50 protein-coding genes and 3 pseudogenes (1 of these 53 only partly in view) are annotated in these 56,534 nt (G+C 69.9%); 29 read left to right on the top strand and 24 right to left on the bottom strand.

The genetic code is table 11. The features are described 5' to 3' along the window. Positions 1-58 precede the first annotated feature (58 nt). Positions 59-646 carry a hemerythrin domain-containing protein gene (locus AC0680_RS28730; protein ID WP_478634254.1) on the bottom strand — a complete coding sequence of 196 codons (588 nt, stop codon included), beginning with the start codon at positions 644-646 and terminating at the stop codon, positions 59-61. A 267-nt stretch (positions 647-913) separates the two neighbouring features. On the opposite strand from AC0680_RS28730, the pseudogene AC0680_RS28725 reads away from it, so the two are divergent. Further along, positions 914-1,462, top strand: a pseudogene (locus AC0680_RS28725) (aminotransferase class I/II-fold pyridoxal phosphate-dependent enzyme); the annotation flags it as partial. Positions 1,463-1,687: 225 nt separating this feature from the next. Here AC0680_RS28725 and AC0680_RS28720 read toward each other — a convergent pair. The 4 genes from AC0680_RS28720 to AC0680_RS28705 all read right to left on the bottom strand — a co-directional run bounded on the left by AC0680_RS28720 (position 1,688) and on the right by AC0680_RS28705 (position 7,257). Further along, positions 1,688-2,578 (bottom strand): SDR family oxidoreductase, encoded by an 891-nt coding sequence (locus tag AC0680_RS28720; RefSeq protein WP_478634251.1) that lies wholly within the window; start codon positions 2,576-2,578, stop codon positions 1,688-1,690. Positions 2,579-3,441: 863 nt separating this feature from the next. Beyond that, positions 3,442-3,852 carry a DUF6262 family protein gene (locus AC0680_RS28715; RefSeq protein WP_478634248.1) on the bottom strand — a complete coding sequence of 137 codons (411 nt, stop codon included), beginning with the start codon at positions 3,850-3,852 and terminating at the stop codon, positions 3,442-3,444. Further along, positions 3,842-6,175, bottom strand: a complete 2,334-nt coding sequence (locus AC0680_RS28710; RefSeq protein ID WP_478634245.1) for a tyrosine-type recombinase/integrase — start codon at positions 6,173-6,175, stop codon at positions 3,842-3,844. Before AC0680_RS28710 ends, AC0680_RS28715 begins: the two co-directional genes overlap by 11 nt. Continuing rightward, positions 6,172-7,257 carry a tyrosine-type recombinase/integrase gene (locus AC0680_RS28705; protein ID WP_478634243.1) on the bottom strand — a complete coding sequence of 362 codons (1,086 nt, stop codon included), beginning with the start codon at positions 7,255-7,257 and terminating at the stop codon, positions 6,172-6,174. The genes AC0680_RS28710 and AC0680_RS28705 overlap by 4 nt, the downstream gene beginning before the upstream one ends. 555 nt (positions 7,258-7,812) lie before the next feature. Here AC0680_RS28705 and AC0680_RS28700 point away from each other — a divergent pair. Beyond that, positions 7,813-8,076: a hypothetical protein gene (locus AC0680_RS28700; protein WP_478634241.1), complete on the top strand. Its 264-nt coding sequence runs from the start codon at positions 7,813-7,815 to the stop codon at positions 8,074-8,076. 359 nt (positions 8,077-8,435) lie between these two features. Here AC0680_RS28700 and AC0680_RS28695 read toward each other — a convergent pair whose 3' ends face one another. The 3 genes from AC0680_RS28695 to AC0680_RS28685 all read right to left on the bottom strand — a co-directional run bounded on the left by AC0680_RS28695 (position 8,436) and on the right by AC0680_RS28685 (position 10,409). Beyond that, entirely contained in the window at positions 8,436-8,783 is a 348-nt protein-coding gene (locus AC0680_RS28695) for a YciI family protein (protein WP_478634238.1), read from the bottom strand. 61 nt (positions 8,784-8,844) lie between these two features. Next, on the bottom strand, positions 8,845-9,744 hold the full coding sequence (locus AC0680_RS28690) for a Vgb family protein (protein WP_478634235.1): 900 nt from the start codon (positions 9,742-9,744) through the stop codon (positions 8,845-8,847). A gap of 5 nt (positions 9,745-9,749) precedes the next feature. After that, on the bottom strand, positions 9,750-10,409 hold the full coding sequence (locus AC0680_RS28685; RefSeq protein ID WP_478634300.1) for a CatB-related O-acetyltransferase: 660 nt from the start codon (positions 10,407-10,409) through the stop codon (positions 9,750-9,752). A gap of 258 nt (positions 10,410-10,667) precedes the next feature. Between AC0680_RS28685 and AC0680_RS28680 the strand changes: the two genes are divergently transcribed. The 3 genes and pseudogenes from AC0680_RS28680 to AC0680_RS28670 all read left to right on the top strand — a co-directional run bounded on the left by AC0680_RS28680 (position 10,668) and on the right by AC0680_RS28670 (position 12,406). Continuing rightward, complete coding sequence (locus AC0680_RS28680) at positions 10,668-11,255, top strand: TetR/AcrR family transcriptional regulator (RefSeq protein WP_478634233.1); 588 nt, start codon at positions 10,668-10,670, stop codon at positions 11,253-11,255. Positions 11,256-11,439: 184 nt separating this feature from the next. After that, a pseudogene (locus tag AC0680_RS28675) lies at positions 11,440-11,832 on the top strand (recombinase family protein); the annotation flags it as partial. A gap of 301 nt (positions 11,833-12,133) precedes the next feature. Beyond that, positions 12,134-12,406, top strand: coding sequence for a hypothetical protein (locus AC0680_RS28670; RefSeq protein ID WP_478634306.1), 273 nt, complete (start codon positions 12,134-12,136; stop codon positions 12,404-12,406). A 1,105-nt stretch (positions 12,407-13,511) separates the two neighbouring features. Here AC0680_RS28670 and AC0680_RS28665 read toward each other — a convergent pair. The 5 genes from AC0680_RS28665 to AC0680_RS28645 form a co-directional block, all read right to left on the bottom strand. Further along, a complete protein-coding gene (locus tag AC0680_RS28665; RefSeq protein WP_478634298.1) occupies positions 13,512-14,642 on the bottom strand; it encodes a substrate-binding domain-containing protein in 1,131 nt (376 codons plus the stop codon). Positions 14,643-14,710: 68 nt separating this feature from the next. Continuing rightward, positions 14,711-15,751, bottom strand: coding sequence for an ABC transporter permease (locus AC0680_RS28660; RefSeq protein ID WP_478634231.1), 1,041 nt, complete (start codon positions 15,749-15,751; stop codon positions 14,711-14,713). Positions 15,752-15,753: 2 nt separating this feature from the next. Next, positions 15,754-17,283, bottom strand: a complete 1,530-nt coding sequence (locus AC0680_RS28655; RefSeq protein ID WP_478634229.1) for a sugar ABC transporter ATP-binding protein — start codon at positions 17,281-17,283, stop codon at positions 15,754-15,756. A gap of 186 nt (positions 17,284-17,469) precedes the next feature. Further along, entirely contained in the window at positions 17,470-20,337 is a 2,868-nt protein-coding gene (locus AC0680_RS28650; protein ID WP_478634227.1) for a SpoIIE family protein phosphatase, read from the bottom strand. Positions 20,338-20,574: 237 nt separating this feature from the next. Next, positions 20,575-21,543, bottom strand: coding sequence for a cyclase family protein (locus tag AC0680_RS28645; protein WP_478634226.1), 969 nt, complete (start codon positions 21,541-21,543; stop codon positions 20,575-20,577). A gap of 174 nt (positions 21,544-21,717) precedes the next feature. Between AC0680_RS28645 and AC0680_RS28640 the strand changes: the two genes are divergently transcribed. Both AC0680_RS28640 and AC0680_RS28635 read left to right on the top strand, forming a co-directional pair. Beyond that, positions 21,718-21,873, top strand: coding sequence for a hypothetical protein (locus tag AC0680_RS28640; RefSeq protein ID WP_399144670.1), 156 nt, complete (start codon positions 21,718-21,720; stop codon positions 21,871-21,873). Between the two features lie 432 nt (positions 21,874-22,305). Beyond that, a complete protein-coding gene (locus AC0680_RS28635) occupies positions 22,306-23,382 on the top strand; it encodes a mechanosensitive ion channel family protein (protein ID WP_478634221.1) in 1,077 nt (358 codons plus the stop codon). 80 nt (positions 23,383-23,462) lie between these two features. Here the strand turns inward: AC0680_RS28635 and AC0680_RS28630 are convergent, their stop codons facing one another. Then, positions 23,463-24,371, bottom strand: coding sequence for an NAD(P)-dependent oxidoreductase (locus tag AC0680_RS28630; RefSeq protein ID WP_478634218.1), 909 nt, complete (start codon positions 24,369-24,371; stop codon positions 23,463-23,465). 104 nt (positions 24,372-24,475) lie between these two features. Between AC0680_RS28630 and AC0680_RS28625 the strand changes: the two genes are divergently transcribed. Both AC0680_RS28625 and AC0680_RS28620 read left to right on the top strand, forming a co-directional pair. After that, a complete protein-coding gene (locus AC0680_RS28625) occupies positions 24,476-24,835 on the top strand; it encodes a winged helix-turn-helix transcriptional regulator (RefSeq protein ID WP_478634295.1) in 360 nt (119 codons plus the stop codon). Further along, positions 24,832-26,238 (top strand): short-chain fatty acyl-CoA regulator family protein, encoded by a 1,407-nt coding sequence (locus AC0680_RS28620; RefSeq protein WP_478634215.1) that lies wholly within the window; start codon positions 24,832-24,834, stop codon positions 26,236-26,238. Before AC0680_RS28625 ends, AC0680_RS28620 begins: the two co-directional genes overlap by 4 nt. A 10-nt stretch (positions 26,239-26,248) precedes the next feature. Here AC0680_RS28620 and AC0680_RS28615 read toward each other — a convergent pair whose 3' ends face one another. Beyond that, a complete protein-coding gene (locus AC0680_RS28615; protein ID WP_478634212.1) occupies positions 26,249-26,956 on the bottom strand; it encodes a maleylpyruvate isomerase family mycothiol-dependent enzyme in 708 nt (235 codons plus the stop codon). Positions 26,957-27,280: 324 nt separating this feature from the next. Here AC0680_RS28615 and AC0680_RS28610 point away from each other — a divergent pair, with 324 nt between their 5' ends. The 5 genes from AC0680_RS28610 (at position 27,281) to AC0680_RS28590 (ending at position 34,390) form a co-directional block, all read left to right on the top strand. Next, positions 27,281-28,429, top strand: a complete 1,149-nt coding sequence (locus AC0680_RS28610; protein ID WP_478634209.1) for an acyl carrier protein — start codon at positions 27,281-27,283, stop codon at positions 28,427-28,429. A gap of 95 nt (positions 28,430-28,524) precedes the next feature. After that, positions 28,525-29,727: an acyl-CoA dehydrogenase family protein gene (locus AC0680_RS28605; RefSeq protein WP_478634205.1), complete on the top strand. Its 1,203-nt coding sequence runs from the start codon at positions 28,525-28,527 to the stop codon at positions 29,725-29,727. A gap of 87 nt (positions 29,728-29,814) precedes the next feature. Beyond that, positions 29,815-31,491, top strand: coding sequence for a carbamoyltransferase C-terminal domain-containing protein (locus AC0680_RS28600; RefSeq protein ID WP_478634202.1), 1,677 nt, complete (start codon positions 29,815-29,817; stop codon positions 31,489-31,491). Beyond that, complete coding sequence (locus tag AC0680_RS28595; RefSeq protein ID WP_478634199.1) at positions 31,488-32,849, top strand: KamA family radical SAM protein; 1,362 nt, start codon at positions 31,488-31,490, stop codon at positions 32,847-32,849. Before AC0680_RS28600 ends, AC0680_RS28595 begins: the two co-directional genes overlap by 4 nt. Then, positions 32,846-34,390 (top strand): AMP-binding protein, encoded by a 1,545-nt coding sequence (locus AC0680_RS28590; RefSeq protein ID WP_478634196.1) that lies wholly within the window; start codon positions 32,846-32,848, stop codon positions 34,388-34,390. The genes AC0680_RS28595 and AC0680_RS28590 overlap by 4 nt, the downstream gene beginning before the upstream one ends. 58 nt (positions 34,391-34,448) lie before the next feature. Here the strand turns inward: AC0680_RS28590 and AC0680_RS28585 are convergent, their stop codons facing one another. After that, the gene (locus AC0680_RS28585; protein WP_478634193.1) at positions 34,449-35,120 is read right to left on the bottom strand and encodes a hypothetical protein; all 672 of its coding nucleotides are present in this window, start codon (positions 35,118-35,120) and stop codon (positions 34,449-34,451) included. A 350-nt stretch (positions 35,121-35,470) separates the two neighbouring features. Here AC0680_RS28585 and rox point away from each other — a divergent pair, with 350 nt between their 5' ends. The 5 genes from rox (at position 35,471) to AC0680_RS28560 (ending at position 39,241) form a co-directional block, all read left to right on the top strand. Then, complete coding sequence (rox, locus tag AC0680_RS28580) at positions 35,471-36,940, top strand: rifampin monooxygenase (protein WP_478634190.1); 1,470 nt, start codon at positions 35,471-35,473, stop codon at positions 36,938-36,940. A 217-nt stretch (positions 36,941-37,157) separates the two neighbouring features. Further along, positions 37,158-37,511 (top strand): hypothetical protein, encoded by a 354-nt coding sequence (locus AC0680_RS28575; RefSeq protein WP_478634188.1) that lies wholly within the window; start codon positions 37,158-37,160, stop codon positions 37,509-37,511. Between the two features lie 95 nt (positions 37,512-37,606). Beyond that, the gene (locus AC0680_RS28570; RefSeq protein WP_478634185.1) at positions 37,607-38,005 is read left to right on the top strand and encodes a hypothetical protein; all 399 of its coding nucleotides are present in this window, start codon (positions 37,607-37,609) and stop codon (positions 38,003-38,005) included. 89 nt (positions 38,006-38,094) lie between these two features. Further along, positions 38,095-38,517, top strand: coding sequence for a DUF6153 family protein (locus tag AC0680_RS28565; protein WP_478634182.1), 423 nt, complete (start codon positions 38,095-38,097; stop codon positions 38,515-38,517). Positions 38,518-38,602: 85 nt separating this feature from the next. Beyond that, the gene (locus AC0680_RS28560) at positions 38,603-39,241 is read left to right on the top strand and encodes a DUF305 domain-containing protein (protein WP_478634179.1); all 639 of its coding nucleotides are present in this window, start codon (positions 38,603-38,605) and stop codon (positions 39,239-39,241) included. 71 nt (positions 39,242-39,312) lie between these two features. Here AC0680_RS28560 and AC0680_RS28555 read toward each other — a convergent pair whose 3' ends face one another. The 4 genes from AC0680_RS28555 to AC0680_RS28540 all read right to left on the bottom strand — a co-directional run bounded on the left by AC0680_RS28555 (position 39,313) and on the right by AC0680_RS28540 (position 43,892). Continuing rightward, the gene (locus AC0680_RS28555) at positions 39,313-40,032 is read right to left on the bottom strand and encodes a hypothetical protein (protein ID WP_478634176.1); all 720 of its coding nucleotides are present in this window, start codon (positions 40,030-40,032) and stop codon (positions 39,313-39,315) included. 217 nt (positions 40,033-40,249) lie between these two features. Next, entirely contained in the window at positions 40,250-41,551 is a 1,302-nt protein-coding gene (locus AC0680_RS28550) for a serine/threonine-protein kinase (protein ID WP_478634173.1), read from the bottom strand. A 965-nt stretch (positions 41,552-42,516) separates the two neighbouring features. Beyond that, positions 42,517-42,735 carry a hypothetical protein gene (locus AC0680_RS28545; protein ID WP_478634170.1) on the bottom strand — a complete coding sequence of 73 codons (219 nt, stop codon included), beginning with the start codon at positions 42,733-42,735 and terminating at the stop codon, positions 42,517-42,519. Positions 42,736-43,355: 620 nt separating this feature from the next. After that, positions 43,356-43,892, bottom strand: a complete 537-nt coding sequence (locus AC0680_RS28540; RefSeq protein WP_478634167.1) for a hypothetical protein — start codon at positions 43,890-43,892, stop codon at positions 43,356-43,358. A 282-nt stretch (positions 43,893-44,174) separates the two neighbouring features. Here AC0680_RS28540 and AC0680_RS28535 point away from each other — a divergent pair, with 282 nt between their 5' ends. Continuing rightward, on the top strand, positions 44,175-44,600 hold the full coding sequence (locus tag AC0680_RS28535) for a hypothetical protein (protein WP_478634164.1): 426 nt from the start codon (positions 44,175-44,177) through the stop codon (positions 44,598-44,600). A gap of 901 nt (positions 44,601-45,501) precedes the next feature. Here AC0680_RS28535 and AC0680_RS28530 read toward each other — a convergent pair. Together AC0680_RS28530 and AC0680_RS28525 are read right to left on the bottom strand one after the other, a co-directional pair. Next, on the bottom strand, positions 45,502-46,719 hold the full coding sequence (locus AC0680_RS28530) for a hypothetical protein (RefSeq protein ID WP_478634161.1): 1,218 nt from the start codon (positions 46,717-46,719) through the stop codon (positions 45,502-45,504). Then, the gene (locus AC0680_RS28525; protein WP_478634159.1) at positions 46,704-47,825 is read right to left on the bottom strand and encodes a hypothetical protein; all 1,122 of its coding nucleotides are present in this window, start codon (positions 47,823-47,825) and stop codon (positions 46,704-46,706) included. The genes AC0680_RS28530 and AC0680_RS28525 overlap by 16 nt, the downstream gene beginning before the upstream one ends. 21 nt (positions 47,826-47,846) lie before the next feature. Here AC0680_RS28525 and AC0680_RS28520 point away from each other — a divergent pair, with 21 nt between their 5' ends. Beyond that, positions 47,847-48,692 carry an SUKH-3 domain-containing protein gene (locus AC0680_RS28520; RefSeq protein WP_478634156.1) on the top strand — a complete coding sequence of 282 codons (846 nt, stop codon included), beginning with the start codon at positions 47,847-47,849 and terminating at the stop codon, positions 48,690-48,692. Here AC0680_RS28520 and AC0680_RS28515 read toward each other — a convergent pair. Further along, entirely contained in the window at positions 48,665-49,000 is a 336-nt protein-coding gene (locus AC0680_RS28515; protein WP_478634153.1) for a hypothetical protein, read from the bottom strand. The genes AC0680_RS28520 and AC0680_RS28515 overlap by 28 nt on opposite strands. Before the next feature lie 31 nt (positions 49,001-49,031). Here AC0680_RS28515 and AC0680_RS28510 point away from each other — a divergent pair, with 31 nt between their 5' ends. From AC0680_RS28510 to AC0680_RS28485, 6 genes and pseudogenes are all read left to right on the top strand, one after another. Then, positions 49,032-49,448 (top strand): CBS domain-containing protein, encoded by a 417-nt coding sequence (locus AC0680_RS28510; protein WP_478634150.1) that lies wholly within the window; start codon positions 49,032-49,034, stop codon positions 49,446-49,448. Then, positions 49,429-49,536 (top strand): annotated as a pseudogene (locus AC0680_RS28505) (plasmid stabilization protein); the annotation flags it as partial. The gene AC0680_RS28510 and the pseudogene AC0680_RS28505, both read left to right, overlap by 20 nt. 34 nt (positions 49,537-49,570) lie before the next feature. Continuing rightward, the gene (locus tag AC0680_RS28500; RefSeq protein WP_478634292.1) at positions 49,571-51,049 is read left to right on the top strand and encodes an aminotransferase class I/II-fold pyridoxal phosphate-dependent enzyme; all 1,479 of its coding nucleotides are present in this window, start codon (positions 49,571-49,573) and stop codon (positions 51,047-51,049) included. A 191-nt stretch (positions 51,050-51,240) separates the two neighbouring features. After that, a complete protein-coding gene (locus tag AC0680_RS28495) occupies positions 51,241-51,450 on the top strand; it encodes a DUF6381 family protein (RefSeq protein WP_478634147.1) in 210 nt (69 codons plus the stop codon). A 145-nt stretch (positions 51,451-51,595) separates the two neighbouring features. Then, positions 51,596-54,043, top strand: a complete 2,448-nt coding sequence (locus AC0680_RS28490; protein WP_478634145.1) for a molybdopterin oxidoreductase family protein — start codon at positions 51,596-51,598, stop codon at positions 54,041-54,043. Then, a complete protein-coding gene (locus AC0680_RS28485; RefSeq protein WP_478634143.1) occupies positions 54,040-54,543 on the top strand; it encodes a hypothetical protein in 504 nt (167 codons plus the stop codon). Before AC0680_RS28490 ends, AC0680_RS28485 begins: the two co-directional genes overlap by 4 nt. Positions 54,544-54,575: 32 nt before the next feature. On the opposite strand, the gene AC0680_RS28480 is transcribed toward AC0680_RS28485, so the two are convergent. Then, positions 54,576-54,812, bottom strand: a complete 237-nt coding sequence (locus AC0680_RS28480; RefSeq protein WP_478634290.1) for a DUF5133 domain-containing protein — start codon at positions 54,810-54,812, stop codon at positions 54,576-54,578. Positions 54,813-55,153: 341 nt separating this feature from the next. On the opposite strand from AC0680_RS28480, the gene AC0680_RS28475 reads away from it, so the two are divergent. Continuing rightward, positions 55,154-55,711 carry a hemerythrin domain-containing protein gene (locus AC0680_RS28475; protein WP_478634140.1) on the top strand — a complete coding sequence of 186 codons (558 nt, stop codon included), beginning with the start codon at positions 55,154-55,156 and terminating at the stop codon, positions 55,709-55,711. A 410-nt stretch (positions 55,712-56,121) separates the two neighbouring features. After that, on the top strand, positions 56,122-56,534 hold the beginning of the coding sequence (locus AC0680_RS28470) for an SDR family NAD(P)-dependent oxidoreductase (protein WP_478634287.1). Its footprint extends 574 nt past the window's final position; the window shows 413 of its 987 coding nt (coding positions 1-413); the start codon lies at positions 56,122-56,124; the stop codon falls past the right edge of the window.

Raw genomic sequence — 56,534 nt, 5'->3', positions numbered from 1 at the left:
GTCAGCCGATCACCGCTGACGGTCGGTGGCGGCCGGTCCCTCCGCACGAGCGCCACGACTATTCGTCCTTCTTGGCCGTGGGGTACGGATACTGACCGCGGCCGGTTACGTAGTCGCGAATGCGGTCGACAAGCCCCAAACCTGGGGCCAGGAGTTTGTTGGCCGGCGGAGTACTGGGGGCGTGGGGGTGGGGGCGCGTGGGCGCACTTTCCTTCGCCTCACGGACCTTTTTTCCGAGGCTCTCCAGGACGTAGGGGTGCACGCCGTCGCGCAGCCGGGGGAAGAGGATGTTCTCCTCGTCCTGGATGTGGGCGATGATCTCGGTGCGCAGTTCGCGGACGAGGCGGTCGAAGTCACGGTCATCGGCTCCGCGCCCCTCCAGGTCCTTGAGCAGTTCCTCGACGCGATGGTGCTCGGCGATTTCGTTGTCCGCCAGCGGGTCACCGTTCTCCAGGTGCTCGCGTACAGCGGGATAGAGGTGCATTTCCTCGGCGACGGAGTGGCGCACCAGCTCGACGGTCAGGGTATCGAGCAGCAGTTTCCGCTCGATGGATCCGGACTCCAGGGCGTCCAGCTGGTCGAACAGCCCGTCCAACACGCGGTGGTCGCCTGTCAGCTCCTCAATAACGTCTTCGCCATGCTCCATGAAGTACGAGCCTTTCGGTCCCTCAACCCTCGATCGTCCCTGTGCCAGAGCGACTGGTTCCCCTTGGGGCAGGCGTATAACGCGACCCGGGTAGAAATGCCCTGATGCGGCTACCGGTTCCAGAGCGGTACGACACTGCGTTGTGGCCCGGCCGGTGTTCGCATGCCCGGGGAGTGTCCCGCCGCCGATCGGCTCGGCAACTCGTCGCTGCGGACTGAGTGCGTGCTGAGACCCACACGCGCGGTGGTCAGGGGCTACCCAGGAGGCATGTGTGCTGGTCACAGCCAGGCGCCGGTGCTGGATGCCCTGGCGGAATACCACGCCACAGGTCAGTTGTCCTTCGGCCGGCCTGGCCACAGGCAGGCGCGCGGAGCCGACCCCAGGTCGCGCGGGGCGCTGGGCGATGCAGTGTTCCACGGAGACGTTCTCGCCTTCGGTGGCCTGGATGATCGGCGGGCCCGGAACCGGATTCTCGAACACGCCGAGCAGTTGACGGCCGACGCGGTGCGCGCTTCACACGTTCTTCTCGGCCTGCGGAAGCTCGCTGTCCGTGGAGGCAACCATGCTCGTGGTGGTGGCGCACCCGCACGAGAAATTGCTGATCGGTAGGGACGCGCACAAGTCCGTCGTCTCGAGCTTGATCCTCTCCGGCATTCATCCTTTCTGGGTGGACCCCGATGGGCCGCCGACAGACATCTGGCACCCCCTTGCGCCGCTGAATTCGCACAGGCCTTCGCTGCTCATCCAGATGCCAGAGGGGCGCTGTTCGCCATCCCGACACCGTATGGCTGTGCGGACCTGTGCGTCATCGCGGATAGCGGCGTTAGTACGACGGCGGCGGAGCGACATAGGGTCCGCGGAGGAACAGCCCGCCCGGCGGTTCCGCGGTGTGCTGGGTGTGCTCAAGGAAAGGGCGGCCGATTGGTTCAACCGCGTGACGGGACGGCAGGCAGATTGTGGTCCTCAGCCGGCAGAGTAAGCGCTGGGCCGGTCCGGCTCCAGGGCAGCACCCGCGCATCGGTCCGTGGCCGGCCCTGTGCATCAGGGCAGCGGGGTCCCTCCGGTGGCGTTGACGATCTCGGCAGTGATGTAGCTGGCCTGTGGGGAGGCGAGAAAGACGTAGGCCGGTGCCATCTCTGCCGGCTGTGCCGGCCGTCCCAGGGGCGCTTGCTTGCCGAAGGTGGTGGTGTCCGGCATCGTCGCCGGGATGAGAGGTGTCCACACCGGTCCTGGAGCAACCGCGTTGACGCGGATGCCTTCGGAAGCCAGCATCTGCGCCAGCCCTTGGGTGAAGGTGACGATGGCGCCCTTTGTCGTCGCATAGTCGAGCAGATGCGGGCTGGGCTTGTACGCCTGGACCGAGGTGGAATTGATGATGGAACCGCCTTTGGGAATGTGCGGCAGCGCCAACTTTGAGAGCCAGAACATCGCATAGAGGTTGGTGCGCATCACCCGGTCGAACTGCTCCGTGGTGATGGCCTGAATTCCGTCCGGCTGCGACATCTGATAGGCCGCGTTGTTGACCAGGATGTCGATCCGGCCGAACTCCTCCACCGCGCGCTCGATGAGCAGTCGGCACTGCTCCTCCTCCCGGATGTCGCAGGCGATGGGCACGGCCCGGCGCCCCGCGTCGGTGACGAGTCGGGTGGTCTCGGCCGCTTCGTCCTCTTCCTCGGGCAGACAGGTGAACAGCACATCCGCGCCCTCTCGTGCAAAGGCCAGCGCAACGGCCCGCCCGATACCGGAATCGCCTCCGGTCAGCACGGCCTTGCGACCTTCGAGGAGACCGTTGCCCCGATAGGACTCCTCGCCGTGGTCAGGCGGCGGATCCATCGGCCCCGTCCAACCCGGGTGAGTCTGTTCCTGCTGCGGGAATTCAGGCTGCGGATACTTGGTGACCGGGTCACCCGGGCCCTGTTCCTCACCTTGCATATCGAGCCTCCTGTACCCCTGGCGTTCGCACGGCACGGCGCTGACCGTCCTCGGGCTCCTGTCTCCAGGCTGCGCGCGGCCCGAGCCATCTGCACCTCAGGCCGGGTCGCGCATCACCAGAGGCGGGAAGCCCGTCCGAGAAGCGAAGTTGCCCTGTCAACCAAATACTCGGGTTCTATCTGAGAAGAGGGCCTTGTAAGGAGGTTCACCGGTCTGGTGCGGGGGTTCGGAGGAAGATCCTCGATCGCTGTCGAGGCGTGGCTACCGTCCGCCGCATGCCGGTGGAATTCTTAATGATGAGCAGGCCGTTATCTGGACCTCTTGCGCCCGGTAGGCGTGATGAGCTGGCCTTTTAGGTAGCTGACAGTGTCAGCTACCTCTCCGTAGAGTTGCTCAGATGTCACCGGAGCTGATCCGGCTGGCACCGTACGAACGGGAGGCCCCACCCGCATGACGAACCCGCCGTCCGAGCGCACCCTCACCTACGCCGAAGACCTCAGGCCCGAGGACGTCCGCGCCTTGGAGACGTTCCTCAACGTCCAGTTGGGGCGGGTGTACGAGGAGGTCGGGGAGACTGGTGAGACGTCCTTTGCGATGCGGTCTCTGCTCCGCCTGGTCTGCGACTCGGCCGGGCTCCTGTACACGCTCCTCACGGTGGAGCGGCCCGAGACGTGGCAGCGTGCCGCGATCGTGCGGGAGTGGCAGCGGCTACGCAGTACGGCTCATGAGTTCAACCACTGCGAGGGCTACGACCATGACCGCTGGTGGAACCAGGTACGGCACTTCGACGCCTCCGACGAGACCGCCGAACAGGACCGGATCCGCCGGTTCGCCGATGTCGGGCCATACCCCGAGACCGGACATTATCCGCGTGGGGCGGGGATGCCTCGGCGAAGGTCGCGGAGCTGTCCGAGGGCCACGGCGAGTTCGTTGCGGAGCCGTTCGTTCTCCTCGTTCAGTTTCCGGTTGGCCTCCCGCAGTGCTCGCACCACCGTCTCGTGTGACTTGGTGGTGATGCGCTGGTGGTCGGGCAGGGCCGGTCGTCCCGTAGCGGGCTGCTTGTTCGCGAGTTCTCGCAGCTTGGCCAGCAGTGGGGCCTGGGCGTCGTCATAGAGGAAGGTTCGGGAGACCCCGGCCCGTGCGGCGACACCGGCGACGGTCACCGCTCCGCCGTCGCGTTCCAGGGCCCCCAGGACGGCTTGGACGCGCTCGATGCAGTCCAGGCGGCGCTGCTGTGCGGCCTCGGCCAGGTGGGACGAGTTGTCAGCCCGCATCTGCTTCCCCCTTCGTCTCGACTGGGCCGCCAGGCAGGTCGTCTGGCGCCGGGGCGACTCCGTCGTTCTCCTGGTCGGTAATGCGCGTGATGAGATGCTCGACTGCGACGGCCAGCCGTGCGTTGAGGTCGGCTGCGCGGGAACGGCCGGCGGCTGCGGCGCCGGCCTGCAGTTCGCGAGTGCGGTCGAGGGTGTCCTGGTGGATGGGCAGGAACTGCCGGTCGCTTTGGAAGTCCTGGCAGAAGTAGCAACCATCGGCTGCGGTCTTGGGGCAGGGGCGGGAGATGTGCCGTCCGCACCAGCCGCCGGCAACGGCGTGGAGGCGGCGGCCGATCTTCTCGGCGAGCCACTCGACGCCGGACAGGTCGCTGTCGCGGTGGATCTTGACAGCCTCGCCCTTGAGGTTGAAGCGGACCTCGTACTTCTCCTCGTACTCGCGGCGAAGCGTGTCGTCCGCGATGCGCGAGTAGTGCTCCTGCATCTGCCAGGAGGTGTGGCCCAAGACCTCGCGGATGGTGCGCCCGGACACGCCCGCGTTCGCCATTCTGGTGCCCAGCGTGTGCCGGAACTGATGCCAGCTGACGGCGGCGGCGTCGCCGTTGGAGTCGATGAGGCGGATCCGCTTCAGCCAGGCGTCGAATCGAGTGTCGACGGTGCCGTAGGGCATCGGATACTTTCCGTCCGGGTTGCCGCTGACCTTGGGGAACAGCCACTGGCACGCGCCACCGAAGCGTTCCCGGACCCGGCCGTGCTGTTCCCGGATCGCGTCCACCACCACGCGAGAGGCGGGGATGGCCCGGAAGCTCTTGTCCTTGCTCTTGTAGTGGACCAGGGCCCAGCGGCCGGACGGGGTCTTCTTCAGACAGTCGGTCTTCAACGTGAGTGCTTCGCTGATGCGCAGGCCCTCGTCGCGGCAGATCAGCACCAGTGCGCGTGTCTCGGGGTCGAGCAGGGCCAGGTTCTCTTCGGACTCGATCTGCTCCATCAGGTGCTCGTCAATGAAGTTGGCCTTCAGCCCGCGTGGCCGCGGGTATTCGTCCCGGTGGATCCGAGCGTCGGCCGGCAGCGCGGGCTGCCAGTCGTAGCGGCGCCACGTTTCGAGCAGGGTGGAGACCGCCGACAGTAGGCGGCTGCGGCTGCCTGGGGCCACGGGCTGGCCGAAGTACGGCCCCTTTTGCTCCACCGTCCTGCGGCCGACCCAGCCGATATAGGACTCCAACAGCGGCCGGTCCAGCACCGTCGGATCGTTCTGCCGGTCGGGGCGGGTCTCCGCGATGAACCGGGAGAAGAAGACGAAGTCGTGGAGGTTGCGCGCAGCCGTCCGCAGTTCCGTGCGCGCGAGCCGCAGCCGCAGGTAGCGCTTGACCGTCTGCCTCAACCAGGGCTGGATGATGCCGGTGAAGTCCAGCGGAGCGACGCGCTGCCGCTCCTCGATGCTGTAGCCGAGCCGGTCAGGGCGCCACACGTCCCTGTCCCACTCCTCGGCGGGTCCATCGAGGTCGCCGAGGGCCTCCAACAGGTCGGTGAAGAGCTGCGGAACGGTGGTGTAGTTCAGCGACAGGCCACGCCAGTGGTGGGCCGGACGGTCCCGCACCGAGGCGACGCCCTCGGCAATGACGGTGCTCACCGCGCGGACCCAGGAGCTGGGGACCACCTTGGAGCATCGCTGGTCGGTGCGGAGCTGGAGCAGGTACTGGAACTCCAGCGCCGCCAACGGCGGTAGACCCGCCACGGAGAAGCTGGGGACGTTGCGGAGCATCAACTCGGCGGGCAACGCGGCCAGCGGAGGCCGATCGACCTTCGTCCAGCGATAGTGGTGCCCGTCGCACAAGCCGCTGCGGCTGATCTCGTAGCCACAGTCCGGGAAGCCGCATCGCCTCGCCGCCGGACGGGAGAGCACCAGCGCCGCGGCGGCATACTCACGGACGCTGATGCGCTGACCCCGCGAGTGCAGACCGTTGAGGCCAGCCAGGTGCAGGTCACACAGGCCCGAGAGCCCGCCCGAATACCGGCATCCGCTGACCAGGCACGAGGCCACGTCCAGGCTCAGCCCGGCCGGCCAGTTCGCCGGGTCCGCGATCCACGCCTCCCGCTCGGGCCGGCCGGCCTTCCGCCAGGCCGCGTCGTGCGCGGCGCACAACCCGCGCGAGGCGTTCTTCCTCAAGCATGTGGTGATCACGCACGGGGTCGGGGCCAGGAAGTGCCCGGCGGGCGGCACGAAGCGCTCAACTCGGAACTCCGGCCGCACCACGCGGAGCAGGGCCGCTGCCCACGGATCTCCGGGGAACGGGACGACGGCGGCCCGGCGGCCGTCGGCGCTCACCACGAGCCCCTGAAGCCGACCCGGTCCAGCTCGTCGGCAAGGTCGTCCGCGTCCAGGTGGCCGTAGGTGTCCGCCGTGGCGTGGACCGAGCGGTGCGTGAGCAGCTCACTCGCCACTTCCAGCCGCACGCCCGCCCGCAGAAGCGCGGTCGCGTGAGTGTGCCGGAACAGATGGGGGTGAAAGTCGACTCCTGTGCGTCGTCGCAGCCGCTTGACCAGGCTCATCGCCGCCCAATACCCCATCGGCGTGCCGATGGTGCCGTTCCACAGGTTCACGAACACGTAGTCGCAGTCCAACTCGCCGTACTCGGCGAACAAGTAGTCCGTGTAGAGGTCGAGCAGCGTCTGCCGGACGGGGATCTCCTTCGGGTCGTGGCTCTTGCCGCGTGCGCGGTTGGCGTTGTCCTCCCGAGGCCGCAGCGTCAGCGTCCGCCGGTCCGTGTTGATGTCCTCGTGCCGCAGGCCAAGCGCCTGCCCGATCCGGCAGCCCGTCTCGAACATCAAAGCCAGCAGCAGCCGGTCCCTCAGCCGCTCGCACGCGTCGAGGATCCCCTGCACCTCGGCGTCCGTCAGCGTCTCCGGTCGCCGCTTGACCTGCTTCAGCCGGGTCGGCCGACGCGTAACCCCACGTTCCGCGATGCCGGCGAGGAACCCGGCATGGTCGCCGACCGAGGCCGCCCGGCGGTGCGCCAGCTGGGCTCCCATGCCGACACCGCGGCGCGCGAGGAACTCGTAGAACATGTAGACGCTGTTCAGTGCGCGGTTCACCGTGGATGGCTCCCGGGCAGGACCATCGGCGTCCGCCGATCGCAGCCGCCCCGGCTGGACGGGGCGTCGCAGCCACCCGGCGAACTGGTCGACGTGCTCCGGGGAGGCAGCCAGCAGATCGACGTCCAGGAGCTGGAGGAAGACCAGCCACGCCTTCAGGTCGAAGGCACGGGCCCGGAGGGTGTTCGGCGACTGCTCCCGGTCGGTGCACAGGGCGAGGTAGTCGTCCACCGTCTCGACGACCCGTCCCTCGCCGTCCACGACGGTGTACGTCTCGTGGCGCATCCCGGTCCCCACGACCCGTCGCACGTACATCCCCGGCCCTCCCCGTCCATTGGGTCCACGGATGGAGCAACGAACGTCACGAACAATGGTCACGACGAAGTGTCAGCCACGGGAGCAGACGCACCTCGGGTCCCACGTGCCGTACGTCGCTGACACCTCAAGGCCGGGTACAGGTAAAGGCGGCCCGATACGGGTCGTTCCACGAGGCGCCCACCCGCCCGGAGCTGGGGCGGTTCTTCTTCCTCGACGATGACGACCGCGACCTGATCGCCCTGCGTCGTACGGACGCACATCGCCCGCGTTGGCCTCGATGAAGATAAGCCCGAAGAGGGCTCCGATGAGCCGATTTATCTGACCTCCAGCCATGGGGCTGACCCTCGCGGGGCAGCTGTCGGATTGCGGGTCGGTGACGTGCGGTCAGGCTGCGGCGGCCTGCGGGCGCTCGACCAGGACGTCGTTCTCGAATGAAGCTCATGGTGCAGACCCTCGCCCCCCGCCGGCGAACTCCAGCGCGAGCTGACGTACGACGGGCTGCGGGCCGCCGAGGTCAAAGGCAACAAGGGCGGGCGCCGCCCGGCCGTCACGGTGGCGAAGGCCGCCGCCGTACGCGCTGCGTACCTGGGCGGCCAGTCCATCGCCGCCCTGGCCCGCGACCACCACGTCAGCCGCGGCGCCATCCGTGCCGCCGTCGCCGACCTCCTGCCCGAGCACACCGCCGCCGACATGGACACCCCGGCCCCGGAGCTGCCGGTCCTCCTCGACATGCCGGGCACGGTCGCCGACTTCCTCCGCACGGCCGAACTGGAGCCCGCCGAGCGTGCAGTGCTCGACAAGGGGATGACCGTATGACGCGGCCAGGGCGACACCCTGCGCGTCACTGCCATCCCGGCGGTACACCGCCAACTCCTCGACCACTGCCGGCCGTTCGACAACGCCGCAGCGATCCCGGCACAGCGCAAGGCCCGCCGTGAGTACGCGAACCGCGTCGACGCCCCCCGGCTACAGCGGGAGCGTGATCAATCTCAGCGCCAACCACGGTTCATTGATCCCCGGGGCCGGGATACGCCACACTTCAGCCCGCTACGCGGCGACGGCCTGCTCGTCCCGGACGGCTAAAGCCAGGCGGCATGATCAGACGAAGCCGGGCGGCACTACAGAGGCGACCCTGCGGCCGGGCTCTGTGCGGTGGGGCCGGTTCCGGGCGTCGGTCAGGCGGATTCGAGGATCGGGCGAACCTCGACGGTCTCCGGGGTGGGAAGGCTCTTGGCCAGTTCGAGGGCTTCCGCGCGGTCGGCCACCTCGACGATGAACCAGCCGCCGAGGGTCTCCTCGCCGGCGTGCGCGGGCCCGTCGATCAGCGTCGATGTCCCGTCGGCCGCAGTGCGCACCGTTGCGGGCGCGATGTGCTCGGTCTCCAGGGCTTCGCCGCCGACCAGCTTCCCGGCCGCGGCGAGGCCGCCTATCCAGCCCTCGTACTCGTTGCGGTACGCGGCCCGGTCGGCCTGGATCCGGCGGCGCGACGCGTCCGTCTCGAAGATCACGAGTGCGTATTTCATGAGACTTCCTCTCCGGCCGCCGTACGGGCGACCACTGCTGACGGTGTGTGAAGGGGGTTGTTCAGGCGGTGCTGTCCGCCGGGGTGATGCGGGCGAGGGTGCCGATCTCCAGGGCGGTCCACAGGGCGCTGTCGGGACCGAGGGTGATGCCGTGCGGTTCGGAGTGGGGGGTGGGAAGGTCGTGGACGGTGAGGGAGCCGTCGGGGGTGATCGTGCCGACGTGGTTGCCGCCCCATTCGGTGAACCATGCGGTGCCGTGGCCGTCGATGGTGACGGCGTGCGGTCGGGTGGTGCGGTCGGGCAGCGGGAACTCGGTGATCTGCCCGTCGGGAGTGATCCGTCCGATCTGTCCGGCGGCGATCTCGACGAACCAGAGCGCTCCGTCGTGGCCTGCGGCGATCCCGACCGGCGCCGCCGCCTCCGTCGGCAGGGGATGGAGGGTGACGGTACCGTCCATGCCGATCCGCCCGATGGCGTTGGCCCGGTTGAGGGTGAACCACATGCCTCCGTCGCGGCCAGCGGTGATCGCCGAGGGAAACGCGCCGGTGACGGGCAGCGGAAACTCGGTGAGGTGACCGTCGACCGTGATGCGGCCGATACCGTCGGCGGCGGTCTCGGTGAACCACAGCGCGCCGTCGGGTCCCGCCGCAATACCGAACGGCCCACCGCCGGGCGTGGGCACGTCAAATGCGTCGATGACGCCGTCGGTGGTGATGCGCCCGATCCGGTCCGCCCGGTACTCGGTGAACCACAGCGCGCCGTCGGGGCCGGGTGTGATGACGGTCGGCCCGCTGTCCGGGGCGAGTTGGTGACTCGTCGGCTCCTCGCCGGGGACGAGGCGGCCGATCCGGCCGCTGTGGACGAGGGTGAACCAGAGCGCGCCGTCCGGTCCCGTGGTGAGGGCGTAGGGTCCGGCCGCACTGTCGGCCACCCTGTGTTCTTCGATGGATACCCGGGTCACCTGGCTCAAAGAGACTGCCCCAATCCGTGCTTCTTGGCGATGAGTTCGATGTCGTCAGGGGTTCCGGCCATGATCGTACGAGCGTGTTCGGTGACCAGGTCGGCGGGCCAGTCCCACCAGGCGGCGCGCAGCAGCCGCTCGATGCCGGCGTCGTCGAATCGCCGGCGGATCGGTTTGGCCGGGTTGCCGCCGACGATCGTGTAGGGCGGGACGTCGGCGGTGACCAGGGCGCCGGCCGCGACGATGGCACCGTCACCGATCCGTACGCCGGGCATGACGGTCGCCCGGTACCCGAACCAGACGTCGTTGCCGACCACCGTGTCGCCGCGGCTGGGCATGGCGGTGACGATGTCCAGTGTCCGCTCGGCCCACCGGCCGCCGAACATGGTGAACGGGTACGTCGACACCCCCATCGTCGGATGCTCGGCGCCGGCCATCAGGAACGTGGTTCCCGAGGCGATCGCGCAGTACTTGCCGATGACGAGACGCTCCGGCCCATAGGCGTAGAGGACGTTGCGGTGCTCGAAGTCCGTGGCGCCGTCCGGGTCGTCGTAATACGTGTACTCGCCCACGGTGATGTTCGGTGAGGTGACCAGCGGGTTGAGGAACACCACACGTTCGTGGGCGGGCAGCGGGTGCACGGTGGTCGGGTCAGGGGACAAGATCGGGGTCCTTTGCGTGGTTGAGGGATGTCGTGCGCGGCCCTGGCGGGGCGTCGCCGGGGCAGGGCCGGATCACCCCTGGCCGGTGGGGCTTCAACGACGATCGCATCGGCGTCCATCACGCACCCACTCCCCCTGGATTTCTCGGTGGCTGGCAGCTCGACTCGGCACGGCACGGCCCGTGCCGTGCCGCTGGGAAATGGTTGATCAAGAACAGGAGTTTTGTCAATACGGCACGTGCCGTGCCGGTATGGTGTCGTCATGACTGACCGCCGCGACCGCGCCGACCGGCGCACCGAAACGATCATGAGGGCTGCCCTCGACCTCGCTCTGGAGGGCGGCTACGCCAAACTCAGCATCGAGGCGGTCGCGTCCAGGGCGGGAGTGGGCAAGCACACCGTCTACCGGCGCTGGCCCTCCCGGGGCCTGCTCTTCCTCGACGCGGTGCTCAGCCTGAGCACCGACAGTCTGAGCCACCCCGACACCGGCGATGTCGTCGCCGACCTGCGCGAGACCATGACAAAGGCCGTCGGCCTGCTCGGCCGGCCCCCCTGGGGTCCGCTCTACCAGGCCCTGATCGGCGAAGGGCAGCACGATCCGGAGGTCGCGGCTGCGCTCAACCGGCGTTTCATCGAGCCGCAGACCGCCAACACCCTGGAACGCCTCCGAGTCGCCAAGGACCAAGGGCAGCTCGCACCTGACTTCGACCTGGACCTCGCCTTCGACGTCCTGTCCGGCCCTCTGTACTACAGACTCCTGATCACACAGCAGCCCATCACCCCCGCCTACATCGACCGCGTCCTGCAGGCGGTGTTCGCAGGGATGAGCCCCAGAGCGCACAGGCCGTAGCCGACGGAAGCCGCGCGGAAGCTCACCCGCACCGCCCAGGCCCTTGAGTCGTCAAAAAGCCTTCGTTTTCTGAAGATCGCCCTGCGGGACCACAAGTGTCCCGCAGGGCCTTCAAAAAACCCTCCAAAAACCGGGGTCATTCAAGAACCTGAGGCACCACCGTTTTTTGACATGATCCGTGGCCATGAGTGACCTTCCGGCGCCGTCCGGCCACCCCGAACTCCTCTTCGCCGAGCCGCTGGTGCGTACCGAGATCAAAATCGGGTGCGCCCGGGTGTCCAGCAGCAGGCAGAAGCTCGAACGGCAGGTCGACGCCCTCGCCACCGCCGGGTGCCGGAAGATCTTCGCCGACAAGAAGTCCGGGAAGACCGTGCTCCGCCCGGAGCTGAAGGCGTGCCACGCCTTCCTCGATGCCGGCGACACCCTCGTGGTCCCCTCACTCGACCGCTACGGCCGCAGTCTCCAGGACCTCATCAACATGGTCGCCGAACTACGCGAGCGTGGCATCGGGTTCACCTCGCTGCACGAGTCGCTGGACACCACCACTCCCGGCGGCCGGCTCGTCTTCCACGTCTTCGCTGCCCTCGCCGAGTTCATCCGCGAACTCATCGTCCAGGGCACCCGCGAGGGCTTGTCATCAAGGCCGCCCGCGACCTGCTGCCCGACCCGGTCTCTCCATCACCTCGATTGCCAAGCTGCTGAACGTCTCCCCGGGCACCCTCTACAACCACCTCCCCGACCTCCGCGACCTGCGCGCCTCCGGCGTCCCCCACCAGCTCGAAGCCGGAGAGCGGTGACCACATGCCGATCCGGCCCGAGACCGCGACCGCTACCCCGACAACTGGCCGGAGATCAGCGACGCACTCAAGAACCGCGCCGTGTGGCGGTGCGAATGCGAAGGGGAATGCGGGCGCGGCAGCCACACCGGCCGGTGCCCCAACCGGCACGGACAGCCCGCGTACGGCACCGGCTCCCGCGTCATCCTGACGACCACCCACCTCAACCACGCGCCGGAACACTGCGAGCCCGAGAATCTCCGCGCGATGTGCCAGGGCTGCCAGCTGCACTACGACCAGCACCATGCCCGCACCCGGGCCGAAGCCCGCCGCACCGCGCTCGAAGCCTCCGGACAGCCCACGTTCGAGGTGTAGCCAAGCTGCTGGCCAAGCCCCTGATCGTTCTCACCGGGATTTCCTGTGCGTCCACCTGCCAGACGAGACCACCGACCGCCCCAGGGCGACCTTCCGAAAAGCCCAGCAGTCCGTGACGAAGAGGTCGTAGATTGAAATCCCGCCGCTTGAAACTTTCCGTGCGTGAGCGGTGCGTGAGAGCGGCGGAACATGAAGCACCTAAAGCAGGACCCAGCCTCAGACGGGACGGTGCTGACCTGCAACGTCAGCACCACCAGGCAGAGACAACCATCCTCGATCAAGGAATTCGATCCCATTCGACCTGATGGTGGGGCTTGCCAACCGGGGCTGGCCCTGCACCGCTTGATGCGGACACTGTTGGTTGATTCCGTCGCGCTGGATCTTCTCCAGCGGGGCGGCATGCGGCGAAGGGTCAGATACGGGATCTCGACCTCAACTCCGACAGCACGGCGCGTGGAGGGGGCGGAGTGCGAAGGCGGGGCAGGCAGGAACCCGGCGGTGGCCCCATGGCGGTGGAAAAGTTGGTGGAGGAAGGCGATCGGACCAAGGACCGTTCCTGCCTCGAACGTCGACTCCCACGAGGCCGAGACCAGCGACTGCAAGGCGCCGTGGCTGTTGAGCGCTCCTGCCTTCACCGTGGTGCTCGGCGGCGTCGAATACCTGGGCGCGGCGCGCCTTCTCGATGAGCGAGCGTTCCGACTTCCGCGGTTCTCGCTCGCACCGCGCGCCGATCCCTGCAGGACGCACGCCGAAGCGGCTGACGCATCTCTCGCCGCGGGCATGGCGTGGTCTGTCGTCCTGTGTTCGATTCTCCCCAGATTCTCCCCAGGGCCCATAAAGCGACGGAGTGAGCCCAGAGCGGGGGGACGACCGCATGGTTGCCGGCCTTGTTGATGGTTACTCAAGGTCACTGCCAGCGTTTGAAGGCAAGGCTCGAATTTCGCACGCTGCTGCCGCCCTCGCGTTGCGGAGCGGTGGCTGGACGCCCGGCGCAACGCCGGCATCTGGTCGGCGTTCGTGACGACGGGGCAGGCACAACCGAGAATGTCGCCCACGACGAGATCGTGGAGTGCACTTGGCGAGGGGCCCGTGGTGTGTTCCGGGCTCACCTGCCCCAGATCCTTCGGTACGTCGCGCGGTAGCCGGGTGGGTCCCAGGTCGTCGCGCCGCGGCTGTTGGCGGCGGTGGCGATGTGTACGGGGGCGACGTAGCCGCTGGCGGGTGTGCCGGAGAAGGCTCGGTTGAATTCGTCGAGGATCTGCCAGCCCTGTTGGGCGAAGGGTTCGGGGACGGTGGCCGTCTGGAACTGGCGGCTGTTGATGCGTTGGAAGGCGGAGGGGTCGCCGTCGCCCGCGCCGATGTTGTACGGGGCACCGGCGCCCTTCTTGCGGGCTGCACGCAGGGCCGGGGCGGCGTCGGCGAAGTAGACGTCGTTGATGGCTACGGAGTGGGTCCAGGTGTCCGGGAAGCGCGAGAGGAGTGAGGAGACCTCCTGGGGGGTTCGGCTGCTGGTGTCGGAGATCGGGATGTTCTCCTCGGCCAGGATCCGCACACCCGGACAGCCGGCGAGTGCCTTCTTGATCAGTTCGGACTTGTTCCTGGCGAACGGGATGGAGGCGTCGGTGAACACCACGACTCCGGCGTTGCCGTGGGAGTGCGCGATGATCCAGTCGGCGCTGATGCTCGCGACATCGCCGACCTCGGTGGTGACGTTGCTGAAGAGTTCGGGGTCCTTGCTCGGGCCGGGGGAGTCGACCGCGTGCCAGCCGACGAGCGGGATGTGTTCCGCGTTGGCCTTCGCGACCTGCTGCGACGTCAGGTGGGGGTCGAAGCCGCCGATGACGATGCCCGCGGGCTTCAGGGCGATGGCCTGGCTGAACGCCGCCTGGATCCCGGCGGGGGTGCCCTGGCCGTCGATCACCCGGACGTCCCAGCCGATGACCTTCGCGGCCTCCAGCACGCCCCAGGCGGCGCCCGCGACGCCCGGGTTGTTCATGGTCTGCGCGACATAGATGATCTTCTTGCCGGATACGGCCCTGGGGCCACCGGTGGGGCCGTTCCCCGCGCGGCTGGTCTTCTCGGCCCGGGCAACGGCCGCCTCGGCCCTGGCCAGTGCGCTGGGACAGCCCGGCGTGGTCGGCCGTGCCGAGACCGGGCCGCCGCCGCTCGACGCCCCGCGTTCGCAGCCCAGGAGGACGGTGGCCGCGACTGCCAGGGCGACGGTGCCGCGTCGCACGGCGGTCTTACGGGTCGCGCGCAGGGCGCTCCTCGCGGAGGGGGCGGAACGGGGGTGACCGCCGGAGGTCACGCGGCGGCCTCGGGCACGTCATGGCGGGTTCGGGGTGGCTCGGTCCGCCGTTGCCGCAGCTGCCGCCGGGCGGCGTAGCCGGCCATGCCGACGGCGAGGAGCAGGGTGGCGCCGTTGAACAGCGGGGTGACCCAGAACTGGGCGCCGAGCTGGCCGATGCCGGCGAGGCCGATGGCGAGGATCGTGACGGCGACCAGGGTGCCCAGGGCGTTCGGACGGCCGGGGGTGATCGCGGTGGAGCCGAGCAGCGCACCGACGAAGGCGGGCAGTAGATAGTCCAGGCCGACGCTGGGGTTGCCGATGCGCTGCTGCGCGGCCAGCAGGACGCCGGCGACACCGACGACCAGGCCGGATCCGGCGAAGGCGTAGATGACATAGCGACGGGAGGGAATGCCCACCAGATCGGCGGCGCGCGGATTGGAGCCGATGACGTACAGATACCGGCCGAGCGGCAGCCGTTCCAGCAGCACCCACAGCACGGCGGTCAGGGCCAGGACGTAGAAGGCGGGCACCGGCAGGCCGAGGAACCGGGAGTCGTACAGGTCGGTGAAGGCGGCCGGCAGGCCGTGCGGGCCGGGGACGATCCGGGCCCCGTTGGTGATCCAGCCGGTGAAGGCGTACAGGATGCTGCCGGTGCCCAGGGTGGCGATAAAGGAGTTGATCTTCGCGAATTCGACGACGACCCCGTTGAAGACGCCGACCACCGCGCCGCCGAGGACCACCACGAGGCAGGCGACCGGCCAGGACCACGCTTCGGCGACGATGAGCTGCATCGTCATGACGTGGGTGAGGCCGAGACCGTAGCCGATGGACAGGTCGAACTTGGCGGTGACGATGGGGATCATCGCGCCGAGCGCCAGGATGGCGGGGATCGACTGGTTGGACAGCACCGCGGAGACGTTGTCCAGGGTGGGGAAGGTGTCCGGCAGGGCGAGGGAGAAGGCCAGGAACAGCACGGCGGTGAGGGCCAAGAGGCCGTAGGCGCCGAGGAGGTGCCCGAACCGGCGGCCCAGCGGGGGGCGGGGGAAGGCGGCCATCGTCACATCGTCCCGGTCAGCGGGGGCATGGCCGACGAGGCGCGGGCGAGTCCGGTGACCGTGAGGGCGGTGCCGCTCAGCTCCGCCGTCACCGCTCCGCGGACGAATACCAGGGCCCGGTGGCACACGTGGGCGACCTCCTCGAAATCGGTGGAGATGAGCAGGGCGGCGAGGCCCTCGGCCAGCGCGTCCTGGAGCAGGCGGTAGATCTCCGCCTTGGCGCCGATGTCCACCCCGGCGGTCGGCTCCTCCAGGATCAGCAGCCTTCGGCTCAGCCTCAGCCACCGGCCGACCATGACCTTCTGCTGGTTCCCCCCGGACAGCGTGGAGATCGGCGCCTCGGTGTCCCGGGGGTGCACCGAGAACCGGTCGACCAGGGCGGCGACCTTGGCTCGCTCGCGCCGGGGGCTGATCCAGCGCAGGGCCGGCAGGCCGTCGGCCCGAGGGTTCGCCAGGAAGTTCTCCCGTACCGTCAGTTCGCCGGCGCAGCCCTCCTCCTGACGGTTGCTGGTGACCAGGCCCACGCCGGAGCCGACTGCGGCCGCCACCGAACGCGGTGCGTACCGCCGCCCGTCGAGCACGGCCCGTCCGTCGAGCATCGGCCGGGCCCCGGCGAGGGCGCGGCCCAGTTCCATGTGTCCGGCGCCGGTGAGGCCGACCATGCCGAGGATCTCACCGGCGCGCAGTTCCAGGCTGACCGGTGCCGTGTGCGCGGTCCGTACGCGGTCGAGGCCGAGGACGGCCGGGCCGGTGACCGGGGCGAGGCGGTAGCCGCCCGGCTCGCTGCCCACGATGTCGCGCACCAGCCGCGCGGGGCGGTGGCCGGCGAGCGGGCCGTGGCTGACGAGGCGGCCGTCGCGGAGTACGGCGAAGGCGTCGGCGACCTTGTACACCTCGTCCAGCCGGTGGGTGACGTAGACGATGGCGTGGCCCTGGTCGCGCAGGGTGTGCAGTACGGCGAAGAGCCGGGCGCAGTCCGCGGCCGGGAGGCTGGCGGTCGGCTCGTCGAGGACGATGAGTTCGGCCTGCGTGGCCAGTGCGCGGGCGATGGCCACCAGGGAGCGTTCGGCCCTCGGGAGGCCGGCGACGGGCGCGCGGGGGTCGAGGTGCGCCGCGACGATGCCCAGGGCCTCGGTGCACCGTCTGCGGGTCGCCCGCCAGGACAGCAGTCCGGCACGGCGTGGATAGCCGGTGCCCAGGGCGATGTTCTCGGCGACCGTCATCCACTCGACCAGCCCCAGGTCCTGGTGGATGAACGACATGGTGCGCAAGGCCGCTTCGGTGCCCAGCGGGTGCCCGGCGACCGTCACCTCGCCCGCGTCCGCGTGGTGGACGCCCGCGAGCACCTTGATGAGGGTGGACTTTCCCGCGCCGTTGGGACCGAGCAGGGCGAGGACGCTGCCGGAGTGCACGTCGAGGTCGACCGCGTCCAGCGCCAGCGTGCCGCCGAACCGCTTGCGCAGGCCGCGTACGCGGACCAGAGGCGCGGCGCCACGACGCGGGGGAGGGGCGCTTTCAAAGGCGGCGGGCACGGACTTCTCCGGGGGTCGGCCTCTCGGTACTTGTCGACGGCATCGGCGGTGCTGTGGAGCGCTCGGCGGTGGTGACGGCGCCGGGTGCGGTGGTCTCGCGGTGCACCGCCGGCAGCGGACATCGGCGGCGGGCGGGTGCATTTCCGCATGCTACGACCCCTTTTGGGTTCTTTGCCGGACAGGCCGTCAGATAGCGGGAATGTCGTCGAAGAAGCTCTCCGCGACGCCGGGCAGCCCGCCGGGCACCTCCAGCGCGAACTCGGCCCAGATGACCTTGCCGTCGGCGGTGTAGCGGGTGCCCCAGGCCTGGGCGAGCTGGGCGACGAGGAACAGGCCGCGGCCGCCCTCGTCGGTGGTGGCCGCGTGGCGCAGATGCGGGGCGGTGCTGCTGGTGTCGGAGACCTCGCAGATCAGCGTGCGGTCGTAGAGCAGCCGCACCTGGATGGGATCGGTCCCGTAGCGGATGGCGTTGGTGACCAGCTCGCTGAGCAGGAGTTCGGTGGGGAAGGCGACTTCCTCCAGCCCCCATTCGGTCAGTTGCCGGGCGACGGCGGCGCGGATGCCGGAGACCAGCGCCGGGTCGGAGGTCAGGCCCCAGGTGGCGATCCGGTGGGGGTCCAGGGCGTGGGTGCGGGCGACCAGCAGCGCCACGTCGTCGGCGGGGTGGTCCGGCATCACGGCCCGCAGAACCGCCTCGCAGGTGTCCTCGGGCGGGCGGTTGGGGTGGGCCAGGGCTCCGCGCAGCTGGTCGAGGACGGCGTCCACATCGCGCCGGCGGCCGCCGACCAGCCCGTCCGTGTAGAGGACGAGCTGGCTGCCTTCGGGGAGGTGGAACTCGGCCGTTTCGAAGGGCAGGCCGCCCAGGCCCAGAGGGGGGCCGGCGGGCAGGTCGGGGAAGGTGACGGTGCCGTCGGGAGCGACCACTCCGGGTGGCGGGTGGCCGGCGCGGGCCATCACGCACTGCTGCGAGGTGGGGTCGTAGATGGCGTACAGGCAGGTCGCGCCGATCATGCCGCTGCTGTCGGAGGACGCCTCCTCGCTGCTCTCGTCCCGGTCGAGGCGCCCCACTAGGTTGTCGAGGTGGGTGAGGACTTCATCGGGGGCGAGGTCCAGTTCGGCGAAGTTGCGCGCGGCGGTGCGCAGCCGGCCCATCGTCGCGGCGGCGTGCATCCCATGGCCGACGACGTCCCCGACGACCAGGGCCACCCGGGTGCTGGAGAGGGGTATGACGTCGAACCAGTCTCCGCCGACGCCCGACTCCGCGGGCAGATAGCGGTGGGCGATCTCCACGGCGCTCTGCTCGGGGAAGCTGCGCGGCAGCAGACTGCGCTGCAGGGCCAGGACCATGGTGTGTTCGCGGGTGTACCGGCGGGCGTTGTCGATGCAGATGGCGGCACGGATGGCGAGTTCCTGGGCCAGTGAACGGTCGTCGTCCCCGAAGGGGGCGGGGTCCCGTGAGCGGTAGAAGCTCGCCACGCCCAGCGCGATGCCGCGGGCGACGAGGGGGACCGCGATGAGGGAGTGGACGTTGTGGTCGAGGAGCCGCTGGGCGTGCCAGGGATCCTGGGCGATCCAGCCCGCGGCGGTCCGCAGGTCGGGCTCGAGTATGGGCTGACCGCTTGCCATGCAGCGGAGCTGGGGTGTGGTGGGACGAAGGCGGACCTGCCGGCCGGCGGGGTAGAAGGGGCAGTCCTCTCGGTAGCCGTGGACCACCGTACGGAAGAGCTCGGTGTGCGGTTCGGTGGGCTCCTCGCCGCGCAGTACCGCCTCGGGAACGTCGATGGTGACGAAGTCGGCCAGGCGCGGAACGGCCATCTCGGCGAGCTCCCGGGCGGTGTGGCTCACGTCCAGGGTGGTGCCGATGCGGGCGCTGGCCTCGGACAGCAGCTCCAGGCGGCGCCGGGCGGCCACCGCGTACATCCCCACCCCCGGCTCGCCGACCAGCACCAGTCCGCTGGTGGTCCGGCCGGCCGTACTCCCGGTGGTGCCGGGTGCGGCGGGCTTGCCGGCCGTGGCCGCCGCGCGGTCGCTCACGGCCGCGGGCACGCGCCCGCGCAGCCGGCCGGAGGGGGCGAGGGCCGGCTGCGCCATCGGGGCAGGGGCGACGGCCTGCGCCGTCGGCGTGGGGGCGACGGCCCCTTCCGCGGGGACGGCGAGGTGCTGCCGGGAGGGGAGGACCGCTTCGATGGCGACGCCTTCCACCCCGGAGGGGCTCGTCATCGGGCGGCTCAGCAGGGTGACCCGCCGGCCGCCGGGCAGGGCCACCTCCACGGCGGCACGCTGGGCCGAGGCCATCAGATCGGCGGCCTTCTCCTTAAGGATCATCTGATCGCGCCAGTCCAGGCCGCTCTCGGCCAGCTCACCGTCGTCCGTCGCCTCGCGGGCCGGCGAGCGGCGCCTGGCGTCGAGGTACGCCTGCAGCAGGGCGCGCTCCCGCGTCGAACTCTGCTCCAGCAGCCGCCGTTCGATGGCGCCGGCGGCGCTGCGGATCACCGCGTTCAGCGCCACATCGGCGTCGGCCAGCGGAAAGCCGAAACAGAGGATGCCCTCGATGCGCCCGCTGAGCAGATCGCGGACGGGAATCGCCGAACACGCACTGGACTGGGAGCGTTCGGCGAAGTGCTCGGCGCCGTAGACGTTGATCAGCTGCCGCTCCGCGAGCGCCAGACCGATTCCGTTGGTCCCGCCGAACTGCTCGGCGAAGACGAAGCCCGGGACGCTCTGGATCGCGGCCAGACGCCTGACCAGAGAGGCCTCGCCGAAACGGCGTTGCAGCACCGCCCCGCGCGCGTCGGCCAGCGACACGTTCATGTTCCGGCCCGCGAATCTGGCCTCCAGCCGGTCGAGTACCGGCTTCGCGGCGCGGACCAGGCGGTTGTTCAGGTCGAGGTCCTGGAGATAGGGAAGCTCACATCCCTCCGGTGAGAGCCCCAGCGACACCGAACGCTGCCACGAACTCAGGATCGCGCTGCGCACGGTCCCCTCGGGCGATCCGCCGCGAAGAAACTGCTCACGTGCGTGGGCGGGGCCGATGCCGTCTCCCATGAGCCCCATCCGGATCACTTCCCACATCCGTACGTGCCTTACGACCACCCGTGTGTCGGAGTAACTGTACCGTTTGATCCAATTGTAGAACTTTGCACATATAACGGTACTGATCGTCGGGGGTGGCGAGAAGTCCCCAGGCGCGCGGGCGGGGGGCCTCGGTCGCCCTCCGCTGCCGAAGGGGTGGCGGCACCGCAGCGGTGATCACGTTGGTGGCCCGGCCTCCTTCCGAGGTCGGCGCGGCTCTCACAGCACCGCGACCGGCGTGACGGGCGACCCCGTGCCCCCGGGGACGTTCAGGGGCGCTACCAGGAGTAGGAACGCGTAACGGCCCGTCCCGGCGCTCGCCGCGGAGAGCGCTTCGAGGTCGAGGTTGTCCAGGAGCGGCACCCCCATCGCGGCGATGGCGAGGGCATGGACCGGGGAGTGCAGGCCGTCGACCGGCGAGGGTCGTACGTCGCTGTCGCCGTCGCCGCCGAGCAGGGCGATACCGCGCTCGGCCAGCAGGGGCACGGCGTCCACATGGAACCCCGCGCTCGCCGCGGCGGCGTCCCAGGCCCCCAGCTCCCGGTGCCGGCGCGGGGCGCCGGACCTGAGCAGCACCGCGTCGCCCTCGCCGATCGTGACATCGAGTGCCCGCTCCGCGGCGACGATGTCCCCGGCGTGCACCGCCCGCCCCGGTTCCAGCCAGGAGCTGCCCAGAACGGCGGGCAGGTCGAGGAGCAGGCCTCTGGTCACGAGGGGGCCCAGCGCCGACACGGCCCCGAAGCGGGCGCCCCCGGCGTCGACGACCTCGCGCGCCGCCCGGCCGTCATAGAGACGCCCGCGGTAGGCGATGTGGGACAGCGCGTCCAGATGGCTCACGGCCTTGCCGTGGTAGTCGATGCCGATGAAGTCCTTGTGCGCGGAGGGCTCCGGGGCCTCCACATCGCCGAGGTCGGACATGTAGTGCAGGGCGGGGAGGGGGTTGTCCGGACCGGGCGCGGTGTTCCACGGGTGCGCCAGGGGGACGACCGTTCCGGACCGGACCAGCGCGGTGGCCCGCCGTACGTGCTCCGAGGTCACCCGGTTCCAGGCGCCGCGGTCGGCGGGGGTCCAACGCCCCCACGTGCGGACCGAATCGAACAGCGCGTCGAACTCCGCGCGGGAGACGGCGGGCCCGTTGCCCGTGCGGTCCGGCGGGGGCGCCGGTGCGCCGCTGGGATTGCCGGTCATCTGCTCGTCAGCGCTCCCTCGACCCCTTCTCCGAGGAGTGGGTTTCTTCCAGGGCTGCGTTCCGGATACGGCCAGTATTGCCCTGCCGGACGGCATCCGCCGAAGCGATACGCTGGTTTTGTGGCGTTACGGTGGTTTTGTAGGTATGCGCGCTCTGATGTTGCGGAGGCAGCCATGGGCCAGAACTACGAGTACACGACTCCGTCGCAGGCCGAGGGTGAGCGGCTGGAAGAGGACATGGACCCGTCCGAGGAGCGGCACCCCGCGACCATGCGCACCCAGCCGTCCCAGGCCGAAGGCGAGCGCCGGGCGGAGGACGACGAGGACTGACGACGAGGACGAACGGCGACGGCGGCTGCCCGGGAGGCGGCCGCCGTCCGATGACCCGGTCGGAGTGCTTTCGCGTACCCGGCCGGGTCGGCGCACGGCTCCCCTGCGTCCCTACCGGCAGGGCCCACCGTGGTGGCCACGCGTCCAGGACCTCCAGGCCCCGTACGGCGTCCGCTCCCACCTCGAAGGGAGCTGACCGGGCCTCACGTGTCCGGCCCGGGCCGGACGTCTACCCGCGGCGACCGTGCCGCCCGCAACCCGCAACCTCGACGATCACCTCGCAAACCCGTGCGGCAGGATGGCAGATCGTGCCGAGGGCGTCCGTCGACGTCCCGGCGCATCCACAGTCCTAGAGACGAGCAGGTGCAAGGTGACGAGACATTACATCCCGTGCTCAGCGGAGCTGTTTCTCCGGGCGGGGGGAGCCGGCCGGTGAACCGCGCGCTCACGCTGCATGACTTGATCGTCGCCGGGGCCGCGTTGGCCGCCGGTGTCGTGGCCGGCCTGCTGTTGCGGGCGGTCCTGCGCTGGCTGGCCAAGCACGCACGCAGGACGCGGTGGAGCGGGGACGACGTCATGGTGGACGCGTTGCGGTCGGTGGTGCCCTGGGCGGCGATATGCGCCGGCCTGGCGGCGGGCACCGCGGCACTGCCGCTGACGGCGACGGTCGGACGCAACGTCAACCGGGCCCTGACCGTGCTGTTCATCCTGGTCGTCACGCTCACCGCGGCACGGGTGATCACCGGGCTGGTGAAGTCGCTCGCCCAGTCCAGATCCGGAGTGGCGGGATCGGCCACCATATTCGCCAACATCACCCGCATCCTGGTGCTGGCGATGGGCTTCCTCGTGGTGCTGCAGACCCTGGGCATCTCCGTGGCCCCGCTGCTCACGGCGCTGGGCGTGGGCGGACTCGCGGTGGCACTGGCGCTTCAGGACACCCTCGCCAACCTCTTCGCGGGGGTGCACGTCCTCGCCTCCAAGACGGTGCAGCCCGGTGACTACATCCGGCTCAGCAGCGGTGAGGAGGGCTATGTGGTCGACATCAACTGGCGCAACACCGTGGTGCGCCAGCTCTCCAACAACCTGGTGATCATCCCCAACGCCCAGCTGGCCGGCACCAACATGACCAACTTCACCCGCCCGGAACAGCAGTTGTCGATCCTGGTGCAGGTGGGGGTCGGCTACGACAGCGACCTCGAACACGTCGAGCGGGTCACCACCGAGGTCGTCCAGAGCGTGATGACCGACATCACCGGTGCCGTTCCCGACCATGAACCGGCCGTCCGCTTCCACACGTTCGGCGACTCCAGGATCGGCTTCACGGTGATCCTGGGAGTCGGCGAGTTCAGCGACCAGTACCGGATCAAGCACGAGTTCATCAAGCGCCTGCACCAGCGGTACCGGGCCGAGGGCATCAGGATTCCCGCCCCGACACGGACCGTGGCACTGCAGCAGCCCGACGGCATCGCGATCCCGCACCAGCGCGAGCAGTCGGACCTGGTGCCGTAGGAGGGGCGTCGGGCCCGCACGCATCGGCGCGGGCCCGGCCACCGGGCGGGTGGAGGAGACGCGGGCGGCGCCCCGGGTCCCTACCTCCCCTCGCCCGCCGCCAGCAGATCGACCGTTCCCGCGGCGCTCTCGTCCCCCCGCCCGTCGTCGACCAGGCGCTTCATCAGGTCGAAGTACGGCGTCAGCAGCTCGGGGCTGACCCCCTGCTCGTGCGCGGTGCCCACGAAGGTCTTGATCCCGGCGACCTGCATGGCCATGGTGGAGACGACGCCCGAGCCGTAGTCACCGCTCTGAAGGTGCTCCGCGGTCTGCTCGATCGACGCGGACATCGCCGTCAGCCAGCCCGACAGCAGCGGCGCGAACTCCTTCAGCGGGATCTCCCGCTCCCCGCGCACCAGCGCGAAGGCGTGCGTGACGCCCGCGAACATGCCGTACATCGCGCTGAGCAGCGCCACGTCCTGGAGCGCGGCGTGTCCGGCGTCGGTTCCGACGAATCGCGCGGCGAACGGGACCGCGAGAGCCGCCCGGTGGGTCTCGAACAGCTCGGATGAGCCGCTGTAGAGCACATAGCCGCCCGCCTCCGGGATCCCGGCCATCGGCGGGACGGCCATGATCCCGCCGCTGAGGAACCGGGCCCCTCGGGCCGCGGCCCACGCCCCGCGCTCGCGCGCCTCGGCGGGCGTCCCGGTGGTGAGGTCCACCAGGTCCTTGCCGGTCAGATCGACGCCCTCCAGCGCCGCACCGACCGAGGCGTCGTCCAGCAGGCAGGTCACGACCAGAGCGTTCGCGGCCACCGCCTCGGCGGCGCTCGCGGCGGGGCCGGCGCCCGCGGCCACCAGGGCCCGGGCCCGGCCGGGCGTGCGGTTCCAGACGGTCACGGAGTATCCGGCGGCGAGCCAGGCACGGGCCAGGGCCGTACCCATGTCACCGAGGCCGACGAGGGTCAGGGAAGGAGCGCGGGAAACATCGTCAGAGGTGTTGTCAGTCATGACGATTAGGCTGGTCAACAGCCCGGCGGGCAACAAGTACGCACTTCGGAGTGGGTACTTCCCCCGAGGTATGTGACCAGGTCGAGGAGGGGTGGCGGTCAGCGATGGCGACGGTGGGCAGGCCGGGCGCGCCCGATGCGTATCACTGCGGGATCGACGCGGCCATGGACGTGATCGGCGGGAAGTGGAAGGTCCTGATCCTGTGGGCGCTCGAAGCGGGTCCCCGCCGCTTCGGCGAGCTGCGCCGGATGCTCCCCGGTGTGACGGAGAAGGTCCTCACCTCCCAGCTGCGCGAGCTGGAGGCGCACGGCATCATTGCCCGCGAGGTGTACGACGAGGTCCCCCCGCGTGTCGAGTACGCGCTGACCGGGCGCGGCGTCGCCCTCGGGACCGCATTGGAGCCGCTCGGCCGGTGGGGACGGGAGCACGTCCTGGGGAAGCAGGACAGCGGGGAGTTCCGGTGAGCAAGATCTATGCGGGGGCGCGGCTGAGGGGTCTGCGTGAGGAGCGCGCACTCAGCCAGGCGGAGCTGGCCCGCAGGCTGGAGATCTCGCCCAGCTACCTCAACCAGATGGAGCACGACTCCCGGCCGCTGACCGTCCCGGTGCTGCTGCGGCTGACCGAGGCGTTCGGCCTCGACGCCAGCTTCTTCTCGGCGCGGGACACCAGCCGGCTCGTCGCCGACCTGCGCGAAACCCTCGCCAACGAGGTGGCCCAGGCCCGCATCTCGCCGTCCGACCTCGCACAACTGGCCACCCGCATGCCGGCGGTGGCGGGGGTGCTGCTGGAGCTCGGCCGGCGCAACACCGCGCTGACCCAGCAGCTGGCCGTGGCGGCCGAAGACCGCGACAGCGCCGAACTGGCCCTGCCGCGCTCGCCGCACGAGGAGATCCGGGAGTTCTTCTACCGGCGGCAGAACTACCTCCACGACACCGACCTGGCCGCCGAGGGCCTCGCCCGTGACATCGGCATCCGCCCCGGCGAGGTCCTCCGCGCCCTGTCGGCGCGGCTCACCGACCGTCACGGGGTGCGCATCACGGCGGACTCCGACCAGCTCCACCACTACGACCCGGCCGCCCGGGTGCTGCATCTGTCCAGCCGACTGCGCCCCGGCCAGCAGGCGTTCCGGATGGCCACCCAGCTCGCCCTGCTCGAATGCGGCGCCGAGCTGTCCGCGCTCGCGGCGGAGGACTTCGCGCAGGGATCCGACACCTGGTCGCTCGCCCGGATCGGCGTGGCGAACTACTTCGCCGCCGCGCTGATCCTGCCCTACCCCTCCTTCCACGCCGCCGCGGAGGAGGTCCGCTATGACATCGAGCGCCTCACGGACCTGTTCGGCCTCGGCTATGAGACCGTCTGCCACCGCCTCAGCACGCTCCAGCGCCCCCGGCTGCGCGGTGTGCCGTTCTCCTTCGTACGCGTCGACCGCGCCGGCAACATGTCCAAGCGCCAGTCCGCCACCGGCTTCCACTTCTCGCGCGCCGGCGGCACCTGCCCGCTGTGGAACGTCTACGAGGCGTTCGCCGCGCCCGGCCGCATCCACGTCCAGATCGCGGCCATGCCGGACGGACAGCGCTATCTGTGGACCGCCCGCGCCGTCACCCGCCACCGCGGCGGCTGGGGAGAGCCGGGCAAGACCTTCGCCATCGGCCTCGGCTGCGAGATCCGGCATGCCTCCCGGCTCGTCTACTCCGACGGCCTCGACCTCGACAACGCGGGCGCCGCCACCCCCATCGGCATGGGATGCCGCATCTGCGAGCGCCTCGACTGCCCCCAGCGCGCCGTACCTCCCCTGGGGCAACCGCTCGCCGTCAACGAGAACAGCAGTACCTTCGTGCCGTACCCCGTGGCGGACACCCCGCCCTGACCCGCCCCGGTCAGATCCAGTACGGCGCGCCGGGGACCGGACCCGGACCGGAGGTCGACAGGCGGGTTCCGTCGGTGCGTCCGGTGAGCCAGCCCAGGAGGTCGGCCTGGGCGCCCCGGACGGTCGGTCCGCCGGTGCCCAGTTCGTGGGTCAGGCCGGTGTCCGTCGCCTCGATGCGCAGCGGCGGGACGCCTTCGCACCGGCGCTGCGCTTCGATGAGGTCGTCGATGATCCAGCGGGCGGCCTGCGGCGGCACCTCGGCGAAGGTGTACCCGGTCGCCAAGTCGACGTGGTGCACCTCCAGTTCGCGCAATCGGGTGGGCACCAAGGCGCCCGGGGTGCGCAGTTCACCGGTGCGCATGCGCACCTGGTAGGTCCATGCCGCCTCGGGCAGGGTGCGTACGGCGTCGTCGAAGCGCTCGGCGCTCGCCAGGACATCGGCCACCAGCTCGTCGACCGGGCGCCGCGCTCCGGCCTCGATCTCGGCGGCCCGGGTGTCCATGTCGGTGTACTGCGGGGTCTCCACGCCGGTCCGGGCCCAGGTGAGCAGTCGGCACAGGCTGTCGGCGGCGCGTGCCACATGGGTGATGACATGGCCGCGGGTCCATGGCGGCACCAGTGTCCCGGCACCGACCTCGGCGTCGGTGAGCGCCTTGACGCTCCGCACGAACCGGTCCGTGGACGCGGTGATCGGGCCCAGGGCCCCGGTCTTGTGCATCTCAGCCTCTACGTCCCCGTCGGATGCGTGTCCGCCCCGGACGTGCCCGTAGTGGAATGCGAAATCCGCATGGCGGCAGTGGTGGGGACTCTAGGGCGCTCTCTTTCGGGGCGTCAACCGGCCTTCGGGGAGCGCCGATCCCTCAATGCGGCGCATGCGCCGACGCGTTGGCGGGTGCAGTGATCTAGGTCACTGGGCGTTGCTGAAGCCGACCGGTCGGGCTAGCTTAATCCCGCAAAGCGGATGTGATATTCCGCATTGTGGAATTCATAGGAGTGGGTGGCGTGCTGTCGGACGCCGCCGCGGCTCGACAACGGGGGATGTGTGCAGGACGCGACAGAGCACCCGATTCCGGCCCTGGCCGGGGTACGCGCCGAAGTCCTGGACTGTGTGCAGTCCAACCTGGCCGTGCTCGCCGATCACTTCCACGGCGCGGGCACGCATCTGCGGCTCGGCTCGAAACTGAGCTCCCGATGGCGGCCCGGCGCGGACGGGCTGCCCACGGTCGACCCGCCGGCCGAGGAGCAACTCGCCGAAGCAGAGCGGTCGTTGGGCCTGACCTTCGGAGAAAGGACCACCATCACCGGCGCCCGGCTCGACCGGCTGGCCCTCGCACCGGGAGAACTGCGCTACGCCCTCGCCGACGCCCACGAGATGCCCTGGCTGCCGTACTTCGGGCAGCGGCACATGGAGCACAGCTTCCTGCTGCTCGCGCCCGCCGTCGCCGACGGCCCCTGGACGGTGGTCGACGCCTATGACAACGACACCCAGTGGGGAGCGGCCAAGCCCGGCGCCTGGACCGTGACCCGGGCCGAGCTGGCCGCACTGAGGCGGATCGACCTCCACGACGTCACCGCCGAACCCGGCCCACCGGCCCGCCCCGAAGTGCGCATCGACCACGCCGCCATGGCCGACTACCTCGCCGCGCTCGACCAGGCCGCGGACCGCGAGCGGGCCTGGCACCGGCTGACCGGGGACACCTGGCTGCTGGCCCGGTCGCGACGGCTGCACGCCCTGTTCGCCGCCGACGGCGGCGCCCTCGACGAGGCGACGGCACAGCATCTGGCGGACTGGGACAAGCTGGTCACCCAGGCGTATGTGACCTACCGCCGCGTCGTCCGCGGCCGTCCCGAACCCGCCGGCACCGTCACCCGCCTCGCCGAACTCCTCGAGGCCGACCGGCGGATCTTCCCCGCCCCGGCCGCCGCGACGACACCGGACCCGGGCGGTCTGCGCGACCGCATCGCCCTCGTCGTCGGCGCGGTCCTCGACGTCGACCAGGCGCTGCTGCGTACCGGCGACGTCGACCTGGCCGCGCTGCCCGGCTTCACCTCGTTCCGGATGGTCGAGATCATCGACCGCCTCGAAGCGCGGCTCGACATCGAACTCGACGCCGACGACCTCGTCCCGGAGAACCTGCGGAGCATGGGCGGGCTGTGCCGCATCGTCCGCAGTGCCACCGGCGCCCGCTGAACCCCGAGAGAGGACACCGCCGTGGAGAGCGGATGCATCGACCTTCTGTACCGGCGGCTCGACGTCGACCGGGCGACCGGCGGACGGGTGGCGCCGTGAGCGCGGCCGACGGCCCCGCCGCCCGCTACGGCGGCCCCACCGGTGACCGGCCGGAGCTGAGCGCACGGATCGCCCGGGTGACCGCCGTCGCCGAGCGGCATCTGGCCGCCGCCGACCGGGAAGCCGCCTTCCCCGTCCAGGCACTGGACGCACTGCGCGACACCGGACTGCTCGGCCTGGTCGTCCCCACGCGCTACGGCGGCCTCGGCGGCACCCTGCGCGATGTCGTCGATGCCGGAGTGGCACTGGGCCGCTGCGACATGTCGGTGGCCCTGATCTTCACCATGCACTGCCAGCAGGTGGCCGCCGCCGTCGAGTTCGCCGGGCCGCCGCTGCGCGAGAAACTGCTGCCGACGCTCGGCGCCGGGCGCAGCTATCTGGCCTCCGTCAGCACCGAGAGCGGTAAGGGCGGCCATCTCTACAGCGCACACTCCGCCCTGCACGAGAGCGGCGGCGAGCTGCTGATCGACCGCTTCGCGCCCGTGGTGACCGGAGGCGCCCACGCCGACGGCTTCCTGATCACGATGAAGAACGCCGACGCCACCGCCCAGAGCGACGTCGCCCTGGTGTACGCGGCGCGCGACCAGCTCGTCGTGGAACCGGCCGGCGACTGGCAGCCGATGGGCATGCGCGCCACCCACAGCCCGCCGCTGAAGCTGACCGGCACCGTACCCGGCCACCACGTCATCGGCGCCGACGTCCCCTTCCGCGACATCGCCAACCACATCCTGGGACCCTACGCCCACCTCGGCTGGTCGGCCGCGTGGCTGGGCACCGCGGCGGGAGCGCTCTCCCGGGTCCTGGGCCTGATCCGCAGCCCGGCGGGCCGCAAACGCTTCGACGTCGGCTCCGAGCTGCTGCTCACCAGGCTTTCCACCGCACGCCAGCGGCTCGACGCCGTCCACGCCCAGCTGCGGCACACGCTGGCGATGGTGGAGACCACCGCGGACATCACCGCGCCCGCCTGCCAGTTGCTGCTCAACGGCCTGAAGATCTCCGCCTCGGAGCAGTGCCTGGCCGCCGTCGACGACCTGATCGACGCGGTGGGCCTGCAGCACGGCTACCTCAAGGACTCCCCGACACGGCTGGAGCAGAACCTGCGCGATCTGCGCTCGGCCGCCCTCAACTACAAGAACGACCGGCTGCACCTGGCCGACGGGCGGCTGGCGCTGCTGGACCGCGAAGTGTCCTTCGCCTGACCGGAGTCCGACACACTCCGGCGCCGCATCCGACGGCCCCGCCCCGACCTCGCCCCAGATCCCCACGACCCCTACGGAGAGCCGTCCATGTGGATTCTCGGTGTCAACGCGCCCCCCACCGGGTGGCACGACACGGCCGCCTGCCTCGTCAACGGCGAGGGAGAGGTGATCGCCTTCTCCGAGGAGGAGCGCTGCAACCGGGTGCGCCACTCCTTGTACCGCAAGCCCCTCAACGCCGCCCGATTCTGCCTTCAACAGGCCGGCATCACCGCCGCCGACATCGACGTGGTGGCCGTGGGCTGGAACACCCAGCAGCTCTACCCCGGACGCTTCACCGACGACGCCGAGTTCCTGGCCTTCGCCGTGGGGCTCGACTTCGGCGGGCGGCAGCCGTCCGTGGTGCGGGTGCCGCACCACGCCGCACACGCCGCCTCCTCCTTCTACGCCTCACCGTTCAGCAAGGCCGGCGTCCTGGTCGTCGACGGACACGGCGAGAACGAGTCGTCGACCGTCTGGACCTTCGAGGACGGCGCCGAACCCCGCCTGGAGCGCACCTGGCCACGCACCTCCTCGCTCGGTTACGCCTACGACGCGGCGTCGACCTGGCTCGGCTTCTCGTTCCTCAACGCGGGCAAGACCATGGGGCTGGCCGCCTACGGCCGGGCCCGGGGCACCGCCGTCGAGTCCCTGGTCGACCTCTCCGCCGACGACTTCCGTCTCGCCGTCGGCCCGCTGCAGGAGAGCACCGGCCACGCCACCGCCGACGAGATCAAGGAGCAGTACGACACCACCGTCGCGGCCTGGCGGGAGCGCTACACGAAGCTCGCCGGAGCGGCCGGCCCCACCCTGCCGGAGGGGCGCCTCGCCGAAGACCCCAAGGCCGTCCTGGTCGCCTACACCGCCCAGCGCATCGTGGAGGAGACCGTCACCGCGCTGGTCGCCACGACGCGCAGACTCTCCGGCGTCGACGAACTCTGCCTGGCCGGCGGCGTGGCACTCAACTGCAGCACCAACGGCACCCTTCCCGGGCCGCTTTACGTGCCGCCGGTGCCGCACGACGCCGGAGTGGCCCTGGGCGCCGCCTGGTTCGTCAACCCGCCCGAGCACCGCACCGGACAGCCCCTCAGCCCGTACCTCGGCACCGACATCGACGGACCGGCCGGCCCGCGGTCCGCCGACCCCGACACCGCCGACCTGGTGCGCTCGGACCTGGACATCGACCAGGTCACCGCGCTGCTGCTGGACGGGCGCGTCGGCGCCGTCGCCCAGGGGCGGGCCGAGGTGGGGCCGCGTGCGCTGTGCCGCCGGTCCATCATCGCCGTGCCCGACACCGCCGAGGTCAACACCCGGGTGAACATCATCAAGGACCGGGAGCAGTGGCGCCCGTTCGCGGGGGTGACCCGTCCCGGTTACGGCGCCCGCCTGTGGGAGCCGCAGGAGCACCTCAGCCGCTACATGCTGGGCGCGGCCAAGGCCACCGAACTGGGGCGGCGGGTCGCTCCCGGGGTGGTCCACGTCGACGGCACCACCAGGCCGCAGGTACTGCACTGTGACGAGGCCCCCGCGGTGGGCGCCGTCCTCGACGCGCTGGAGCGCGCCGGGGTGCCGCCGGTGCTCCTCAACACCTCCTTCAACGGCAAGGGCGAGCCCATCGTCAACACCCGCGGCGACGCCCTGGCCGCCTTCCGGGCCATGGACCTGGACTTCCTCGTCCTGGGCGACGAGCTGTTCCGCAAGAAGAACGACGCCGAGGGGACACGATGACGCCCACGAGCCGGCCGGCCCCCGGCCCGGCGGACGGCCCGCCGCCGTACGGCGAACGCTTCCGGGCCTTCGGACCGCGGCACATCGACGAGATCGCCGACCGCTACGGACTGGCACCTGAGGTACGCGAGACCGTGCGGCGGATCTCGCTGGTGCTGCCCTTCCGGGTCAACGGCTACGTCCTGGAGCACTTGATCGACTGGGACCGCGGCACGGCGGACCCGCTGTTCCAACTGACCTTCCCGCAGCGCGGCATGCTGACGGCCGAGGACGAACGGCAGCTCGCCAAGCTCTCCGCGGACCCGGCCGACAAGCCGCTGCTGCGGGAGGCCGTCACCGCCATCCGGGACCGGCTCAACCCCCACCCGTCGGGGCAGCAGCAGCTCAACGTGCCCGTACAAGAGGGCGTGCCGCTGCCCGGCCTGCAGCACAAGTACCGTGAAACCGTCCTGTACTTCCCCACGCAGGGGCAGACCTGCCACGCCTACTGCACCTACTGCTTCAGGTGGGCGCAGTTCATCGGCGACGCGGACCTGCGCTTCGCCGCCCCCGACCCCTCGGGCCTGATCCGCTACCTCGCCGAGCACCCCGATGCGCACGACGTACTGGTCACCGGCGGCGACCCGATGGTGATGACGACGGAACGCCTGCGGACGCACCTGGAGCCGCTGCTGGACGTGGAGACGGTCCGGACGGTCCGGATCGGCACCAAATCGGTCGCCTACTGGCCGCAGCGCTTCGTCACCGACCAGGACGCCGACGAGGTACTGCGGCTGTTCGAGAAGGTGGTGGCCTCCGGGCGGCAGCTCGCGGTGATGGCGCACTTCAGCCATCCGCGGGAGCTGGCGACGGACCTGGCCCAGCGGGCCCTGCGCCGGATCCGCGCCACGGGAGCCGTCGTCTACGGCCAGGCCCCGCTGATCGCGCACGTCAATGACGACGCCGAGGTGTGGAACGGGCTGTGGCGCGCCGAACTGGCCGCGGGAGTCGTGCCGTACTACATGTTCGTGGAGCGCGACACCGGCCCCCAGGAGTACTTCAAGGTGCCGCTGGCCCGGGCCGCACGGATCTTCCAGGACGCCTACCGCACGCTGCCGGGCCTGGCCCGCACGGTACGCGGCCCGGTGATGTCCGCGACGCCGGGCAAGGTCGCGGTGGACGGCATCGAGGAGACGCGGCAGGGCCGCTGGTTCCAGCTGAGGATGCTGCAGGCCCGTGATCCGGCCCTGGTGGGACGCCCGTTCAGGGCGCGCTACTCGCCGGACGCGGCCTGGCTGCACGAGCTGGAGCTTGACCCGCAGGCCCCCTCGGAGATACGCACCGCCTGCCACGGCCCGTTGCGGGCGGACGCCGCATGAGCGCCCGCCGCACCCTGTACGACTGGTTCGCGCAGGCGGCCGCCGCCCGTCCCGGCGCCACCGCCCTGGAGGTGGACGGCCGGGCGCTCGGCTACGCCGAGCTGGCCGATGAGGCCGAGCGGATCGCGGCCGGCCTGCTGCGGCACCTGAACGGCCAAGTGCCCTCCAGGGTCGGGCTGCTGGCCTCCCGCACCGTCGTCGCGTACGCCGGATATCTGGCGGTGCAGCGCCTGGGTGCCACGATCGTGCCCCTGGGCACGGCCTTCCCGGCGCACCGCAATGCCGCCGTCGCCGAGGCGGCGGCCCTGGACGTCGTGATCACCGACGGCAACGGCGACCCGACCGGGATCGCGGCGCCGGTGTGGCAGCCCGAGGACCGGAGCGCGGACGCGACGTCCGCACGGAGGGCGCCGGCCCGGGACGGCGCCGGACCGCCCCCGGTGGCGGCGGACCCGGACGGCATCGCGTACATCCTGTTCACCTCCGGATCCACCGGCAGGCCCAAGGGGGTGCCGGTGCGGCACCGCAATGTGGCCGCCTATCTGGAGCACGTCGTACCGCGTGCGGCCGCCGGGCCCGGCGCCCGGCTCTCGCAGACCTTCGACCTGACCTTCGACCCCTCGGTCTTCGACATGTTCGTCGCCTGGGGGTCGGGGGCGACGCTGGTGGTGCCGACCCGTGACGAGGTGCTCGCAGCGGTCCGTTTCATCCGGCAGCGCGGCATCACCCACTGGAACTCGGTGCCTTCCGTCATCACCCTCGCGGGCCGGCTGCGCGCGCTGAAGCCGGACAGCATGCCGACCCTGCGGCACAGCATGTTCTGCGGCGAACCGCTGACCTATCAGCAGGCGCGGGCCTGGCGCCGCGCCGCGCCCGGCAGCAGCGTGGACAACGGCTACGGGCCGACCGAACTGACCGTCACCTGCGCCACCTACCGGCTGCCGGAGTCCGAGGACGACTGGCCGCGGACGGCGAACGGGACGGTGCCGATCGGCACCCCCCACCCCGGCGCCGACATCCTGCTCCACGAGGGCGAGTTGTGTGTGCGGGGCCCCCAGCGCTTCCACGGCTATCTCGACGCGAAGGACGACGAGGGCCGCTTCCTGACGCCGGACGCCGCGCCCTGCGCCCCTGGTGCCGCCCTCACCGAGGCGCACTGGTACCGCACGGGAGACCGTGTCACCCGGCACACCTCCGGTGAGCTGGTGCACCTGGGACGGCTCGACCAGCAGGTGCAACTGCACGGCTACCGCGTGGAACTGGGCGAGGTGGAGGCGGCGTTGCGGCAGCAGCCGGGGGTGGCCGACGCGGTGGTGCTGGCCCGGCCGACGGCACACGGCCCCCGCCTGGTGGCCGCCTACAGCGGAACCGGCCACGAGGCGCCGGACGCGGACCGGGTGGGCGCCGCGCTGCGCGAGCGGCTTCCCGGGTACATGGTGCCCGAGACCCTGACGGCGCTGCGGGCGCTGCCGCTCAACCCGAACGGCAAGATCGACCGGGCGGCCGTGGACGCGCTGCTGGCGCAGGAGAGAGCTGGGTGAGACGGCGTCGGGAAGGGAGCGGAAAGGCCCCCGTGCCTGGCACGGGGGCCTCGCCGGGTCAGTGCTGCTGCTGCGCCTTGCGACGGCGCAGGACCAGGTAGCCGCCGGCCGCGACGAGCCCGGCGGCCGTCGTGGCCAGCAGGCCGACGGGGGCGCCGTTGCCGGTCTCGGCGAGGTCACCGGCGCTCGACGCGGACGGTGACGGCGAGGCCGCGGAGGTCGGGGCGGTGTCCGCGGGGGCGGACGAGGTGGGGGTGGCGGTCGCCTCTTCGGAGGCGGACGGGGTGGCGGGCTTCGAGGGCTTGGTGCCGCCCGTCTGGGTGTCGTCCTCGCAGTCGGTCCAGAAGACCTTGTGCTTGGCCCGGCCGTGCTCGCCGTCGAAGTTCCAGAAGAGCTTGTAGTGGCCGTCGGGCAGGGACAGGTCCTGCGTACGGGCGTGTCCCTCGCCGTCGAGCGTCAGGGCACCGGACTTCACGGTCTCGCCCTTGACGCCGGCGGTCGGGGCCCAGGCCTCGATGTGCCAGTCGACCCGCTGTCCGGCGTCGAAGCCGAAGGCGTCGAGGTAGAAGGTGCACACGTGGGGCTCGTTCTTACGAAGCTCCGCCCCGGTGCGGGCATCGTGGATCTTCACGGTGCCGTTGTCGCCGGGGGTGGCGTAAGCGGAAGGGGCGAGCAGCAGGGGCGCGGCCACGGCGGCCGTGAGCGAACCTGCGAAAACAAGCGGGCGCATGGGCATTCCAACGGTGAAAGAGGAAGGTTGCCGTGGGGGGCGGCTCAGCTTCCTGCGACCTCGGGAGTTCGTCAAGACAACTCAAACCACTTATGTCGCGGACCGCGCAACTTGCCCCATTGGTCCCACATAACGACATGGACACAGGGCTCCGTGACGGCCGTGCCGCCCGTGCGCAGCGGACGGCAAAAAGAAAGGCAAGGAGGGATATCCACTCCTTGCCACTCTCAACTTATAGCGCACCAGGGGGCTTGCGGCAAGGCCCCGGTGATGGAGCAGAATCACCGGCCTCGGCCGGAATCCGCGGATTCGGCTGCAGGGGAACTGCTGTCACTGAGTGAGGGGTTGCGTTGATCGACGTGATCATTGCCGGCGCTGGACCGACCGGCTTGATGCTGGCCTGCGAGTTGCGGCTGGCCGGAGTGCGGGTGGTCGTGCTGGAGAAGTCGACCGAGCCGACCAAGCAGTCCCGGGGACAGGGCCTGCACGCACGCAGCGTCGAGATGATGGACCAGCGCGGCCTGCTCGACCGGTTCCTCGCGACCAGCGAGAAGTACCAGGTCGGTGGTCTCTTCGGGGGCATCGCGAAGCCGTGGCCGGACCGGTTGGACACCGCGCACCCGTACGGTGTCGCCACCCCGCAGCCGGTCACCGAACGGCTGCTCAACGAGCGCGCCCTCGAACTCGGCGCCGAGATCCGGCGCGGCCGCGAAGTGGTCGGGGTGAGCCAGGACGAGGACGGGGTGACCGTCGAGCTGGCGAGTGGGGGCGCCCCCGGCGACGAGAGCGGGGCGGCCGAGGGAGGCACGCGGTTGCGCTCGCGCTACCTGGTCGGATGTGACGGCGGCCGCAGTGCGGTGCGCAAGCTGATCGGCGTCGATTTCCCCGGCGAGCCCGCCACGGTCGAGACGCTGCTGGGGCAGATGGAGGTGACGGAGGATCCGGCGACGATCGCCGCCGCCGTCAAGGAAGTCAACAGGACCCAACTGCGCTTCGGCGTCACCGCCCCCGACGAGGACGGGGTGTGCCGCATCGTCGTGCCCGCCGACGGGGTGGCCGAGGACCGTGCGGCCGAGCCGACCCTCGAAGAGTTCAAGCAGCAGCTACGGGCCCACGCGGGCACCGACTTCGGTGTGCACTCGCCGCGCTGGCTGTCCCGGTTCGGCGACGCCACCCGGCAGGCCGAGCGCTACCGGGTCGGCCGGGTGCTGCTGGCCGGCGACGCCGCGCACATCCACCCGCCGACCGGCGGGCAGGGGCTCAACCTCGGCGTGCAGGACGCGTTCAACCTCGGCTGGAAGCTGGCCGCCGCGGTCGACGGCTGGGCTCCCGAGGGGCTGCTGGACAGCTACCACGCCGAACGGCACCCGGTGGGCGCCCGCGTGCTGGACAACACCCGCGCGCAGATGACGCTGCTGGGGACCGATCCGGGTGCGACCGCGCTGCGGGAGCTGTTCTCGAAGCTGATGGACTTCGAGGAGGTGAACCGGTACATCACCGGGATGGTCACCGCGGTCGGGGTCCGCTACGACTTCGGCGAGGGCCATGAACTGCTCGGCCGGCGACTGCGGGACGTGAAGCTGAAGCAGGGGCGCCTCTACGAGCTGATGCACGGCGGCCGCGGACTGCTCCTGGACCAGACCGGCCGGCTCTCGGTGGCGGGCTGGGCGGACCGGGTCGACCACGTCGTCGACGTCAGCGAGGAACTGGACGTGCCCGCGGTGCTGCTGCGGCCGGACGGCCATGTCGCGTGGGTCGGCGAGGACCAGCGGGATCTGGTCGGCCGGCTGCCACGGTGGTTCGGCGCCGCCGCCGGCTGAGCGCGCGGTTGCGGCCCTCAAGGCCGCGAGGCATCAAGGGCGGGGCCTCGATCGGGAGGTCCTGCCCGCCGCCCGCGCCCGCGTCGGGATCCCCTTTACCTCAATGACGCACATCGGGCATCCGCAGTCGTCCATCCGTGTGCATGTCGTCACTGACGGTATGGATATCAAAGCAGTCGGAAAAGGGTGATTCCACACCTACTGATAGGAGAGTGCAATGCGAGTGCGTGCCACTCTGGCCGCGGCCGCTCTGGCTGCCGTCACCGTCCTGACCGCCGCGGGGACAGCTGCCGCCGACGTCGGTGGCGACGAAGCCGTCGGCACCATCACCCAGACCGCCGACTCGCGGCCCGAGGCACGCGACGCGAACCCCGGCGGGGTCGACGTGGGTTCGGAGGGGCGCGACTGGAGTGGCGGCGGCGACATGAGCAACGGTGGCGGGCGCGAAATGAACAACGGCAGCGGCCGCGACCTGAGCGGCGGCAGCGGCATGAGCAGCGGCAACGGGCGCGACTGGAGCAACGCCAACGGCAGCGCCACGCCCGGCTTCGGCGCCGGCGGCATGGGCTGAGCATCCGCTGCGCAACACCCCGAGGGCGGCGGCCGGTTGAGGCATCGGTCGCCGCGCACGACCGAGCCGACGCACCGCCGGTCTACCATCGACGGATGGCTCGCAGCGAAAAGAAGGCACGGCGTCTCGTGGTCGACGGGCAGACCTTCCTGTGGTCCCTGCGCCACACCCACCGAGTGCCGGGCAACGTCCGCCGGTACGAAGACTGCTGCGAAACCCTCGTCATCCGCCTGTTCGAGGCCAGGGGGCGGCTCCACGTCCACTTCCGCGAGGGCCCCGGCAGACTCGTTCCGGACGGGTACCTGCACGCCGGGGCGGTCGGTACGGCCGGCGGGCGGTTCCTGAACCTCCATGAGCCCGGCACCGTCAGGGCCCTGCTCGACGAAGCACTGGCCGAGGGGTGGCGTCCCGATGATCCGGCGACCGAAGAGCTGGACGGCTGGGCCCTCTTCGACGTCGTGGCCACGCGTCGCGGTGCCGTCCCGACCGAGTGATCCACGGCTGACGGACCCGCAGCGACCGGCGCGTGTCACACCGACGGCCGGGTGACGGCTGCCGACGCCCGCCGTCTACGATGCAAGGCATGAGACAGCACTCGCGGCGCACGGCCCGGCCCCATGGGGCGCGGGCGCGTCTGCTGCTGGTGCTGGCCGTGCTCGCGGGCGTGCTGGCCATGCACGGCCTGGCACCTGCCGTTGGGCCGGCACCGGCGCACGCCGCGCCGGCGGCCCACCATGCGGCCCCCGCCACGTTCCCGGCGCACAGGCAAGCGGCGGGTTGCGGCGACTGTCCCCACGCACATCACGACGGCGCCGGCGGGCACGCCCAGCACGCCGACGGGACCTGCGCGGCCGGCGGAACGAGCACGGCCCCCGTACTGCCCGCCCTGGCCCCGGCCGGTACGGCCACCCGCGTCGGAGCGGGCGCGCCGACAGCGCCGCCGGCGACGTCCCTGGGCGGACGTGCCCCACCCTCACTGAGCGAACTGCAACTCCTGCGCATATAGGGCGGCTCCGGCGACCCGGCCGCTCGGCCGGTGTCCTCGCCCGTTGAGCCCGAATCACGCACACACGCACAGGAGTTGCTTCACCATGACCGCACGCCGTTCCCTGATCCGCCGCGCCGTCGCCGTGGCGGCCGCGGCCACCGCCGCCGTCGTACTCGCCGCCTGCGGCGGAACCGGCGACAGCTCGGCCGGCCACCAAGGCCACGACAAGGCTGCGCCCACCGCGTCGGCCTCCGCCAAGAAGGGCGGGCACAACGCCGCCGACGTCACCTTCGCCACGGGCATGATCCCGCACCACCGCCAGGCGGTGCAGATGGCCGAACTCGTCGCGAGCCGTACCCGGTCCGCCGAGGTCGAGAAGCTCGCCGGGGAGATCAAGAAGGCCCAGGACCCGGAGATCAAGACGCTGTCCGGATGGCTGACCTCCTGGGGCGAGCAGGTGCCCGCGGAGCACGGCGGCGGGGAGCACGCCGGGCACTCCATGGGCTCCATGTCCGGGATGATGGCGCCCGAGGAGATGGACGCCCTGGAGAAGTCCTCCGGCAAGGCCTTCGACACCGCGTTCCTCAAGATGATGGTCAAGCACCATGAAGGAGCGGTCGAGATGGCCAAGAGCGAGCAGGCCGACGGCGGCTTCCAGCCCGCCAAGGACATGGCCGGCGACATCATCTTCTCCCAGAGCGCCGAGATCGCCCGGATGAACAAGCTGCTCGGCAAGGGCTGACCGGACGGGCACCGCTGAAGCGGTGGAGCCGCCTCGTCGGAGGTGGCTCCACCGCGCAGCCGGGCGGGGATCTACTCGTGGGCGCTGATCACACCACCGGCGCTGAGCACGATGTACACGCCGTTGGCGTCGACCCCGACGTCGTGCCCCTTCGTCTCCAGCGTGGCGGCCACGCCCTCGAAGCCGATGATCTGCGCGCGGTACCGCAGCTCGCCGACCTTCGTGACCTTGGCCTTCCAGCCGCCCGCGAGCGTGAAGGTGCCCGGTCCCTGGTGTCCGCCGCCCATCCAGGAATGGACCTCGCCGCCCATCGTGAGCACGACGAACATGTCGTTGGCGTCGAGCCCGGCGTCGGCGTCCTGCCCCGTCGTCTCCATCGTGGCCAGAACCGAACCACGGGCGACGATCTCGGCGCGGTAGCGCTGGGAGCCGAGCTTGTAGATCTTGGCTTTGCTGATGCCGTCCGCCAGGGTCTGGGTGCGGACCGGGGATGCCGTCTTGCCGCCGCCGGTGGCCCGCGTGCCGCCCGACCGCATGACCGCAGCGCTCGACTTGGTGCCGATCTCGGCATCGGGGCCCGCCTTGCCATCGGAGCCCTGCACTCCGGACCGGCTCGAGGCGATGGACTTGGCGGCGGCCGAGCTCGTGCTCGTCCGGCCCGCGGACTTCGCGTCGGCGGTGTCCGAGCCGGAGCAGGCAGTCAGGGTGAGCCCGGCGGCTGCGGTCAGGGCCGCGGCGGCAATACGCAGGGTGCGACGGCGGGCGGTGCGGCCAGTGGTGCTGAAGCTCATGTTGGGTTCCCCGGGGGCAGTCGGTGTCGCGGTCTCTCGATACGTCACCCACTCTGACCGGGGCCACTAGCGCAAGGCTGCCGCTCGACTAACAACCGGCTAACACGGGTGTGACCAGGGGAAGCGAGGATCGGCTGCCTGCTGTCAGCCGCGCCGTGTGGCGTGCGCCCCGACAGGAATTCAGTTCGCAACGCGGTCCGCGAACCGACGCTGCTCCTCACTGTCGCTGCGATTCCGGCTGTCGGGCCCGATGCGGCTTCTTCGGCTCTTCCCTCTGGGCGTTGTCCTCTGCACCGAAGTAGCCGTCGTCGGCTCCAGGGGCCGTCGTCCGGGCCGTACTGGGCTCCGGGGCTGACGGCGTTGTGCGAGCGGGACGCATCGTGGGTGGGGCGTTCGTTTGTGGGGTCTCCGCTGAGCTGCGGTCGGGTGCGAACCAGACCATGCCGATGAGCATGGCGGAGAGGAACGCCATCGCTCCGGCGGCGATTCCCAGCGCCCTCGGCCGTGCTGACAACAGTTCGCGAACGGCGGGTCGTTGTCGGGCACGGTCGATATGTCCGGTGACGCTCGGCAGCATGTAGGTGGTGGCGGGGCCGGGATCGGCTGCGGGAGCGCGGTCCTGCCTGAGCGGTGGAGTTGGTGCTGGCCGGCCCGGAAGCACTGACGGCCGCTGGGGTGACGGTGCGGCGGCGGGCAGGGGCTCGGGGTTCCCCTGCCATGCGTCCGAGACGAACCAGTTGGCGTCCTGCTGTGCGGTGGGTCGGTCCTCGGGTTGCTTGGCGAGCAGGCTGAGCAGGTAGTTCTCGAAGGCGGGTGGCATCCGGGCGCCGAGCTGCCGGGGCGGTACGGGGGCGGTCTCCAGGTGCTGGTGGAGGATGGCGAGGGCGGTGTCGGCCTGGAAGGGCGGCTTTCCGACGAGTAGTTGATACAGGACGCAGCCGAGGGAGTACACGTCGGACGCGGGGCCGGCGGGCCGGCCCAGGGCGCGCTCGGGTGCGAGATAGAGGCTGGTGCCGACGATCTGTCCGGCGACGGTGAGCGCGGTGGCGGGGTCGTCGAGGAAGCGAGCGATGCCGAAGTCGCCGATTTTGAGGGTGTCGTCGGGGTCCAGGAGGAGGTTGCCGGGCTTGATGTCCCGGTGCACGATGCCCCGGCAGTGGGCTGCTGCGAGTCCGGCCGCGGCTTGGGCGGCGATGCGGGCGACGCGTTCGGCGGCGAGTGGGCCGGTGGATTCGAGGTGACGGGCGAGGCTGTCACCCTCGACCAGCTCCATCACCAGGTAGGGACGGCCGTCGTGGTCTCCGAAGTCGAGAACACCCACCACGTAAGGGTGGTTGAGCTGGCCGGCGGTCTGTGCCTCCAGACGGAAACGGGAGGCGGCGGTGAGATCGGACTCATGGGTGAGCAGGAGTTTGACGGCCACCGGTCTGCCGAGCGTCTCGTCGAAAGCCCGCCAGACTTCCCCCATCGCACCCCGACCGATTCGGGCGTGCAGCCGGTAGCGGCCCGCTATCAGCATCTGCGTTTCATCCTCATGTTGTGAGACGACTCAACCGCCGCAGGCCATACGTCACCGTGTCGGCGCGTGTGGTGGTGGGGGGTTCCGCAGCGGGCCAAGCCTACTGGCCATGGCGTCGGCGACTGGACACGGTCCGCCAGGATCCGACGCGGAAGCGCAGGCATTCGGCCAGGTGAGGGCTCGTGCCGGTGGTCGAGGCCGCGCACGGTGCGCTCGCCGCGGTGCTGGTGATGCCGGCGCGGGCGGGCTGGGGGAAAGTGGCGCCGCCCGCGCCGGGTGGCGGATCCACCGGCACGGGGGGAGCCGTCGGATCCGCGTACGCCGATGACCAATCGGCTACTTCTACTGCGTCACTGGTGGATCGATTGTCACACCCGCACGACCAGGTGCCTGGAAGAGCGCATATGTCCCGCACAGGGGACGTATCGCGTGGTCGGGTGACACGGCAGCCTGCTTCGGCACAGCACTGCATGCGGGCGCGCTGGTCGCCCCGTATGCGATCACGGCCAGGGTGTCTCCTGTGGGGGGCCACCCTGGCCGTGCTCGCTCCTCCCCGCTGCATCGCCATGACGGCACGGCGGACGGGCAGTTCAAGAGCCGTCTCCGGCATCAGCGGCGATGTCTACCGCAACGGCGGTGGGTGCGGATCGCGAGTTCCGGAACATCGACGGCCCACCACCGACCCCTTCTGCGCAGCCGGCTTCGTAGTGATTGCTCACGGAACTCGACTCATTGCGGGTCATAGGCTGTGCGTATGCGGACGTGTTGCTTGGTTCGCGGTCGTCTGGGCCAAGACCGCCGACGAGATCCTCGACAAAGTCGCCGCCTACCGCAAAAGAATCTCCGAGCCAGGCCACTGGGTGGGCCGAGGGCCGAACTGCGTGTGGGGTTCTCTCGCAGGTCGGAAAGGGTGAGCCCCGGGACGATGCATCCCGGGGCCGAACGCCGTGGAGGGACGGCTGCGGTCAGAGACCGGTGGCCTGCACTGTGACGACGCCGGTGACCTGCGAGACGGGCAGGGCGGAGGCGAGGGCCTGGCCGGTCCCGGCGACATCGCCGACGCTCACAGCGGCGCCGTGACCAGCGACCTCGCCACCGGCGCTGGCAATGCCGCCGGCAATGGCGTCAAGCTCGCTGTCGGAAATCTCGCAGGTGTCCATCTCCGGGGTGAAGCCGTTACGCATGGCGTGCCTTTCCTTCAATGCTGTGGGTTTGGGGCTTGCGCCGAACCTGGTGACGGTAATGCCAATCAGGCCGGTTCCACGGTGGCTGCCCACTCGAAATTAGCGTCGGTGGCAACGGTTCGTGCTCGCAAGATCCAATCACGCTGGTGGAGTGCCGGGCAACTTACCCATCCGGTTTTTTACCCGCTGGAAATTCGCCGCAACAACTCAGCTGACCTGCGACTTTGTCCGCCTCTGGGTGGCGAATCACCGCGCATGCCCTCTAGGGGGCAACCTTCCGGGAAAAGCCCCGCACATGCTCTCTATGGGCATATCTGCATGTGCGGTCGGGGCATCGGTCGGGCAACTTACCGGTGAACCGAGATGGCGTGAGATGTCGCTATCGACCGGCGTTTCCCCCTCGCGGGAAGATCTTTCCCTCTTGCTGGAATATTTTTGCAAGCGAGCCCAAAACGGTATTTAAGTGCGGTGGTAGGAAATCGCGTGCGGTGGTGACCGCGCTCGCCGCGACGTCGGCAGGTCGGCCGTGCCGTGGGCGGGGCCGGTCAAGTCCTCAAGCTGCGCGGGCGTCTGCTTCAGGCTGACCGGCGACGCCCGAGTCGATCACCTGGCGCCACGCATCAGCCTTCGTCCACGCTGGACAGCGCCTCGGCGATCAGGCGGGTGGCGAAGTCGCGGTCGTCGGTGAGCCGGTTGATGTGCTCCGCCAGCAGGAAGGCGGTGGCTTCCAAGGGATTCAGCTCGTCCGTGGTCCAGTATCCGTACTGCTTGCGCCACAGGCTGGGACTCAGGCCCGTGCCGGCAGCGACGAGCAGACCCGCCATGGTGGGGATGGCCTCCGGACGGACGCTCCTGGGCATCATGCGCATCGTCGCCACGAGGTGGGGCACCACGCCTTCGATGACGTCCTGGCCGTGCTCCCCGTAGGCCATCCGGAGCCATTGCATGTACATGTAGATGAGCGTGCATGCGCCATTCAGCAGGTCATCCACCGCGCTGGGGTCCAAGGACGTGGCGAACTGGTCGGTCAGCGCTTGTTGTTCGGCGTCAGGCGGGGTCTTGTCGTCGTAGATTGCCTTGAGCCGAGAGTCGATCATCATGAGCGCTGCGCCCACATCACCGGCGGGAGCGTGCTGGGGGTCGCAGGGCGATGACACGGGACTCCTCCTAAGCTGCCGTGGTAACGCTTCGTGATTGCACAGTAGCCCCCCGATGGCGCGAGGGACCGACGGATCCCGATGAAGGGCCTTCGCGCGTGCCTGTACTCGGATCAGCCCGAGGGCGCCACACAGAGGCTTCTCCGGCAGCCGGGGCAATTTGGCGCATGGTGGTCATAATGCGGCCGTCCTTCGGGAATTTCTGGGTGGGCAGCCGGAGCGGCCGGCTGAACAAAGCGCACCGAGACGATTCTTTGAGTAAGAAGGGGACTCGTCCACGACATGGCCGAGCCGGAAGCCACTGAGCCCGATCCGACGCTGTGCGACCTGTGCGGCGAACACCTGACGCCCGCAACGCAAGTCTTCAGCCTGGTTCCAGACTCCTCCACCATCCACCCCTACAACGCGGACCTTGACGGCATGCGACGCCTGGCTGCCTGTAGCCCTGACCACCTCGGCGAGCTCCAGCAGCAGTACCGGCAACGCCCCTACATCAAGGAAGAACTCTGGGCCGGGAAGATCGCACGCGCTCTGCGCCTGCAGCCCGACCTCGACGAGGAAGAACTCGCCGAGGTGACCGACCTGAACTTCCTCCAGATCGAACGCAGCCTCACCTGGGAGAGCGAACGGTTTCTGCGTGACGCAAGGCCAGAGGGCGATGGCGAGGGTCCGGAGGGCGGCACGCGCAGCGCTGACGGGCCCAGCTGAAACCCCTGCCGCGGGCATCTGCGCCTTGCGACGGCGCCGACGACGGCACGCACCTCGGGCCGGACGCCCGGGCGCACCTCGGGCCGGACGCCCGGGAATGGTCGGGGCCTTTGCGGCCTCCGCCATCACCAGGGCCGGGCCGTCCGGCTTATGGCGCCTCCGGCGCTGGTCGCTTCGCTTCGGGACAGGGCCCGGGATGCGTCACCCCCAGTGGAGAGGTTTTCGCCACGCCCACCCGAGGCGAGCTCAGAGCGCCCGAAACCATGCAAGCGATATTGCGGAATGCAGGGACATCCCAAACAGGGGCGATGCAAGGGCGAGGGTTTGCCCTGGGGCCTCACTCAAAGGGCACTGCCAGGACAAACCCGGTCGGCATACGAACGGCTAGCGACGGAAGAAAAGAATTTCAAGCACGCGGAGCGCGCGCCCCCTAACCCGTGGGTCATCGTGGACGGTCGCCACGAAAGCAAGCGCACTAACCAATGCCGCGAAATGCGATGCGACCGATTCAGGCAGATTCTGTGTCATGCGAGAAGCCAAGCAGCCCGCACACGCTCGCCGCAAACCTGCATGGCAAAAAACTCGGCCGGTGTAGGAATTCTTTGCAATTCGACAGCACAGCGTGATCGAACCTGGCGGTCTCGGACTAAGCCACCCCCACCCGCCGCTACGATCCATTCGTCTGCCGGCCGAGGTAACCCGCCGAAGAGCCACCGCACCCACCCTCTCCCCTGACCACCCCAGACGGGTGGGGAGGCGTGAGCGCCGGTTGCCGCCATGCCAGGTCAAGGGCGGTCCGTCTGGTCAGCGCCAACAGTTCGCTACTCCGAGGTAACTGCTGTGCTGGATGCATGGCAGCCGCTCCCATCAACAGGACCCCTCAGTGGAAGCCACACCGAAGTCACCACCACTCCAGAAACATCGTCTCCATGCTCAGGAGATTGTTGGAGATACGGCTCGTCGAACCTCCGGGAGCGGTCGGCACCACCCTGAAATCGGGACCCTCGTACTCGGCCCCCTCCCTCTTCCGGCCGTTGGGCTGATGAACGGAGACGATGGACTTCTTCCCGTCCGCCGAGACCAGCATCCCCTCCGCGACGGTCCCGTCATACGGGCCGACCACCTTGATCGGGGCGCCTGAGGCACGGCCGGTACGGGCGTCCACGGCCTGGAACGAGCCGGACGACGTGCGGCACAGCACCCGGTCGTCATCGATCCAGCCCACGACGCCGACACATCCGCTCAGCAGAGTGGCGCCGTGCGCCGATGCCCCCGTGAGCGGACCCGAGGAGCCCCAGGTGTCGAAGACGTTCCCGAAGACCTTCGGCGCGTTCGCAGTGAGCCGGCGGCCGTTCGGCGCGAGGCGCACCATGTTCGCCTGGACAGCATGCGGTGGCTTGCCCGAGACGGTGAGGGGGACGCCGTGTCCGGCGGCCGGGCCCCGGTCCGACAGGCGGTGGTCTCCCGCCACGGACCGAGAACCGATCCGCTTCTTGCCGTCATGAGCCGTGTACGTGAACCACACACTGCGCCCGTCGGGCGACATCACCGCGTTCTGCTCGTCGTCACGCGCCGCACCGCCCAGGCGCACGACCTCGTCCTGGTCGGCGCCACCCGTCACGAAGCCGACGTGGCTGGTGGTCTTGCCGGCGGGGTCCCGGAGCACTACCGCCATGCGCGTGAACGCCAGGTCGAAGAGGGCTCGTATCCGGGGAGCCGTGTACTCCAAACTGCTCACGGGATAGGGGGACGGTGCGTCCGGACTGACCCCGCAGAGGTCCACGAGAGCGCTGTTGACCGCCTTGGCGCCCGGATAGTTGGTGAACGCGGCGTCGCTCGGAATGGGGAACTGCCGCTCCGCGCGCGGTCGCCACGTCTCGGGATCCCAGGCCTGAACCGAGACGCTGGCATAGCGTGCGCCCATGTTGCACGTGGCGGTGATGACCGTTCCCCTGCGGGTGAACGGGCCGTCCGGAAGGGCGTATCCGCGATTGCCCAGGTAGGGCGCCGACGGCCTGGAGTCCCGTTTCTCCTTGCTCGGCTGCGGGCTGCATGCCTGGACGCACAGTAACGCCAGGAGAACGAGAGCCACGGCCTTGCCGACTACAGCAGGTCGCACATCGGCTCCTTGGGCTTGCCATGGCACTGCGTCCAGGGCACGGCGCCGAAGACCCACTTCTGCCGGGGGTTCAGGGGGACGGACTCCGTCCGGGTGCGCAGCGGCTTTCCGTTCCCGTCCTTCAGCTGGACCCACCTCCCCTTCTGGTAGGAGTCGTTGTAGTGGACGCTGATGCCCCACTCGCACGACTGCCCCGGTGGCGCGATCGCCTCCGCTCTGATCCCGCCCGAGGGCTGGCCGCCTCCGACCTCGATGTAGTGGGTGCCGAAGTAGGACTCGCCCTGCCCCTCGGCGTCGTCGGTCAGCACGGGTTCGTCGGCGCGGGGTGGAATGTGGAGCCGGATTCCCTGGTAGGTGGTTCCGCCCTGAGGTGGATAGCCGACGACCGTGCGTGCGGTGCTCTTCCGGCACGTGACATCGGTGATCTTCCAGTCGTTGATGACCACGGGGGAGGACCGAGTGCTCAGCACGATCATCTTGAACGTGTCGGAGAGTTCCATGCGGCCGGTTGACGTCTGCTGCTGCGTGTACCGCTTGGGGGCGTGTTCCAGCAAGGCCGCGTACGCGAGCGGATGGCCGCCCAGTGCCTTCAGATACGAGAAGGCGGTCGAACTGTCCTTGCTGGACGTCAGTTTCCGTGCCTCGTCGGCGGTCAGTTCCCGGTCGAGAACCATGGCCCACTGACGGGGTTCGCCGTTCTCGGGCTGTACGGACACGGTGAAGGGCAACTGGGAGGCGTCGTACTCCTTGTGGGAATCGTTCTCTCTGGCCACGTTCGGCTTGATCATGACGTAGTCAATCAGCGTGTCCCGGAAAACGACCAGGAGCGGGATCGCCACCATCACCAGTAACCACACCACTTTCCTGCGCCGGGAGGTTCCGGGCGCCAGGCCGAGCGCCTCGGCGATGATCGCCCAGATGCTCTCCCGGGGGCTGCCCCCCGAGCCGGCAGAGCTCCGCTGCGGCACCTGCGCAGGAACGGGAGCGGACGGCGAGTCCCCGCTCTGCCCGGTGGGCTCACCATGGATGCCACCGCCACCGCCACCGCCCGGCTCCGACTCCGACTCCGACTCCGGTGTACTGTCCGATGACGCGGTCGTCGTCATGCCCGCCCCCCATAACCTGGTATGTCCAGTCTCCGCGCATGCCTGACACCTGGTCACTTGACGCTAGTGCAGGACCCGCCCTCCTGGGCGCCGATCGTCTCTTCCAGCCCACGATCGGTGCCGACAGAAGATGATTGCGCGGGAAGCCCCAGGGGATCCAGCCGTGATCGTCAACGTCCACCAGTTCACGTACCTGTGACTCCACATGACCTCACCTCAAGGATGCCAGTGGAAAACCAGCCGCGGTGGTCCGCAGCGACCGACTCTGTGCTGCGGAAGTCGGGGTGGTACCCAGGCCGCTCGGTCCCCACCGACACCTGGGAAGCCATCCTGCGCGAGCACGGCGGCTTCGAGATGCACAAGGCCGCGCGGCGCTTCCTTGCCGAGTTCGGCGCGCTGGTGAACGACGGCTGGCCGCCGGGTCCGGTCACGGCTCGGTCGCCTTTCCGGCTGGACCCCCTCACGGCCGAGTGGGACGCGGAGACCTTCGCCCGGCTCGGCCAACGAGCCGGGGTCTCGCTCTACCCCATCGGCCAGGCCAACCGCCGCACCAGCCACCTGGCCATCGCCACGGCGTCGCGGGAGTCGCCGGCGTATGACCGCAACACCCCGCCTCGGGGAACAACAGGACTGGCCGTCACGGGGTGGGCGGCACACCCCAGCGGGCGAACAGCGGATTCACCAACGAGGCCATACGAGATGAGGACTGGTCCCGCCGTCTCGTCGTGCCGGCGATCGTGTCGTGGCGTGTCATGGTGTGTCGCTTCGGACGGAGGGCCTCGCACGACATCTGCCTCCGCGGGCGGGTGCGTCATGGCCAGATGGGACAGCACACACCGTCATCGTTCTCCTTCCAGGCCGGCCTGAGCGCCACGCCGCCCACGGGCAGCTGGAGCAATAGAGCGCATATGGGTGTTATTGCTGCCCACGATCGGGAACCCGTGGTTCGACGGCCGGAGAGCCGACAGCCCGAAGTGGAAGGTGAAGGGGATGCCCTGGCGGACGCGGAGATCGCCGACCACGCCCACGTCGAAGAGCTGCCCAAGGACCTCGACCAGCGCGACGCTGGTGATCCCGACTTCGACCGACTGGTCGTGAAGCTGCGCACCGAGGCCACCGCGCACGTCGATGACGAGGAACGCGGCCTCTTCCCTCAGATGCGCAGGGAAGTCCACCGGACGTCCGCCCCAACGAGAGGTGACAGACATGCCTGTAGCACGCGACATCATGACGCCTGGTGCGGAGTGCATCGGGTCCGAGGACAGCGTCCTGGACGCCGCTCGCAAGCTCACCGATCTGGGTGTGGGGGCCCTGCCGATCTGCGGCACCGACGACAAACTCAAGGGGGTGCTGACCGACCGGGACATCGTCGTCAAGGTCTTGGGCAAGGGACGCGATCCGCAGCAGACCAAGGCCGGCGAGCTCGCCCAGGGCGAAGCGGTCACCATCGGTGCCGACGACGGGGCGGACGAGATCTTCGCGACGATGGCTCGCCACAAGGTCCGCCGTCTCCCGGTCATCGACGGTCGCCGCCTGGTCGGCATGGTGGCGCTGGCCGACGTCGCCCGCGCCCTTTCCGATCCCGAGGTCGGCGGCCTCCTCGATGCGCTCTCCAGCGACTGACGGCGGCACGTCCGAGAAACGGGCAAGGGAGATCGCCGCCCGCACCGTGAACAAGGAACGCGCCCGTTCCGGCGAGGCGGCGAATGCTCCTGTCGAGTCAGACCTTCGAATGTGGTGGTGCCATGTCTCCTGATCACAGCCAGGCGCCGGTGCTGGACGCCCTCGCGGAATATCACGCCACGGGGCAGCTGGCCTTCGGCCCACCCGGCCACAAGCAGGCGCGCGGAGCCGACCCCAGGACGCGTGAGGTGCTGGGTGACGCGGTCTTTTACGGCGACGTGCTCGCCTTCGGCGGGCTGGACGACCGGCGGGCCCGAGGCCGGATTCTCGAGCGTGCCGAGCAACTGATGGCCGACGCGGTGCACGCTTCTCACACGTTCTTCTCGACCTGCGGAAGCTCCCTTTCGGTGAAGGCGGCCATGCTCGCGGTGGCGGGCCCGCACGAGGAATTGCTGATCGGCAGGGACGCGCACAAGTCCGTCGTCTCGGGCCTGATCCTCTCCGGCATTCGTCCGGTCTGGGTGGACCCCCGATGGGACGCCGACAGGCATCTGGCGCACCCCCCTTCGGCAGACGACTTCGAGCAGGCCTTCGCCGCTCACCCAGATGCCGGAGGAGCCCTGGTCACCAGCCCGACACCGTATGGAAGCTGTGCCGACCTGCGGGCCATCGCGGACGTATGTCACCGTCGGGGCCGCCCCTTGATCGTCGATGAGGCATGGGGCGCGCATTTGCCCTTCCATCCGGACTTGCCCGTGTGGGCCATGGACGCGGGTGCGGATGTGTGCGTGACCAGCATCCACAAGATGGGGGCCGGCCTGGAGCAGGGCTCCGTCTTCCACTTGCAAGGGGATCTGCTGGAGCCGGCGCTGCTGAAGTCACGCGCCGACCTCCTGGGCACCACCAGCCCGTCGGTGCTGATCTATGCGGCTCTCGACGGCTGGCGCAGGCAGATGGTCCAGCACGGCCGGGAGTTGCTCGACCGAGCCTTGAAGCTGGTGGCGCAGACGCGGGCGGCGATCGAGGACATCGAGGGCCTGCATGTGAATGACCGTGCCGACTTCTGCGGTGCGGGCCTGGCGGACGACCTCGACCCGCTGCCGGTCGTCATCGACGTCAGCGGTCTGGACACCACGGGGTACCGTGCGGCGGACTGGCTGCGCGAACACCGCGCGATCGATGTGCACCTGTCCGACCATCGCCGTATCAACACCCAGCTCACCTACGCCGACAACGAAGAGACCGCGAACGCACTTGTCGACGGGCTCAAGGCACTGGCAGCGGCCGCACCCGAGCTGCGTCCCGGCCCCCAGGTCCATGTCCCTGCGCCTGAACAGCTGCGGATGGAACAGAAGTGCCTGCCACGTGACGCATTCTTCGGCTCCGTCGAGGATGTCCCGCTGCGCGAGGCGGCCGGCCGGGTGGCCGCGGAGATGCTGACGCCGTACCCGCCCGGCATTCCTGCGGTTCTGCCGGGCGAATTGCTCACCGAACCGGTGCTGCGCTACCTGCACTCAGGTGTCCAAGCGGGGATGTACGTTCCCGATGCCGTGGACACCGGCTTGGAGACCGTACGGGTCATGGTCGGTCCTGGCGCATGACGCAGCGACCCGCTCGATTCTCGCGGCAGCCCGTTGTGGCTGGTCGGAGGGGACGCGCGGGCCCGGAGTCCGCCGCACGGGCCGGAGCGCCGGGCGAACGGGGGTGTACCGCGGACCGCAACGGTTCGAGATGCGAGGGTTACGGGTCTCTGGTTCGCTGAGGGCGCGGTCGCGACGTCCAAGGAGTGCCCATGAGCGTGTCAGACGAGTCCGGAAGCCGCCGGGCGGAGCAAACGCAGAAGGTCCAGCAGCTGAGGGATGCAGCCGAGCGAGCCGGTGACCCTGAGGAGCGGCGGAGACTGCAAGAAGAGGCCCGACGCATCGAAGAGCAGAGCCAGCGGCGAGACGACGGCCGGTCTCAGGGAATGAGGACCGCGCAAGAGCAGTACCCACCTGAATGAGTTCCCCCCGTACCCGCGCCGAGGGCCGCTCCCTCCCCGGTGGGCCGGACGTCGCCGCAGCCCCTGCGCTCACTGGCGGTCGGGCAGCAGTCGGTGTGCCCCCGGCATGCCGGGCCAAGCGCCGCTCCGCTGCCTGGGAGAGCTGATGGCCCAACGGATCTCCGATGTCTGGGGGAGTCGTAGCCCCTTCCCTGCGGGCGGCGACTGGCCCGATCGCGTGGACGAGTACCTGACGGTTGAGGCGCCACGTGTGGAGCAGTGGGTGCGTTCGGCGTGCGTGCTGTGTTCCACCGGTTGCGGGATGGACATCGCCGTTGCCGACGGCCGTATCGTCGGCGTGAGAGGCAGGCGCCAGGACAGAGTCAGCCATGGCCGGCTCGGCCCCAAGGGGCTGTTCGGGTGGCAGGCGAACAACTCCCCGGATCGGCTGACCCGGCCGCTGCTCCGTGTCGACGGCGAGCTGCGCACCACCGACTGGGACACCGCCATGCAGGCCGTGGTCACCCGTTCCCGACAGGTGCTGGCCGAGCACGGGCCACTGGCGATGGCTTTCTACACGAGTGGGCAGCTGTTCGCCGAGGAGTACTACGCCCAGGCTCTGATCGCCCGAGGCGGTATCGGCACTCCGCACCTGGACGGGAACACCCGGCTGTGCACGGCGACGGCCCAGTGGGCCCTGGTGGAGAGCTTCGGCAGCGACGGCAATCCGGGCTCGTACGCCGACATCGACGAGTGCGACACCCTGCTCCTCGTCGGCCACAACCCGGCCGAGACCCAGACGGTCCTGTGGACCCGCATGCTGGACCGGCTTCACGGTCCCGATCGGCCGCGGCTCGTCGTGGTGGACCCGCGCCGTACGCCCACTGCGCGCGAAGCCGACGTTCATCTCGCCCTTCGTCCCGGCACCAACGTGGCCCTGCTCAACTCCCTGCTTCACGAGCTGGTGGTCAACGGGAGCGTCGCCGAGGAGTGGGTCCGCGCGCACACCGTGGGCTACGACCGTCTCGTGGAGGTGGTGCTCCAGTACCCGCCCGAGCGTGCTGCGGAGATCTGCGGTGTGCCGGCCGAAGCGATCCGCGCAGCCGGCGGTCTCCTCGGTGGGGCCGAGCGGTTGGTGTCCACCGTGCTGCAGGGTGTCTACCAGGCTCACCAGGCGACCGCTGCTGCTGTGCAGGTCAACAACATCAACCTGCTCAGGGGCATGATCGGACGCCCTGGCTGCACGGTCTTCCAGATGAACGGCCAGCCCACCGCGCAAAACACCCGGGAGACCGGGGCCGACGGTGCACTGCCCGGCTTCCGTAATTGGCAGAACGACACACATGTCGAAGAAGTCGCCCAGGCGTGGAACGTGGATCCGCTGCGTATTCCCCATTGGTCGCCGCCCACCCATGCCATGGAGATCTTCCGCCACTGCGAAAGCGGCTCGATCAGGTTCTTGTGGGTCAGCGGCACCAACCCGGCGGTTTCACTGCCCGAGCTGCACCGGATCCGCGCCACATACCGCCGAGGGGAACTCTTCCTCGTGGTCTCCGACGCGTTCCCCACCGAGACCACCGCGCTGGCGGACGTCGTTCTGCCGACGGCCATGTGGGCTGAGAAGACCGGTTGCTTCACCAATGCCGATCGCACCGTTCACCTCTCACGCCGTGCTGTCAGCCCGCCGGGGGAGGCCCGGTCCGACTTCGACATCTTCCTGGACTACAGCCGGCGGATGGGGTTGAAGGACAAGGACGGGAGCCCGCTGCTGAACTGGTCCGGTCCAGAGGACGCCTGGAACGATTTCACCGAGCTGACTCGTGGCCGTCCGTGCGATCAGAGCGCACTGACCTACCCCAAACTAGCCGACAGCGAGGGTGTCCAATGGCCCTGCACCGACGAGGCGGCCGATGGGACCGCTCGCCTTTACACCGACCATGTCTTCCCGACCGCTGCGGAAGAGTGCGAGGACTACGGACACGACCTGGCCACCGGCGCTCAGAACGAAGCCGAGGAGTATCGTGCTCACGACCCGGCCGGCCGCGCATTCCTGAAGTCCGCGCACTACCTGCACCCGCACGAACCCCCGGACGAGGAATATCCGCTACAGCTCACCACGGGCCGCACCGTCTATCACTGGCACACCCGCACCAAGTCGGCCAGGGCGCCCGAACTCCAGGCGGCAGCACCGGAGATGTGGGTGGCGCTGCACCCCGATGATGCTCTCCCTCTCGGTATCGCCGACGGCGACCTGGTACGCATTCGCTCTCGGCGCGGCGCCATCGAAGCGCCCGCAGTGCTTCGGGAACATCAACGCAAAGGCGTGGTCTTCGCGCCCTTCCACTACGGCTACTTCGACCAGGCCGACCCCTATCGCCATGCCCGGGCGGCCAATGAACTCACTCGCACGGAGTGGGATCCCGTCTCCAAGCAGCCCCTCTTCAAAGCCACTGCCGTCCGGCTGCAGAAGATCGCCGACGCCACGGCAGGCGGCCTGCCCGTCGTGGTCGCGGATGCTTCCGACTCCACTGGCATGGGCGGTGTGCCTCCCGCCTCCGAAGGGCCCGGCGAGAGCACGACAGGCATTGCCGCGCCCTCCGGAGACCACTCATGACCGCGCTCGCCCTACTGCTCGCAGACCTGCACGAGGCGGAGACCGCCTTGGCCGGGGAGTACCGAGCGGTCGCCGAGCGCCACACCACGGACGCCGGCACGTACTACGGCTGCCTCACCCTCGCCGAACAGTGCGACCAACACGCCACAGCGCTCCGTGAGGCGGCCGCAGGCCTCAGCGCGAGCCGGTCAGGCTTCCACTGGCCGGAATCACTCGCGGCCTTCGTACGCGGCAAGGCCGCGCAGGCGCACGACCTGAAGTCTCCCGCCGGCCTCGTCCTTCTCCACGATCTGTGCCGGCTCCATCTCAGGGCCGGCTTCGTCGAGGTGCACTGGATCATGCTCGGCCAGGCGGCTCAGGCCCTGCGCGATCAGGATCTCCTCAGTGAGGTCTCCCGGCTCCACCCTCAAACCAGCACCCAGATCAAGTGGCTCAAGACCCGCATCAAGGAGAGTGCTCCGCAGTGCTACGCCGTGACGCCCCTCGCCACCGCGCCGTGACGCTGCGCATCCGCCGGACGGGCAGGTAGGCCCTACTCCTGGGGCGTGGCCAGGACGGAGTCGTCCTCGGTCCGGGCCCCGGGCAGCTGGTGGCGGGCAGCGACCAGTGCGGCGTCGATGTCGCGGGTGCCGGTGGAGACGCACAGGGTGTAGGCGAGGTCGTCCATCCGCTGACGCACCGCGACACTGGTCCGCTGCGCGTGCAGCAGTTCCTGGGCCTCGTACTTTTCCATGAGGTCCCGCAGCACGGCGGGGTGGGCCATGAGCATGTCCAGGTCACCTTCCAGTGCGCGAATCACTTCACACCTCGGCTGCCCTGCCACGCACCGCATACGCAGGGCGCCGCCCGGCTTTCTTGCCGGGCGGCGGAGGACTCACTCGGCTGGATGAGGCGCGTCCCTCATGGTCCAAGCTCCGCCCGAGCAGCCTTCCGGCAGCGCAGGGAAGGTGCGGTTCCGGCGTCGGTTCCCGGTGGGAGCTCGTTGCGCGCCACGCCCTGCGTCCGGCAGGTGGGGCAATTCGCCACACAGCAGCGTGATTTCCCTCCGAGTTCGGGCACCCGTGGTGGGACAGCCGGACAAGTCGGCTGCACGACGAGAGGCGGTGTGCCGTGGGACATGGTGGCGATGTGATCAAGGAACTGACCACCGACCACCGGGCGGTCGAGGAGCTCTTCAAGCAGTTCGAGAACGCTCCGCCGGGAAGTGAGGACCGCCGGCGGCTGGTGGATACGCTGACGATCGAGCTGGTGCGGCACTCCGTTGCGGAGGAGGAGTACCTGTATCCCGCGGTGCGGGAGCACGTGGAGGGGGGTGACGCACTGGCGGACAAGGAACTCGCCGACCACGCGCGCGTCGAACAGCTCCTCAGGGACCTCCAGCAACGTGAGGCCACCGATCTCGATTTCGACCGACTCGTACTGAAGCTGCGCACCGAGGTGACCGCCCACGTCGACGACGAGGAGAACCGCCTCTTCGCCCAGCTGCGCACCGACGTGCACCCTTACGTTCTCGAAGAGCTGGGCAACAAGGTCCGACAGGCGAAGAAGAACGCTCCCACGCGCCCGCACCCCGGCGCACCGAGCACGCCGCCGGCCAACAAGCTGCTCGCCCCGGGCCTGGGAATGGTCGACCGGGTACGCGACTACCTCACCGGCCGCGGCAAGTAAGTGCTTGTCCCCCCGCTGCGCGACAGGAGCACGAACATGCCCGGCACGCGACATCTTGTCTCCGGGCGCGGTCCGCATCGGCGCTGAGGATCCACCGACTGACACCACCCGGCACTGGCCCGCGTTGCGGTGCGTGCGCACCAGAGGTCAGGCCGCCGGAGGGCCGCCGGGACGGGTAGCCGGGCCCGCAGGAGCAAGGAACTTCACTGGTTCAACAATCCAAGGCCTCAGGGAAGAGGGTTCCGCCGGTGGCATCAACGACCTCCGTTGACCGCCGGGGCCTGCACCGGGGAACACGAAGCCCAGCACCCAGACGGCTGCGCGCGAGCGCTTACATTCGCCGAGCCGAGCGCCCGCGCGTAGCGTCGTTGGTGAAACGCGACGAGAAGGGCAGGGGCTTGATCGTGCACGTGACGCCAGCCGCTCCGTCCATCGAAGGCCTGACCGCCGTGGTCACCGGCGGCTCGCGAGGGCTTGGCCTGCTCCTCGCCCGCCAGCTCATGCGGCGGGGCTGTGACGTGGTGCTGCTGGCCAGGGACGCGTCCGAACTCGGCAGGGCCGTCGCAAAGCTGGACGTGCCGGGGGTGGGATCGCTGCGCAGCGTGGTGTGCGATGTACGGGATGCCACCGCGGTCCGTGATCGCCTCGCCGAGATCGCCGATCGCCATGGCGGCCTGGACATCGTCATCGCCAACGCCGGCATCATCCAGGTCGGCCCCGCAGACGCCCTGGGCCCGCACGGCTTCCGTGACGCGATGGAGTCGATCTTCGACGGCGCCCTCAACACTGCTTTCGGTGCCCTCCCGCACCTTCGCCGCAGCGC

It is taken from the genome of Streptomyces sp. NPDC043738, from assembly GCF_056436545.1.
This window is presented reverse-complemented; position numbering and strand designations above follow the sequence as displayed.

Bases quoted from the DNA above. Each gene is read 5' to 3' on its own strand.
- AC0680_RS28730 (WP_478634254.1), bottom strand. From the start codon at position 646: ATGGAGCATGGCGAAGACGTTATTGAGGAGCTGACAGGCGACCACCGC.
- AC0680_RS28720 (WP_478634251.1), bottom strand. From the start codon at position 2,578: ATGCAAGGTGAGGAACAGGGCCCGGGTGACCCGGTCACCAAGTATCCG.
- AC0680_RS28715 (WP_478634248.1), bottom strand. From the start codon at position 3,852: ATGCGGGCTGACAACTCGTCCCACCTGGCCGAGGCCGCACAGCAGCGC.
- AC0680_RS28705 (WP_478634243.1), bottom strand. From the start codon at position 7,257: ATGTACGTGCGACGGGTCGTGGGGACCGGGATGCGCCACGAGACGTAC.
- AC0680_RS28695 (WP_478634238.1), bottom strand. From the start codon at position 8,783: ATGAAATACGCACTCGTGATCTTCGAGACGGACGCGTCGCGCCGCCGG.
- AC0680_RS28680 (WP_478634233.1), top strand. From the start codon at position 10,668: ATGACTGACCGCCGCGACCGCGCCGACCGGCGCACCGAAACGATCATG.
- AC0680_RS28660 (WP_478634231.1), bottom strand. From the start codon at position 15,751: ATGGCCGCCTTCCCCCGCCCCCCGCTGGGCCGCCGGTTCGGGCACCTC.
- AC0680_RS28650 (WP_478634227.1), bottom strand. From the start codon at position 20,337: ATGGGGCTCATGGGAGACGGCATCGGCCCCGCCCACGCACGTGAGCAG.
- AC0680_RS28645 (WP_478634226.1), bottom strand. From the start codon at position 21,543: ATGACCGGCAATCCCAGCGGCGCACCGGCGCCCCCGCCGGACCGCACG.
- AC0680_RS28640 (WP_399144670.1), top strand. From the start codon at position 21,718: ATGGGCCAGAACTACGAGTACACGACTCCGTCGCAGGCCGAGGGTGAG.
- AC0680_RS28630 (WP_478634218.1), bottom strand. From the start codon at position 24,371: ATGACTGACAACACCTCTGACGATGTTTCCCGCGCTCCTTCCCTGACC.
- AC0680_RS28625 (WP_478634295.1), top strand. From the start codon at position 24,476: ATGGCGACGGTGGGCAGGCCGGGCGCGCCCGATGCGTATCACTGCGGG.
- AC0680_RS28615 (WP_478634212.1), bottom strand. From the start codon at position 26,956: ATGCACAAGACCGGGGCCCTGGGCCCGATCACCGCGTCCACGGACCGG.
- AC0680_RS28600 (WP_478634202.1), top strand. From the start codon at position 29,815: ATGTGGATTCTCGGTGTCAACGCGCCCCCCACCGGGTGGCACGACACG.
- AC0680_RS28595 (WP_478634199.1), top strand. From the start codon at position 31,488: ATGACGCCCACGAGCCGGCCGGCCCCCGGCCCGGCGGACGGCCCGCCG.
- AC0680_RS28590 (WP_478634196.1), top strand. From the start codon at position 32,846: ATGAGCGCCCGCCGCACCCTGTACGACTGGTTCGCGCAGGCGGCCGCC.
- AC0680_RS28585 (WP_478634193.1), bottom strand. From the start codon at position 35,120: ATGCGCCCGCTTGTTTTCGCAGGTTCGCTCACGGCCGCCGTGGCCGCG.
- AC0680_RS28575 (WP_478634188.1), top strand. From the start codon at position 37,158: ATGCGAGTGCGTGCCACTCTGGCCGCGGCCGCTCTGGCTGCCGTCACC.
- AC0680_RS28570 (WP_478634185.1), top strand. From the start codon at position 37,607: ATGGCTCGCAGCGAAAAGAAGGCACGGCGTCTCGTGGTCGACGGGCAG.
- AC0680_RS28565 (WP_478634182.1), top strand. From the start codon at position 38,095: ATGAGACAGCACTCGCGGCGCACGGCCCGGCCCCATGGGGCGCGGGCG.
- AC0680_RS28560 (WP_478634179.1), top strand. From the start codon at position 38,603: ATGACCGCACGCCGTTCCCTGATCCGCCGCGCCGTCGCCGTGGCGGCC.
- AC0680_RS28555 (WP_478634176.1), bottom strand. From the start codon at position 40,032: ATGAGCTTCAGCACCACTGGCCGCACCGCCCGCCGTCGCACCCTGCGT.
- AC0680_RS28550 (WP_478634173.1), bottom strand. From the start codon at position 41,551: ATGCTGATAGCGGGCCGCTACCGGCTGCACGCCCGAATCGGTCGGGGT.
- AC0680_RS28545 (WP_478634170.1), bottom strand. From the start codon at position 42,735: ATGCGTAACGGCTTCACCCCGGAGATGGACACCTGCGAGATTTCCGAC.
- AC0680_RS28535 (WP_478634164.1), top strand. From the start codon at position 44,175: ATGGCCGAGCCGGAAGCCACTGAGCCCGATCCGACGCTGTGCGACCTG.
- AC0680_RS28525 (WP_478634159.1), bottom strand. From the start codon at position 47,825: ATGACGACGACCGCGTCATCGGACAGTACACCGGAGTCGGAGTCGGAG.
- AC0680_RS28520 (WP_478634156.1), top strand. From the start codon at position 47,847: ATGTCCAGTCTCCGCGCATGCCTGACACCTGGTCACTTGACGCTAGTG.
- AC0680_RS28510 (WP_478634150.1), top strand. From the start codon at position 49,032: ATGCCTGTAGCACGCGACATCATGACGCCTGGTGCGGAGTGCATCGGG.
- AC0680_RS28500 (WP_478634292.1), top strand. From the start codon at position 49,571: ATGTCTCCTGATCACAGCCAGGCGCCGGTGCTGGACGCCCTCGCGGAA.
- AC0680_RS28495 (WP_478634147.1), top strand. From the start codon at position 51,241: ATGAGCGTGTCAGACGAGTCCGGAAGCCGCCGGGCGGAGCAAACGCAG.
- AC0680_RS28490 (WP_478634145.1), top strand. From the start codon at position 51,596: ATGGCCCAACGGATCTCCGATGTCTGGGGGAGTCGTAGCCCCTTCCCT.
- AC0680_RS28485 (WP_478634143.1), top strand. From the start codon at position 54,040: ATGACCGCGCTCGCCCTACTGCTCGCAGACCTGCACGAGGCGGAGACC.
- AC0680_RS28480 (WP_478634290.1), bottom strand. From the start codon at position 54,812: ATGCTCATGGCCCACCCCGCCGTGCTGCGGGACCTCATGGAAAAGTAC.